Consider the following 57,671-nt stretch of genomic DNA (forward strand, 5'->3'; position numbering starts at 1 on the left):
GCAAGGTCGGCGTGGGCGATGTGGTCATCGGCGCCGCGGCGCTCGCCGCCGAGTACAACGGCGTGGAGAAGGCCTCCGCCGTCAAGGATAAGCTCATCGAAATGACCCATCTGAATGAGACGCTGTATTCCTGCGGTATCGCCTGCTCCTGTGAAGGCTGCCCCACAAAGGCGGGCAACTACCAGATCGATCTGCTGCTGGCGAACGTCTGCAAGCAGAATGTCACCCGTTTCCCCTATGAGATCGTGCGTCTGGCCGAGGACATTGCCGGCGGCCTGATGGTCACCATGCCGTCTCAGAAAGACTTTGGGTCCGACACGGTAGTCGGCAGCAGCGGTGAGACCATCGGAGATATCTGCAACAAGTATTTCGCGGGCCGGGAAGGTGTCTCTACCGAGGACCGCCAGCGCGTGATGCGCTTTCTGGAAAACATCTGTCTCGGCGCGGCGGCCGTCGGTTACCGCACCGAATCCCTGCACGGCGCGGGATCTCCGCAGGCACAGCGCATCATGATCGGCCGTCAGGGCAACATTCAGGGCAAGAAGCAGCTGGCCAGGAATATCGCCGGCATTGTCTCCGACAAGGAAGACACCTGAGCTTAAAAGTCATTCTTCTGTTTTGCGCGAAGTGAGGCTGCGAAACACGTTTTCTGACAGGCAATGACGGCAGCTTATAAAAGCTGCCGTCATTGCTTACGGTATAGAATTTTCCCGGTCTGCGATGTCAAGATATCCCTGATCAGTCGGTCAGGTTTTGCATATTGCACGCTTCTGAAGCACTTCAATTTTTTCAGCTCCCAGCCTCTTCAAAGCGGACAGATCAGCTTTGCCGCTTCCAGTCATGGGAAAGGAATCGATTTGAAATACATATTTGGGAGCTTTATAATTGGCCAGCCTGCTTTTCACAAAACGGCGGATATCCTCCGGATCCGCTGTCATAGGCTTTTTCATGACCACGAACGCAACAATCTCCTCCTGAACGACATCATTTACCGGCACGCCGACGACCTTGACGCCCGCCAGATCACCGCTGTAATGCCCGATCACGCATTCGATTTCACTGGGAGCGATATTTTCTCCGCCGCGGATGATCATATCCCCCATGCGCGCGACAAAATGGAAATAGCCGTCAGCGTCACGGAACCCCAGATCCCCGGTCCTGAGCCAGCCGTCGGGTGTAAAAGCCTTCCGGCTCTCCTCTTCCAATTTGTAGTAGCCCTTCATTACGGCAAAGCCTTTCACCTGAATCTCCCCGTGTTCATCAGTTTCCGCCAGGCGGCCGTCTTGCAGATTCCAGATCCGAACCTCCATATTTGGAATCTCTTTCCCGATGGTCTCTGACTTGAGAGCCACGCCGTCGTCATACAGTGAGAATGTGACCAGCGGCGAGGTCTCCGTCTGCCCGTACCCCATCTGCAGATGCCGGACGCCGATCTTCCGGATTATTTTCCGGTAGTCCTCGGGGGAAAAGCCGGAGCCGGCCGAAGTACCGGAGCGATAAGATGAAATATCGTACTTGCCGAAAGATCGATTCTGTACCATGAGCATAAGCATGGAAGGAACGACGTTGAATGCTGTGACCTTATATTTTTCAATGTCCTGCATGGCACGCTCGGCATTGAAAATTCGATGAATAATCATAGGAATCCCCGCGCACAGCGCCAGCATCAGGCCACAGGTCAAACCGGAGCAGTGGAACATAGGCATTGCAGCTAAAAAAATATCTTCCCCGTGCTTCCACCGAAGCAGCCGGACCAGTTCGTTTGCGTCGTTGAGCACGCTGAAATAGCTCAGCAAAACCCCTTTCGGGCGACGGGTTGTTCCGGAAGTGAACATCAGACAACACGTGTCGTCCGTGGTAACCTGCGCCTTTTTTTCCGTCAGGAGCGCCGCCGTCTCGCCTGTAACGAGACCCTGCGATCTCCGGATCGCATCCGCCTTTCCCATGCTCTCCAGCATATCAAAAGCCGCTTTCAAACAGGGCAGCGTTTCCCTGATCTCTTCGAGGGTCTTCCAATAATCCATGCCGGATTTTTCTTCACCTATGTATAAATATTCAATATCAGCATAAGAGAGGACGCTCTGCATTTCAAGGGCCTTATAAGAGTAGTTGAAGACGGAGGGAATCGCCCCGATCTTCTGCGCCGCGAAGAGGTGCATCACCAGCTGAACGGAGTTTACCGCCCACAGTCCGACGTGTGTGCCTTTTCGGATCCCCTTGTTCAGCATATCCACGGCGAGCCAGTCTGTAATCCCCTCAACTTCTTCCCAAGTATATTTCCGCTCATCGAAGATGTAAGCAATATCACAGGGGTACAATTCTGCATTTCTTTTCGTAAGTTCCGAAATCGTCACACACATCAGTTCCATCTTTATTTCTCCTATACTCCGGCAGTTGACAGCTGCTGCACGAATATTTCCAATATGGAACAGTCGGCTGCAGAACAGGCTGCAACCGGCTGCTTATGTCTGTTTTGATCAGTTCACAAGAGGCAAAATGCGCAGGACATTTGGTACAGGGCTGCCTGTTAAATATCGGTTCGCCAGCTCAGTCGTAAGTATCCTTTTTGATGACGATACCCTTCGCTTCAAGGTCTTGAATTTGCTCATCGGTGTAACCGACTTCCTTCATGACCTCGGATGTCTGTTCTCCAAGGAAGGGCGCACGCTGGCGCGGAGGAAAATTCACGCCGCCGAATTTTGCCGGAGTGGCAGCCTCGACCAATTTGTCTCCGTTTGGCAGGGTGAATTCGTTCAGGTATTTGTTTTCCCAAGCCTGTTTGGATTCCAGCAGGTCCGGCACATTGGTCACGATGGCATGGGGAATGTCGTTCTCCGCGAGAATCTTATCCAACTCATCCCTCGTGAATTTGGAGAAGCCTTCGCTGATGATCTGAATCACCTGACGGCAGTTTTTATTTCCCTTTGCAAAAGTATTGATATTGTCATCGTGAATCAGCTCTTCGCGGCCGATAATTTTCATAAAATACGGGAAATACCGCTCGTATTCGTGGCAGCAAACCATAATCCACTTGCCGTCTTTGCATTTGTAAGTGTTATTCAGCGGCGTGTTCTCCAGACGGCTTTTTGGGTATTTATCAAGGTTGCTGCACTGGATGGAAAGAATCGGCTCCGTCATATCGAAAATCGCCTGCCCGTAGAGAGAAACCACGATTTTGCTGCCCTCGCCCGTAGACTTTTGTCTGTACAGTGCGGCACAAACGGCGGCCGCCATCGTGGAGGCGATTCCGTTGTCGCCAAAGGAACTGGGAGGAATAATAGGCGCCGTGTCCTTTTCCATGCCGGCGATCATCGCGCCGCCCAAAGCCCAGAAGCACACATTGTCGAATCCCGGCTCGTTCGCCATAGGGCCGGTCTCGCCATATCCGGTCATTTGAGCATGGATCAGATTGGGATATTCTTTATGGAGGGTATCATAATCCATTCCCAGCTTCTTCAGCGCAGTCGCGCGGGTGTTCGTCAGCAGAACATTGGCCGTAGCCAGCAGCTTGTGCATGATCTCCTGGCCCTCGGGTGTTTTCAGATTCACCGCGATGCTCTTCTTGTTTGCATTATGAACATCATAGGTTATGAATTTCATGCCGGGAAGAGGAACGGCAAAGCGTGTTGAATCTCCTTTCGGGGTAGCCTCCACCTTGATGATATCGGCGCCCCAATCGGCCAGGATCCGTCCCGCGGACGGCGCCGCCACATAAGTGGCCAGTTCGATAATACGTGCTCCGCTAAGAAGCGCATATGGATTATCGCTCATAATAAAACTCCCTTTCTATCCTATTTTCGCCTGGATTAAAGGCTCTCGGCAAAGGCCTGAAGGCGTGTCTTGACTTGTTCAAGGCCCTCGTCCTGCTGATCGATCTCGATGACGGAGAGTGGGATGCCGGCTTCCTTGCACGCATCCATAATGATGGGCACGTCAAATTCCTCCGGGTCGCAGAACTTCATCAGAGCGAGGACCAGGCCGTCGGCGTTCTTGGCGCGGACCATTTCCACCAGCTTCTTGACCCTCGATTTGTACGGGTCGAAAGCCAGCGAACACCCGGTCTGGTTCTGCCACTGTTTCGCGAGGGCGCTCATGGGGCTCTTCATGTAGGGCACATCCGTGCGGAACTGGCGGGATTCGTGGGCCAGGTCGTCGGCCACGACGGCAAGGCCAAACCCGGAGAAGATGTCCAGCAGCTTGTTCGGCTCCAGAGTCAGGCCGGAAACAACAACCTTTTTCCCATCGTACTTGCCGTCTGGCAGCTTGCGCAGCTCACGGGTGATTTCTTCCACAAGGGGCTTATAGTATTTTTTGTCCATGAAATAACCGGCTTTGACGATCTGATGGCGGATTTTCGGGGTAATGACGTCCAGATGTGATTCCGCCACATCGGTAAATTCGCGCATGGCTGCCCGGTAGCCGTTGTAAAAAACGATGCTGTCCTGCAGCTGTTCGTCCGTAATCGTCACACCCAGGCACTTTTCGAGCTTGCTCCGGATCATTTCATACTCGCTGACAAGGTATGTATTTGCACAGTCCAGCCTGCGGTTCTGAGGATGAGCGAACGGAATGGCCGGGCATTTGCCCTTCCATTTCTGACCAAAATCCTTCAGCGTGTCGCAGATGCCGGGAATCAGGACCGCGGAAAGGACATCGTAAGTACCGTTCGCTTCGTATTCCATCACGGACTGCATGATCGAGCACGCAAAGACCGGCAGATAAATGCGGGCATTTTTCAGCTGCGCCGGACCGCCCCACAGGCCGATCGGGATACACCCGGCGGCATAAATAATTTCTTCCGGCGCATAAGGTTCCACCCAGCCGACGGCACGCTTCCCGTCTTTTTCGCACGCTTTTTCAACCGATTTCTTCGGAGAATCCGAAACCTCCGCCAGAATTTGAATTGCATCATTCAGACTCATCTGATGATCCTCCCTTCTCAACCGTTTTGCTTTTTCTGTTCCATTACTTCAACAAGCGCCTGGATCCGCGTCTCATACTGAGCTTTCGAATAGTTTCTGGGATCCGCCTGGTCGCCGTCGAAAGTGGTGATTGGAATTCCAAGAGACCGCTGCAACTCCTGGCCGATCTCGTATTGGAGAAAGTCGCAGTTCTTACAGCTGCGGTTAAGATGCATCACAACGCCGTCGCACCTGGTTTCCGTGATGATGTTTTTGCGCAGATCGATCTGGCCTTTCAGAGAGATGTTATTGCCCATGCTGGTATATGCCCTCGCCATCTCTTCCAGATTGCCCGGAGTATAGCGAAGCGCCCAGGCGGAAGGATACGTGGAACCAACCATATTGGCGCCGTAGCCTTTGAGCACCTTGTATGTATGGGACAGATAGGGCCAGCAGGCGATGCCGTCCCACATGATGCGGTACTTCTCCTCGGCGCCCCTTAGGCCGCCTTCCTTGTTCTTGATTTTTTCTTCCAGCTCGCTCTTGAGCTTGCGGAACGTCATGCCGCACTCCGGGCGTCCGCGCATGCAGACGATCAGCGCCATATAGTTGAACATGTCGAAGCCGCTGAGGGGGGACGGGACCGCGGAGCAGAGGGCGGTGGCGTCATACCAGTCGTTTGCGTTCTGAGAGGCGACTTTCATCACTTCGCCAAATTTCTCGTAGTCGAAAGGACGTCCGGTCAGATTCTCAAGCTGGCGGATGATCTCAGCAAACTGATCCTTGACATAGTCCACGTTTGCCTGTGTGACCTCATCCTCATGGTTAAAGGGAACGTCGACCAGCAGGAGAGGTACATTCAAAGTATAGGCGATATTCTCATACCACTTCAGCAGCGTGTCGCAGATGTTGTTGCACAGCAGCACGACATCGGGAAGGGGCATCTCCTCCGAAATGCATTTCTGCACGTCCATATAGGCCAGGTTGGCGCGGGCATAGCCGCAGATGTCGTTGTTGTAGCCCTTCTGCTCCGCATAAGCCAGCAGCTCCGGCGCGCCTTTTCTCGCGGCGATGCCGACCACGTGATTTTCGGGATAAACCGTATAAATGCCCATCGCCTCGCAGAATTCGCACGGCGCGATGGAGCTGGACCAACAGACCAGCCCGCCGCTTTTCTTCGCCTGGCGGGCATCCTCCATGTTTTTTGCGACCAGAATATCAAGCATTTCCTTTGAAGTCATCGAATCGTTGATGATTTCGCTATTATTCATTCGTGACACCTCCTAAATATCAAATCCGCTTTTCTCCATGCAGAGCTTCCCAGGCAAAGAGCGCGGCCCCCACGGCCCCGGTCATCTGGGGATGATCGGCAATATAGATCTTTCTTTTCAATTCCCTTTCCAGGGCACGCGCCACTCCGCTGTTCTGGGCTACCCCTCCGGTCAGGGCAAAATCCTCTTCCATGCGGGTCCGGTAGAGCAAACCGGCCGCCCGGTTGACAACAGATTCATGCACGCCCCGGATGATATCCTCTTTCGCTTTTTTCTGAGACAGCAGAGAAATCACTTCAGACTCAGCAAACACCGTGCAGGTGCTGCTGACGGTGACGGGATTCTGCGAAAGTTTATCGTAGTTTCCCATCTCGGTTATGTCGATTTCCAGGATTCTGGACATCACCTCAATAAAGCGCCCGGTACCGGCCGCACACTTGTCGTTCATGTAAAAATTCTGCACCGCGCCGTTTTCGTCGATTGAAATGGCTTTCACGTCCTGCCCTCCGATATCCAGAATTGTCCTTACATCCGGAAGAAAAAAGTGTACTCCCTTTGCATGACAGCTGATCTCGCTGATTTGTTTGTCGGCCGCATCCAGACTGAACCGGCCGTAGCCGGTGACGACCGTATAGGCGATGTCTTCCTGTTTTTTATTAGAGACACACATGATTTCTTCCATCACCCGGTCGGGGCCGCTGGTACCGGTGCCGGACTGAACGGCAGCCTGCGCAACGAGGTCTCTGCCGTCGCGAAGGATCACTGCTTTGGAAGACGCCGAACCGATATCGACGCCCATTGTCAGTTGCATAGTTTTCCTCCAAAACCGCGGAGTAAGGTAAAAAGGCAGCAACCGTGCTCCACCGTTGTTCTTGCCCGGCGCCTTTAGGCGGCGCCGGATCGCGGTCTTATCTACTTCAGCAGGTTGTTTGCGATCACCATCCGCTGGACCTGATTTGTGCCTTCATAAATCTGCAGGATTTTGGCGTCGCGCATCAGTTTCTCCATCGGATACTCCTTCATGTAGCCATAGCCGCCGTGAATCTGCAGGGCATCCGTGGCGACTTTCATCGCGGTATCGGAACCGATCACCTTGCTCATGGCGGAATATATGGAATAAGGCTCGCCTGCATCCATCAATTCGGCGGTGTGATAGACCACCTGGCGGGCGCTTTCGACTTGGATCTGCATATCGGCCAGCATGAACTGAATCGCCTGATTCGCGCAGATCGGTTTGCCGAACTGGACGCGGACCTTGGAGTACTCGATTGCCTCGGTCAGCGCGCGCTGGGCAAGCCCGGTGGCCAGAGCGCCCACGGACGGGCGCGAAGTGTCCAGCGTCTTCATCGTGTAGATGAAGCCCTTGCCCTCCTGGCCGATCAAATGATCCCTGGGAATGCGGACTTCGTCGAAAATCACTTCCGTCGTGTTGGAAAGGCGGATGCCCATTTTGTTTTCATGTTTTCCAGAAGAAACTCCCTTGCGGTCAGCCTCAACATAAAACGCGGAAAGGCCCTTGGTGCCCTTGGAGCGGTCCGTGGAAGCGAACACGGTATATACGCCTGCAATCCCGCCATTGGTAATGAAACACTTTGTGCCGTTCAGCACGTATTCTTCGCCGTCCAGCGTTGCCGTGGTGCGCACGCTCGCCGCGTCGGAGCCGGCGTTGGGCTCGGTCAGGCAGAAAGCCGCCCATTTGCCGCCGGTCATGATGCCGTAATAAGCGGCCTTCTGCTCCTCGGTGCCGAACAGTTCAAGGGTGGAAGCCGCGGAGTTATTGGCGCCGATGGCTGAGCCGATGCCGGCTTCATATTTTCCGATCTCCTCGGAGAGATAAATCTCCGTCTGACGGTTTAAACCCAGGCCGCCGTACTCCTCGGGTACAGAGATCAGGTTGAGGCCCATGCCGACCAGGTCGTTGTAAATTTTTTCGGGGAACTCTCCGCGCTCATCGTAATCACCCGCTACGGGGACCACTTCTTTGGTCATGTAGTCCCTGACCGTCTTTTGCAGATCTTTCATTTCATCCGTAATAATCATTGCTTTTTCTCCTTTCAACAAGTAACAACGATTGCCCATTCAAAAATAAGTAATTGGCTTTTATGCTCACCTCCAATCCCGTTCGGACCACCCAAGTCAAATCAATCCGCCGTTATCATCAAATACCATAGGATAGGGGCCTTCGATGAATTCAATCCCCTCTATATTCCTGATGCTCTCGTAAATGCTGGAGGAGACCTCAATGGTCCCCATCTCCAGCGTATTCTTGATGCGTACAATCCGCGGGTTCATAGGATCCGTACGATGGCAGGCGCGGATCGCCTGCAGTAAGGCTTCTTTGTCCGTGTTCGCATACATGGGGATGCGTCCGCCGGCGATATACCCCGTCGTCGAAGCATTCGTCCAGGTAACGTCCCAGTCCACATCGTTGAGGCAGGCTCTGGTGGTGATGTCCGCCATGCCCAGCCCGCAGCCGTTATGGTGAGCCTCGGGCGTCAGGGAACGGATAAACAGTTTCTGCAGATTCAGCATGCCGTGAAACGTATCGGACAGGTTCCGCCCGATGACATTGGGGTCACAGCCGGTGCCGCTGATGTTTTTTCCGATTTCATCGATAATCAGGACGTCGATGTCGTCAAATTTAAACTTGGCTATTTTTTCTTTTGCGGTTTTCAGAAGCCGTCTGTCCGCTTCGATCAAATGATCCTTATCACAAAAACCGATGCTGCAAATATCGTCGTACGCGTTTTGAACAACGCCGATCCCAAAGGCGAATTTACAGTGATCCAAAAAGCTCGCCGCCACTTTGGGCAGAAGTTCGGCCATACGCTCCCAGCCGAAAGAATGGAACATTGCCGCTCCCTTGTGCTTTGCAATGCCGATGGCGATCATCTTGGCCAAGCCGCTTTCGTGCTCGCCCCGCAGGTCCGTGTGCGGTTTGACTTTGTTGAAGATCACGATCCCGTCGGCTTCCAGAGCGTATTTGTCACAATAGAGAGGGACGCCCTCCAGGGTGCCGTATTGCAGGACTTCCATGGAGGACTTGATCGGAACGCCAATGGATTCTTCCGTAATGTTGTAGCCTGCCAGCATCTCCAGTTGCCCTTCGGCAGTGGCGCCGCCATGGCTCCCCATCGCCGGTATGAGGAAGGGCCTTGCCCCCCATTCCTTCAGCACAAGGCACATTTCCCGAACCATCTCATCCAAGCGGGGAATGCCGCGGCTGCCCACGGTAATGCAAATGCTTTTTCCGGCATAACGGCTTTTGTCCGCGACTCCGTTTTCGATCGCCCGGCGGATAAAAGCGGCCGGATCCTCGATCCGATCGGAATGATAAAGCTGCTTAACCTTTACCATTTCCGGAATTCTGACACCGTCCAGACCTTGAATCTGAACATGCGCCTCAGGAAACTGAATAAACATTTTTCCAGCCCCTTTTCGAGTATTGAAGCTAAACCGAGATTCACCGTTTGATCTCATTCCGCAGGGGTGCATTCCATTTCACACCCCTGCGGGATTCGAGGAATGCCCTAACCGGCGCTTCGTTTCATCCGCTCAACAGCATAAAGGCCGCGGAACATGCTCAGGCCGGCTCCTTCTTTTCTTCCTGCTCGGATTTCGCCACAAGCTCCTTTTCGTAATCCGGGTGCGCTTCTTCAAACCTTTTATTTTTGATATGGCCGGCGATCAGGGCGGGGAGCGTAACCACGAACAGGCCGACGACGCCCATGTAGTTGAAACCGATGTTGATGATCGGGGTCAGGCCAAAGGTCGAGCACAGAACGCACGCGATAATGTAGACGGCGCCCAGGGCCGCGTTCACAGCGGTCTTGTTGGCCTGCGGCTTGTTGCGGGTAAAGAGCTCGGTGTAGCGGAGAACCATGCCGTAAATCACGCCGACGCCGGTGGATATGTAAGCGCAGAACAGGCAGGTGGTATAGGCAATCAGGACGATTCTCTGGTTGAGGGTCTCGCATACATAATACAGAGGCAGAGTAGCCGACTGAGCCTGAGGCATAAAGCCGAGCATTACGTAGCAGGTCAGGCCCAGGCCCAGAATGTTGATAATAAAGCCGATGGCCATGCTCGCGTTAATGGATTTCTTGGTGATCAGGCCCTGGCTGACACCCAGGACACCGGCGAAGCACCACATTTGAAAGCCGGTGTAGCAGAAGGCGCGGTACAGAGCGTTGCCCAAGGTAGTCGTATTGGACGCGTCCGAGGCCAGGTATGCGCCGAGGTGGAAGCCGCTGCTGCCGAAGGCGGTGAAAGAGATGATGAGAACGGAAAGAATGATCAGGATGGAGAAGACCGTGCTGGCCTTTCGGACCAGACCGGCGCCAAAGATACACAGTACCAAAATCAGCGCACCGATCAGGATGATGCCGGCCGTATAGTTCAGGCCGAACAAATTTTGAAGAACCGTGGCCCCGCCGGCAACACAAGAAGCGATTGCCAGAATGTTAGCCATGTTGTAGCAGATCTCATATAGCGGAGACATTACCTTGTTATACGGATGATACAGGACGTCGACCATCTGGCGGAAGTTGTATACCTGATAGTTCCGGCCCAGAAGGACGAGTTCACGATAAACCAGTGCGATAAAGACAAAGGTGACTGCAAATGTCCAGGTACCGTACCTGCCCCATCTGACGATAAAAGACATCGTTTGTGCACCACTGGCAAAGCCACCGCCTGCATGAATGCCAAACCAAGTAGCCGCTACGCTGAAAAGGAGTCCAATCGGAACGATTTGCTTCTTGCTGTTCATTGCTTTTTCCTCCTCTGATGTTTCGGACGTGGACCAATCCGCGCGCATCTGGTCCATGCAAGCACTTAGGTGAACCAAAAGAGTCCATTCTCCAAAGCTGTGCACCGCTCTATGAAAATTGATCTTCCTTCGGCACGTCTATGTTAGAATTTTAACAGCTATATGGTCAAAATGTCAAGAATTATAATAACACAATTTGGGCATATCTTTCATTTCTGTTGGACCACAAGTGAACCGTATGGTGCATATTGAAAAATGTTCGCACCATACGGTTCACTTGTGGTCGCTTGTAAAACGAACAGCCTGCCTGAAATTCCTATATGGGCAGCGCGTCAGCCATATAACATCTTATAAGCGTAAAAATGCCATTCCGGCTCAATAACCGGAATGGCATGATTCCTCTTGTTTTACAGATCATCTGTCACTGGCGATCCCATACTTTTTCATTTTACGGACCACGGTGGAATGGGAAACTCCCAGTGCTTCTGCCATTTTTCGCGTCGTCTTGTACAGTTCTTTCGCATCGAGCAACATTTGCTTTTCCGATTCGGCGTGGCTTTCCTTCAAAGGCTTAATCTCAAGCTGTTCCAACGTGGATATATCCGACGGGGTAAATAGCAGTTCATTGCTCTCGCTCAGAACCACCATCCGTTCGATCGCGTTTTGCAATTCACGGATATTGCCAGGCCAATCATGCTCCCTCAGATAGAGCAGCGTATTCGTAGGAATCGTTTTCTCCGTATTATACTTTTGATTAAACTCTTTGAGAAAATACAGGCTCATAGGGACAATGTCTCCCCGCCGTTCACGCAGAGGAGGGATCACCAGGCTGAGCACGGCAAGGCGATAGTACAGATCGTCGCGAAATGTCCCGTTGCGGATCCGTACCCGGATATCGCTGTTGCTGGCCGCAATGATGCGCACATGAAAAGATATCGGTTCATTGCCGTCCACGGGAGTGTATGTGTTATTTTCCAATGTCTGAATCAATTGCGTTTGAATGCCGAAAGGCAGATTTCCCACTTCATCGAGAAATAACGTGCCGGATTCCGCCTGCTGAAGCAAGCCGGGTTTTCCGCCCTCGCGGCCAAAAATGGCCTCCCCGCTTTCCCGCTCCGACAATATTCCGCATTTCGCCGTTACGAAAGGCTTGTCTTTCCTGTTGCTGTTTTGATGGATATAATCGGCGAGAGCATTTTTGCCAACGCCGGACTCACCCATAAGCATAATATTGGAATCCGACAAGGCCATTCGTCTTGCGCTGTCCATTATGCTCATAGAGACCGGGTCGGATGCGATCAATCCGCCATCGATTCCCGAATACACTTTGTGTTTTGCATCGTAGTGTGTTTTCGCGATCTCCAAATTCAGCGCCACAACCTCTGTAATGTCATAGACGGCCACCATGGCGTAATCGACTTCGCCGTTTTGATTTCGAATCAAATGGACGATCGAGACCAGCTGAGCTCCAAAATCCGTGTGAATACCCGTCAGATCCTGTCCCTGCTGCAATGCTTTGATAAGCGTCGCCGACGGTATGACCGAAGCCATATTTTTACCAACAATGTCCGCCTGCAGACGCGTAATATTTAAATAGCTATTATTTACATACAGAATAATTCCGCGGCTGTCGCTGATCAGCACACCTTCATGGCTTTCATTCAGACATTTTACAATGACATCGTTGGATATCAAGTTCATAAGATACGAATCCTCCAGAGACAAACCGCCTTTCTGTAAACATAATCCGACCATGTCAGTTTAAAAAGCTGGAAGATCGGCCTTGAATTCTACAGTGCATATTGTGCGGTTCAAATTAGGCGTAAAATAATCTATTTATAAAAATAATACCATTTATTTTATATTGTTGTCAACAAGACGTGTTTTTTACGGCAATGCGCGGCTTTTCCCGCGAATGCCGCTCTTCCGGTAACATAGCAAATACCCCTTGAATGCAGTTTAACGATCCTGCATTCAAGGGGCATTTGTCATGGCTTTTCAGGGGTGCTATTGCTTCTGCGCCAAACTTCTTTTAAAACCATAGGAACCAAATGACTTGCGTTCAGGTTGAATGCTCTCAGCGGCTGGGTTCTTCGGCATTCTTCCGTATAGAAAATATCCCTGTAGTGATCTATGATTTCAGTTTGCGTTTTTCCTTTCCGGTAATCCTCAACAATCATCTCTTTCAGCTGCTGATTCGAACGCAGGGCGTCCGTCAAAAAATCCCCGCATGCTTTCCCCGTCAGCACTCCATAATGGGGAACCAGCAGTTTTTCAATTTCCATATTCAGCGCTCTTTTGATAAAATTCAGAGATATCTCATAGCCCACAAGGTAAGAGGGAGACACCAAATGCTCCGCGGCATAAACTCCCATTGTCTCACAGGAAATCAGCATTTTTTCTTCAGGAATATAGAATGCAATCGAGCATTTCGTATGGCCCGGCGCTTCCATTACCCGCAGGGAAATATCACCGAGGTCAATGGTGTCCCCCTCGCTGACCGTGAGGTCGACATGGAGCTGGTCCAGATGATCCTCAAATTCCAGGATACCGTAATCCTGCGCGGCGCTCGCGTTCATCTCACGCATCACGGCAATAGCCGAAGGCTTTGAAAATATTTTTGCGGCGTAGGCGCTTGCCACAATTTTTACATTCTTAAAGTAAAGGCGGCAGGAAGCGCTGCCGGAAGCGTGGTCATAATGAGAATGTGTCAGAAGGACATAATCCAGCGTCCGGGACCCCAGCAACTTTTTGATATTTTCAATCATTTTATCCGCGCAAAAAGAGAACCCGGAGTCGACCAGCGCGGCCTTTTGCTCTGTTACAATCAGGAAAGCTTCTCCGCCTGGGCAGGCGCCTACATTCGTCACTGTTATGATTCCGTCCTGATAGTCCCTTTCGGGTGAAGTCTGAAATATAAGTTTCATGTTGTTTTCCTTATAGGGATACTAATTTCCAAGTTTAGCCTAATTGTTTCCCAAAGATATATTATCATAAAACTTTACAAGCTGCAACAGAAACAGCCTTCACCGCATTTCAAGAGCAAAATCGGGAAAGACATTATGCCAGCACGCCGATCGGCCATGGGACAAATTTGGTCTTTTCCCCCCGGCATCTCCGTTCCCACGGGAATATCCCGACGTGCATCACGAAATTTTAAAAAAGCCGCCGGGCAGATCAGTTACCTCCGCCTGCGGGGAGAAAAAGGCTGCGTCCGGCTTTTAAAAAGGCTGTGAATCATTTGATCTTCAGGTGGACCAGAAAAAGCAATCAAACAAATACGGATTCCGGACAAAGCCGGAATCCGCAGGATAAAAAATTTACTTTTTCTTACTCAGTACCAATATAAGGGATTTTACAACTTCTTCGATATAGGGCAGATATTCAGGATCCACATTTTCCAATAAGGCGTTCAGTTTTGAGGTGTCGTTTTTCGTCTCTCTGCCCATTAAGATATAGTCGGCCGACGCGTTCAGCCCGGAACATATTTTATGAAGGGTGTACGTCGACATGCCCTTTTTCCCGCATTCGATCTGCGCGAGAAAATGGGGAGTAATCCCGATGATTTCCGAAAATTGTTCGCGGGAAATCCCCAGATCGTCTCTTTTCTTTCGAATCCGCCACCCGATTTCCTGAAGCAGATGATCCATCCTGCCACCTCGTCTCCTAATAGTGTTATTTTAATATACCCTATAGGAGACTAAAATTATCCGTTAGTGCTTTATAATGTATCACCGATAGGGTATAATGAGGAATACGACAGGAAAACCTTTAATTCTACAAGTGATTCACAAAAGGCAAGCAGGAGAACGATGATGGATATCTTTGAATCTGTATGTACCCAGTTAGGTGAATTTATCGCCTTTGATGCCGTGCGTATTGTGGACCCGGACAGCAATCGGGTGGTTCAGGAAAAACATGCGGCTTCGTTCACAGGGCATTTTCCTGACCTTACGCTTTCACAGACCAGAAAATATCTCTGTCTCAGTACGTCCACGGGAAAGCCGGTTTTAAATTTTATCCATGAGAAGAATTGGTTATTTCTGCTGATGTCTTCCCCATTCCGGATATCAAACAAAACCATGTTGTCAGAGTCTTTGATGGATATGACCAGCCACATCTTTTTAAACGACATTGATCTCAACGACGAACGGGGACTGCTGAATGAAGTAAAACGGCTACATCTGCAGGCCGTAACGGACGAACTGACCGGGCTTTTTAACCGAAGGTACATCGATGAACGCCTGCCCTCCGAAATTCTTGCCTGCATGAAAAAGAAACGCCCTCTCTCGGTCATCTTTGCCGATCTCGACTTTTATAAACAGGTGAACGACACCTACGGACATGCTGCCGGCGATTCTATCCTGTGCGAATTGGCCGGCATTCTGACCTGCAACGTCCGCAAGGAAAAAGACTGGGTGGCAAGATACGGCGGAGAAGAATTCATCATATTCCTCAACGGCATCGGATATAAAAAATCCAGGGGAATCGCCGAGAGGATCCGGGTCGCCGTCATGGGCCACACCTTCCGCCATAACGGACGAGAGATCAAGATCACCTGCAGCTTTGGGGTCGTCACAATCGACGACTTTTCCATATCCCCCACAGTTGACGAAATCCTGGATATTGCCGACAAACGCTTATACCGGGCAAAAGAGCTCGGAAGAAACACTGTGGTCTAAAAGGCATTGATATCAACTGCTCTGATATCAATGCCTTTTTAGTTCTGTAAAAAGATAGCGGGCGGAACAGGACCAAGACCTCCGATGCTCCCGCCGTAATTTTGCTTTTAATCCGCGTAATTAAATTGAAGGTCGTCGAAAAGCAAATCGGTTTTATAGTTCTGAGACGGCTTTAAAATTCTCTCCTTGTTGGAAAGGGAGAGATAATTGAAGACAATCGGCATCCTCCAGTCCTGCGGGATATCCGCCTGCAGATATTTCCAGCCGATCCAGTTCATGCTGTCCGTCAGCAACAGGGTCTTCGGCTGCGCCTTGTTTTCGTTCCGATAGCCGCCCGCGCAGTCCGCATAGAGGGACACACTCAGCATGCAGTTTTTGTTGTCGCTGACGCCGTCATGGTTTCCATCCCCGCTGTACACCCATACGCCGAAATTTTTCGGCATGGCCTTCGCGGTAAAATTTGATTCCATCGCCGCCCGCTCTTTTTCGTTCCACTTGCCGCCGCCCGCGTAATCTTTACCGGTATCCCAGAGCGGAATCAAACTGGCAGTCCCGTTCGACGTCCGCTTCTGGTTGCTGTCGTCCCACGCCCACAGCGACGTGTCATAGGTCAGCCGGAGACTGCGGCTGCCATCCCTGACCCGGCTGTTCGGCATGCTTTTTGTCTCCAACCCCAGCATCCCGCTTTTTCCGCCGTATTGATTTTTACTTCCATACAGCACGCTGCCGGCATAATATCCTTCGATCGGGAATTGCTCGAAATTGTCGATGGTCTGTCCCTTCGGCCCGACAACCACCGGAATCGAATAGGTCTTTCCGCCGAAACTGGCGGAAACAGCAGCCGTTCCGCCGGCCGCTGTAACGGACAGCAAGCCGTTTTCAATCGTCCCTATTTTCGAGTTCGACAGGGACCATTTTACCGCGGAAGGATCGATGAGGACCATCTGATTTTCCGAGTCGCAGGCTTGAAGGGCGAACTGCTTTCTCGCACCCTTCTGAACCGCGGCCGCGCCGGTTTCTCTTAGCCCGATTGAGTTCATGCCGCCCAGATCCACGACCCGGACATCCGCCGTCCCCGAAACGCCGTCCACCGCCGCGGTCACAGTATCCTGGCAGGCGCCGCCGGGCGCCGTGTAATTTCCATTTTGATCGATCGCGCCCTTTTCCGCTTTCCAGACGACGGAATGTCCCTGCGCAGGGATCGGATTGCCGTACCGGTCCGTCAGCCGGACGGAAAAACTCGTGCGGGAGCCTTTGTAAAGGCTGGTATTTCTGTCCACCAGCACCTGGCCGACTACGCCGGCCGGCCTCGCGTCGCTGACGAACAGCAGGGAGTTGGAAACGATTCTGGAACTGCCGTCACTCGGATAGCTGACCGTAGTCAGCTTATCGCTGCCGGCGCGCCGTGCGATCATCTCGGTGGAGCCGCCCCCGTCCATGTTGATCACGTCCGTACACTGCAGCTTTTGCAGCATGTATTCGGCGGCGTCTTTCATGGCAGAGCCCCGGCTTGCGCTGAAATAGGCGCCTGCCTTGGCGACGGCGAGGACGTGGATCGTTCCGTCTTTGGTCAGGCCGATCACGGTCCTGGCGTTCTGGTCGGTCCCCGTCGCATCGACTACGGAATGGTTCAGCTCTCCATTCTTTGCCAGAAGCTGGAAGCTGTTGACGGCGGTCACTGCGTCGTCCTGCAAAGTGCCGCGGTTATCCAGAGTACCGTCCGGGTTCTCGGTATAGGAGCCCGAGTAAAGATGGCAGACGTAGGAAACGTCCATACCCGTTGCGAGCCCACGCACCTCCGCGGCCTTCGTGCCGTATCCGGCGTAGACGATGCAGTCGCTGGGGATCGAAAAGCCCGCCGAGGAATACAGGGCGGTCACTTTTCCGCTGTACTCTGTCCCCACATGCAGGAAACCTGAAAAGCCGGCGATTTGAATCAGTGCATACGCCTGATCGGCCGGCGCTTTTCCCGCGCCGTTGGCCATGACACGGTCCGTTGTGAGGTTACTGGTGAAAATCCGTGTGGAATTTGCGGGGGAAAGATAACCGGCCGGGCCCATAAAATGGTTCCGGTTGATCAAATCGGCTTCGGCCTGATAACTGCTGCCGATCCGAATGGTGCCTCCTGTCCGGAGAGCGCCGATATGCGCCTTTTGGGATGAATCGACCCAAAAAGCGGGCTGCGTTTCCGTGTATGAATTGTACGGCTGGCTGGTGATAATATCTCCGTTTTGTACCATGATGCCCCGGTTGCTGCCATAATCCATATCGTAGGAATCGGCGTTGATCCCGGCGACAACCTGATTGCCCATCGAGATTTCGCGTTGGGCCTGACTGCCGACGGTCTCCACCGCATTGACCGCACCCTTTGCTTTTCCGGCTATGATCCGGATCCCCTGCGCGCCGGGATTCACGGCAAGGTGGTTGAAGCGCACCCGATATCCCGTCGTTCCCGCATAATTTTGAATGTCTTCTTCCGTGTATCGGATGCCTTCCGCCAGATCTTCATTTGCAATAAGGACCATATCCTCATTGACGGCAGCATCCGCCCCTGTGGCAAACGGAATGCAGGAGAAAAGCAAAATCAAAACAAGAAACAACGAGAAAGGCCGCTTTATCAATTTCCGACCGGTTTTCACTGCGTCACCATCCCTTTCCGGATTCAACGATGAACTCGCTTTCAATGTGCTGTTAAGGATATCGTTCCATTTGTCCGCCGCTAAATTCCTTGAAAAATCAGGGTAATCAATTCAGAGTTAATGGGATTTTCAAATATAAGTATATCTGGTGAGGGAATTGCTGTCAAATGTTTAAAAGCCTAATTTTCTTGTATTTTCTTCTTTACGGATAGAATAAATTCCAATTTGTCAATTTATTAATGAATTGTAAATTTTTCTAATTCTGACTTTTTCGCCTTGATTTTTATGTTAATTTCCGAATAGAATTAATTAGCCCTAAGGGCATTGCAAAAGAGGTGACGATATGATTGACGAAGCTTTTGTATTTGCCCCTGCACCATACTTTGTAAGTGGTCGACGCCCACCTACATAGCCGCACTTGCGACGGGGCAAACCTAACAAAGCGGAACACCTACCGCGAAAGAAGTGCAGATTGCGAAAGAAGCGCAATCGCTACATTGCGTCGCTTGTCAGGGGACTTTTATCGGATGTTAATTGCTCAATGTAAAAAAATAGGCCAGCGTGCAGCAGTCTATGGCAAACAAATGGGTGGCGGTCGGCTAATGGTAGCGCATTGGCCGGCTTGTTTTTTGGCAAGGCCTCTAAGAAACTTTCTATTATTCCCGCGGGATATCCTTTGCCGCTTGACAGACCGGCTTAATCAGAGGATAATATTTTCATAATCTATTTATAACTTTTCGTGCGGCCCAAACGAACCGGAAATCTGTTGATCCGGCCCGATGGAAAAACCGTTTTAATTTTACATATATAACCTAGGAGAAAGAATGATCGCACTGTTCAAAAAACAACAAGATCTGCTTAAAACTACTTTCCGTTCCCTCCAATACCGCAATTTTCGCCTGTTCTGGTTCGGGCAGTGCATCTCGCTGACCGGAACCTGGATGCAGAGGACAGCCCAAACCTGGCTGGTGTATACGGTGACGAAATCTCCCATGAAAGTCGGGCTGCTCGGCGTGGCGCAGTTTATGCCTCTCCTGCTCTTTTCTCTGTTCGCCGGAGTTGTGGTAGACCGCTTCTCCAAAAAGAAACTGCTTGTCCTGACGCAATTGCTATTTCTTTTTCAGGCAATCGTTATGACAATGCTGACTTATTGGGGGATCATCCAGTACTGGCACATTCTTGCACTGAGCTTTCTGTTTGGCCTGACACAAACACTGGATATGCCCGCAAGGCAGTCCTTTTTTATCGATCTTGTCGGAAGGGAAGACCTCACCAACGCAATTTCGCTGAATTCAACCATTGTGAATCTGGCGAAAATTGTCGGGCCGGCCATATCCGGGATCATCATGGCGCGGTACGGCACCGTATTCTGCTTCTTTATTAACGCCGTCAGTTATCTGCCGGTGATTCTCGGCATCCTGATGATTCATGTCTCGGGCACCGTATCCGTATCCGCGCACAGCAGCATGCTCCCGCAGGTGGCGGACGGCATCCGCTACATCGGAAAGAACCGCACTCTGGTCACAAATGTCCTGATGATGGCCGCCGTATGCACGTTTGCGATGAATACGGACGTCATCATCCCCGTGTACGCCGAAGCGGTGCTTAACCGGGGCGCGACCGGGTATTCCTTTCTTCTCAGCATGGTCGGCATCGGCGCGTTTATCGCGGCGGTGATCATGGCCTACCTCAGCAAAAACGGCGTCGTCAATTGTCTTTTGCTGATCAGCGGAGTGGGAACCGCCGTCGCCCAGCTGTTCACCATTGCGACCGGATGGTATGCGTTCTGCGCCATTATGCTGGTTCTGACCGGCTTTTTCAATCTTCTCTTTATCAACACGGGCAATTCCATTTTCCAGATCAATTCTTCCGACGAATACCGGGGCCGCGTCATGAGCGTTTATTCCTTTCTGAACCTCGGTTCCACTCCGGTTGGGAATTTTCTGTCCGGACTCGTGATGGACCGGGTTCCGGGAGATTCGGGGTTTCTGTTCTGCGGAATCACTACGCTTGCGCTCCTCTTCGTCATCTCAGCGGTTGAACGTCGGGAAATCGTTTCCTGGTTCCGGGCCGTTAAAGTGAAAAATGAAGCACAGAGCCCATTGTAATCAGCATCTGTATTTCAAATGGACTGTAAAATCCACCGGTGCCGATCTGGCGCCGGTTTTTTTTATTTGATCGTCAAAATCAAAACCACGCGTTGAACGCGTGGTATGCACAAGCCCTGAAAGGGCATAGTACTGGCGCGCGTCTCAAGACGCACTGAAATAGGTTACCAACCGCATTACTTTTACAGGCCGCCGCTAAAGCGGCCTTCTTTTATGCCTTTGATTCCTTGCTACCCGTAAACGGGTCAATATACTCTTTGAAACTTATTTGATCTGAGGCAATATCTTCCTGCAATTGATTTTTGATATATTCTTCAATTGCTTTCTTGTTACGACCCACTGTGTCTACAAAATAGCCACGGCACCAAAAATGTCGCGTTCCATACTTATACTTCAAATTTGCATGCCTATCGAATATCATCAGGCTGTTCTTTCCTTTGAGATAGCCCATGAATTGTGCCACACTGAGATTCGGCGGAATGCTTACCGGCATGTGAATGTGGTCTGGACACGCCTCAGCTTCGAGGATTTCCACTCCCTTCTGCTCACACAGCTTCCTTAAAATCTTGCCTATATCTGCTTTTATCTGCCCATATATTTCTCTTCTGCGATATTTTGGAGCAAATACAATATGATACTGGCATCTCCACTTTGAATGTGATAAACTTTGTATGTCTTTCATGACAAAATCTCCTTTTGTTGGTAATGCGGTTGGCAAACCTGCATCTATTCTAACAAAAGGAGATTTTCTTGTATCTAAAGATTCTTATCCCACCAGCAAAGCTGGTGGTTCTTTGCGCTGAAGCTGCAACAAATTTGCGGCAGCCGGAGTTATCCGGCTGCCGCAAATTGAAAAGCCCAAATATTTTGCTTGCATCAATGTTTTGAACGGATGTACTGATCGATGGAGCGGGCCGCGTCCTTTCCGCCGCCCATGGCGAGGATCACCGTGGCCGCGCCGCTGACGGCATCGCCCGCGGCATAAACCCCCTCGCGGGAAGTTTGCATGGTTTTCTCATCGACGACAATGCAGCCGTGCCGATTGGCTTCCAGGCCCTCCGTTGTCGAGCGGATCAGGGGATTGGGGGAATTCCCGATCGCCATCACAACGCAGTCGACCGGAAGTTTGAAGTTGGAACCTTCAATCGGGATCGGTTTGCGGCGGCCGGAAGCGTCCGGTTCGCCCAGTTCCATTCTGATACATTCAATGGACTCCACCTTGCCGCCCTCGTCGCCATGGATCGCCACAGGGTTGCAAAGCAGATTGAATTCGACTCCCTCTTCTTTGGCGTGATGTACTTCCTCGCGGCGGGCCGGCATCTGCTCTTCCGCGCGGCGATAAACAATATAGACTTTTTCGGCGCCAAGGCGAAGAGAGGTTCTCGCGGCGTCCATCGCGACATTGCCGCCGCCGACGACCGCCACGCGCTTCGGCTCGATCATGGGCGTATCGTACTCCGGTTTGTATGCCTTCATCAGGTTGATGCGGGTCAAAAATTCATTTGCGGAGTACACCCCGATCAGGCTTTCGCCCGGGATGTTCATGAAGCTGGGCAGACCCGCTCCCGTTCCCACAAAGATGGCCTCATAGCCCATTTCAAACAACTCGTCGACCGAAAGGACCTTTCCGATCACCATATCGGTCTGGATTTCGACCCCCTTCTGTTTCAGGGCGTCAATTTCCTTCTGCACGATTTCCTTCGGCAGACGGAACTGGGGGATCCCGTACATCAGCACGCCGCCGGCGGCATGCAGGGCCTCAAATACCGTGACGGAATATCCCATGGCGGCAAGATCGCCCGCACAGGTCAGGCCGGCCGGCCCGGCCCCGATCACCGCGACCTTGCGTCCGTTTTTCTCCACATGAAATTCTTCATCTTTGCCGTTTTTCATATGCCAATCCGCCGCGAAACGCTCCAGCCGGCCGATTCCGACCGGTTCGCCCTTGATTCCGCGAACGCATTTTTGCTCGCACTGATTTTCCTGAGGGCAGACGCGGCCGCAGACGGCGGGCAGCGAATTGGTCAGCTTAATGGTCTGATAAGCGCCCTCCATGTCCCCCTCGGCAACGCTGCGGATAAAATCGGGAATATGGACACCGACCGGGCACCCCGAAACACAGGGCTGATTCTTGCAATGCAGGCAGCGCTCAGCCTCTTCCTTCGCCATTGCTTCCGTATAGCCGAGGGAAACCTCTTCGAAGTTCTTGCTGCGGACGCCGGGCTCCTGTTCGGGAATCGGCGTCTTTTTCGGATTCATATTAGGCATTTTCCACACTCTCCATCAAATGGCATTTGAAGTCATGGGCCGCTTGCTTTTCCATCTCCGCATAAGTGCGGGAACGCTTGATCGTCTCGTCAAAGTCCACTTCGTGGCCGTCGAAATCCGGGCCATCCACACAGGCGAATCTGGTCTTCCCGCCAACGGTCAGGCGGCAGCCGCCGCACATTCCGGTCCCGTCAATCATGATCGGATTCATGCTGACGATCGTCTTGATCCCGTATTCTTTCGTCAGGTTGCAAACGGCGCGCATCATGACCAACGGCCCGATGGCGACCACAAGGTCGTAATTTGCTCCCTTTTCGATGTTCTTTTTCAGCGCGTCGGTGACGAACCCTTTGTTTCCATTGGAACCGTCGTCCGTCATGACGGTCAGGCTGTCGCTCGCCGCGCGCATTTCATCTTCAAGGATGATGATGTCCCTGCTGCGGAAACCGGCGATCATATCCACCTTTGCGCCCATCTGGTGCAGCGCCTTGGACTGCGGATACGCGATCGCGCAGCCCGCGCCTCCGCCGATCACAGCCGCTCTGTGGTAACCCTCCAGTTCGGAGGCTTTGCCGAGCGGCCCGATGAAATCGAGAATCCCGTCGCCGACGTTCAGCTGGTCGAGCAGCATGGTTGTCTTCCCCACGATCTGGTAGATAATGGTGACTGTTCCCTTTTCCCGGTCATAGTCCGCAATGGTCAGCGGAATTCTTTCACCGAACTCATTGACCCGCAGAATAATAAACTGACCCGCTTTTGCCTTTTTTGCGATAAAAGGCGCGTCAACCACCATTAAGGTCATGGAGTCGTTGAGTTTTCTTTTTTCTATAACAGAAAACATTAGTTTCACTCCCACTGTGATTGATAAATTTTACACAAACTATTATTGCATAATCTTCCTGTTTTTGCAATAGAAAGTTTACCCTAAACTGTTTTAAAGCATATCGGGCATTGGGGATGCACAAACGCTGACAAAACGCCATCGGATTTTACCGTGACAATGGAAAAAGACGGGCGCAGCACGCCCGCCTCAATTTCCGCATCATCCAAACGTCCGGGCAAACATCACGCCTTGGGGTAAAATCCGGACGGGCTTTCAGAAAGGTTGATCATAATATTTTTCAGTTGGCTGTAATGGTCCAGAATCACTTTATGTGTCTCGCGGCCGATGCCGGATTGTTTGTAACCGCCGAACGGTGCGCCGGCCGGAATGGAATTGTAGGTATTCACCCACATGCGCCCGGTTTCCACCGCGCGGGCAACGCGGACCGCGCGGTTGATATCGCGGGTCCAGACGGCGCCGCCCAACCCATAGACACTGTCGTTCGCCATGCGCACGGCATCCTCTTCCGTCTTGAACTTGATGACGACGGCGACAGGGCCGAAAATCTCCTCCTGCGCCACGCGCATCTTGTTATCAACATTGGCCAGCAGGGTCGGCTGCATGAAATAGCCTTTGTCCAGACCGTTTTCCGTGATCCGCTTTCCGCCGCAGGCGACCGTGGCGCCCTCTTTCTGCCCGATTTCCACATAGGAAAGGACCTTCTTCATCTGGGCCGCGTCAATCAAAGAGCCCATCTGTACGCCCGATTCCCACGGCAGGCCGACTTTGACGCGGCCGAATGCCTTGGCTGCCTCATCTACGAAACGGTCGTAGATGTCCTCCTGGACAAACACGCGGGATCCCGCGCAGCAGACCTGGCCCTGGTTAAACAGAATGCCGAGCTGGAGACCGTCCATCGCCATATCCCAATCGCAGTCCGAGAAGAAAATGTTCGCCGATTTTCCGCCGAGCTCCAGGGTCGAAGGAATCAGTTTATCCGCGGCGGCTCTGGCGATGCTCAGGCCGACTTCCGTCGAGCCGGTAAAGGCGAGCTTGCGGAACCCCTTATGTTCCAACATGTAATTTCCTGACTTGGAACCTCTGCCCGTAATGACATTTACGACGCCGTTCGGCAGGATTCCGTCGATCAGCTTCATCAGTTCCAAAACGCTCAGCGAGGTCTGGCTGGACGGTTTCAAAACGACGCAGTCCCCCGCGGCAAGCGCCGGCGCAAGTTTCCACGCCGCCATCAGGAACGGGAAATTCCACGGAATGATCTGGCCGACCACGCCGATCGGCTCCCGGAGGATCATGCTGAGCGTATTGTTGTCCAGCATGGATGCCGACCCCTCTTCCGCCCGGATACAGGCGGCAAAATAGCGGAAATGGTCCGCGGACATCGGAACGTCGATCCCCATGGTCTCGCGGAGCGGCTTGCCGTTGTCCAGCGTTTCGATCGTGGCGAGGCGTTCTTTATTTTGATCGATGACATCCGCAATCTTCATCAATAAGTCTGCGCGCTCCGACGCGGTTGTTTTTTTCCAGCCGTCCCAGGCAGCCCACGCCGCATCCACCGCTTTGTCAACATCTTTTCTGCTGGCTTCCGCGCAGGTGGAAAGAACTTCCCCATTTGCAGGGCAAACGGACTGGAAGGTCCCTCCTTCATCGGATTCGACCCACTTTCCATCCAGATACAGCCCGTACCGATCAGCTGCAAATTTTTCCATTTGAACAGACTCCTTTCATGTTTTCTGTTCTTAGTATAAGGCCTTCGATCGGATTTGTAAATAATATATAATAAAGTAGTTAATTTAACAATCATTTTTGTATGTGTTTGTTAATTGTTTTTCGAACTTTGTCAATTTTCAGACAAATTTTTCGTCTTTTTTAACAAATCTGCATCGTTCTATCGTTCAATGATGTGCAAACGGGCAAGGCCCGGACACATGGCCGAAACCTGTGCCGGGCCTGAATCAGGATTTCTTAAAGAATAATACAGATCAATCCATTGCAGCCTTCGTTGATGATCCGCTCAATGGTTTCCCGAACCTTGTCGCGCGCGTCTTCCGGCATCCGGGTCAGCTTGTTGTGAAGCCCTTCGTTGACCAGCTCATGCAGGCTTTTCCCGAAAATATTGGACTCCCAGATCTGGGAAGGATTGGATTCAAACTCCTTGAGGATATACTCCACCAGCTCCTGGGACTGCTGCTCGGAGCCGACGATCGGCGTGATCTCCGTCGTGATGCGCGTCTTCATCATATGGATGGATGGCGCCGCCGCCTTCAGGCGGATTCCATATTTTCCGCCCTGCCGGATGATTTCGGGCTCTTCCAGGCTGAGTTCGTCGATGGTGGGCATGACGATCCCGTAGCCGTTCTCCTGCACATCCCGGTAGGCGTCCCGGATGCGGTCGTATTCCTTCTTCATTTCCGCCATCTTGAGCACCTGGTCCATCAGGCTGCCTTCGTCGCTGATCTCCAGCCCGGTCTTTTCCCCGAGCACCTTGTAGAACAGATCCGGCAGCAGCGAAAGGCCGATCCGCGCGTGTCCGCAGCCGAGCTCGATGGATTTTGTCTTCGCCGAATCGACATACTCGCACTGCCCGACTTCCCCGATGATGTTCTCCACTTCGCGGATCCTGCCGACCTTCGAGGCGGCCGACTGAATGGCGGAGTAAACGGCGCTGCGGAGCCAATGGTCTTTTTCCAGGCCGGAAAGCCATTTCGGCATGTCGATGCGGATTTCGCGGACCGGGAACTCAAACAGGATCTTCGCGAGGATCGTCCGGATTTCCTTCTCTTCCATCCTCAGGCAGTTGACGGGCAGTACCGGCACGCCGTATTTTTTCTGAAGCTGCCCCGACAGGGCGGCGGCTTCGTTTGTCTCCGGATCGACGCAGTTCAGCAGAACGATGAACGGTTTGTCGATCTTTTTCAGCTCGTCGACGACGCGCTCCTCCGCTTCCTCGTATTCCTCGCGGGGGATGTCGCTGATGCTGCCGTCGGTGGTGACGACCAGGCCGATGGTCGAATGCTCTGTGATCACCTTTTTGGTGCCGATCTCCGCGGCCATGTTGAACGGGATCGGGTCGTTGTACCACGGGGTCCGGACCATGCGCGGGTTGTCGTCCTCAATATACCCCAGCGCGCTGGGGACGATATAGCCGACGCAGTCGATCATTCGCACGGCGAAGGTCGCCGTCTGGTCGATGCGGACGGTCACGGCCTGCTCCGGGACAAATTTCGGCTCCGTGGTCATGATGGTCCGCCCTGCCGCCGACTGCGGCATTTCGTCAACCGCCCGGTCGCGCTTGTAGTCGGTATCCATGTTCGGGATCACGATGGTGTCCATGAAGCGCTTGATAAAAGTGGACTTGCCGGTTCTGACCGGTCCGACAACCCCTATGTAAATATCGCCGTTGGTTCGCTCCGAAATATCTTTGTAGATATTGCTGCTGTGTTCTTCCATTTTACCTCCCCCTCAGGCTGAGATGAATTCATTCCGGTGCCGGTTAACCGCTTTCTACATGGGAATCAGCAACATTCCCCTGCTTTCCATCACGTCGCCGGTCATGCCGTTTTCCTTTTTGATGGTGTCCACCGAGGTGCGGTAATCCCGGGCAATATTCCAGATGTTCTCTCCGGCTTCCGCATAGTAAATGCAGAGCGCCGCGGAATTGTCGCGGGCGACGGGTTTTTCTTCGTCCGCCGTGACCGTCGTAATCGCCTGAAAGGTTTGCCGGCTGTAGATTTCCGCCGTGAGGCGCAGTTCGGTTTTCGCTTCGACCCCGCTGCCCATGATCCGGAAACTGATTCCGCCGACTCCCACCTGGGCTTCGCATTTCAGGTTATCGCCGGAACTGTTGCAGGCGCGGGTATATTCAAAATCGAGCAGGCGCTCGAAATAAAACGGCTTGTTTTCCTCGTTCAGAGCCAGAACGCAGAGGCTGAATTTCCCCTTGAACGTGATCTGACCGCCTTTTGTCTCGGCGGACGCAGTGCTCATTTCATTCCAGACGTCGATCACCTTCGATACCGTTCCGTCTTCCACAGACAAAGTATTTTTCTGTACCGTGGTGTCTCCGACCAGCTCCGTCAGGTTATCCATCGTTTTCGGCTTGGATTCGATCTTCAGGTCGTAATCCCTGGAATAGGCGTCGCTGACCGCCGTCACTTCGGCCCCCCGATAAGCGGCAGCGCTGGCAAACAGGCGGACCTGCGTATCGAAGAACGTCTTGTCGCCGGAATAATCGTTTTTAACCTGCGCTTCCACGCCGATCACCTCTAGCTTCACGTCGCAGAGGCAATCCTCCGTGACCCCGGCGCAGTCGAGCATCTGCGTAAACGGAATCGTGAACTCCATCGCTTCCGGCATACTGTTCTCTTCCGTCGTATCATAAAGGAATTTAACGCACACCTCGCCCTTGACCATCAGCTTTCCCGCCGTGATCTTGAAATCCTGAAGAACGGCAAAGGCGTCGGAACGCATGATATTGTCCGCGGGCGGCTTTCCTCCCCCCAGCTCCAGAATTTCGTCCACGCTGAACTGCTGCTGGCAGAAACCGGCCAGGTTGTTGACCTTCATTGCGGTCTTCTGCTGCTCGATATCGGAGCCGACAATATTCCCGACGACCTCGGAACGGCCCTGAACCACGACCTTCGCGCAGACGGAAAAGGCGCCGTGGATGTCCAGACGCCGCGGGCTTGTCGCGCGGCAGTTGATATATTCCACGCGCGGAAAGGCGTAAATCTCCGCGTTTTCAACCGCCTGTTTCAGGGCGATTTCCGTTGAGAATGTGTCGGTGCTGTCACAGAAGCGGATACGCGCTCCGTCCGGGTCGAGATAAAAGACCTTTACGGTAAAGCCTCCCTCCAGCATCAGACGGTCGCCGGAGATCGACCGTGACCCGATTCTCGGGTAGATCTGGCATTTTAAAATACGCTGTATATCCGGGCAGTAATCCGGCAGACTGATGTTGAGATCGACAGGCTGCTCCTGGCATCCGTCGAAGACGACTTCGCCGACTGCCATCGCCTCGCGGTCAAGCATATAATCCATAAAGGCCCTCTCCTTTTTTTATTTCTACGTAATTGTTATTCCGGTTTTGTCTTATTTATGCCACGGAAATGGAAAAAATCGGCGGCCGGGAAGGCGCCGGGCGGACCTTCCCCGGCTTCATCTGGACGGTTTGCCGTTCTTGACCCTCAGCACCGCGCTGTAAGCACCGTTGGACGCAAGCGCGACCAGGACCGAATTCAGCGGGATCGCCGCGGCGGTCGGCACTGTGAGCCCGCCGGTAAAATAGGTGGCCGCGTAAAGGATGACGAGGGCGATGAAATAGCTCAGCCACTGCGTCGGCAGCCTCTGAAACGTATTTTTCAAAAACTGCGTGATGATTCCCGTCGCCGCGGAGCATCCGGTAAAAGTCACCAGAGTTGACCAGGAAAAAAATTCATTCATATTCATCTTCTCCTCAGAGTTCCGGTCACAGCCCTTTGAATTTGGGGCTGAGCGGTATTGATTCGTTTATCACCATTATATGGCCGTTTTTCCGTTTCATGACTTTGGCACGGCCTGCGGAATCCGCCGGTTGATCCAAAACGGCAAAAGCCGCGTGCTTCCGTTTTTCCGTTTATTGTATTATAATGGAAATACGAATCCGGACCGTTTCAGGCGAAGATGCAACGAAAAGGAGAGATAGTATGAAATTTTCCGAGATGGAATATCAGCGTCCCGATCTCAGGGCCATACAGCAAAGCTATCGCGAGATCACGGCGAAATTCCCTGCCTGTTCCGGCGCGGCCGAACAATATGATCTCATTCTTCGGCACGAGGCGCTTCTGAGCCGTTTTCAGTCGATGGGAACCATCGCCTCCATCCGCAACAGCATCGACACCGCAGACCCGTTCTACGAGGAGGAAATGGCCTTCTTCGACTCAAACAACCCCGTTTTTGAGGAATCCGTACAGAGCTTTTACAAAGCCGTCGCGGCGTCCAAATTCAGGAAAGAGCTGGAGCAAAAAACCGGGAGCCTGTTCTTCCGGAATCTTGAAATCTCTCTCCGGTCTTTCTCTCCCGCCGTCATAGAGCTGAAGAAAAAGGAAAACGCGCTGGTGACGGAATATGAAAAGCTCCTCGCCTCCGCGAAGATCGAATTCCGCGGAGAGACCCTGAACCTTTCGGAAATCCAGAAATACCAGGTTTCGCAGGACCGGCCGGCCCGGAAAGAGGCGTGGGAAAAAACCGCCGGGTTCTTCCTTGCGAATTCCGCGCGGCTGGACCAGATCTACTCGGAGCTCGTCCAAAACCGGACCGCCCAGGCGAAGCTTCTCGGGTACGACAATTACGTCCGCCTCGGTTACGACCGCCTGGGCCGCAACTGCTACGGTCCGGACGAAGTGAAAAAGTTCCGCGACCAGGTGGCGGAGGACCTCGTCCCGGTAATCGCCGAAATCAAAAAGGGACAGGCCGAACGCCTCGGCCTGCCCGATCTGAAATTCTACGACGACAACAATCTTTTCCCGGACGGAAACCCCGCGCCGAAGGGCGGCCGGCAAACCCTGGTGAGCCAGGCGCAGAAAATGTACCGCGAAATGAGCCCTCTGACCGGAGAATTTTTTGATTTCATGGTGGAAAACGAGCTGTTTGACCTTGACAGCAAAAAGGGGAAGGCCGGCGGCGGCTACTGCACGGAAATCCCGGATTTCGGATCCCCGTTCATCTTTTCCAACTTCAACGGGACGGCCGGCGACGTGGACGTCCTGACCCACGAGGCAGGCCATGCCTTTGCCAGCTATCAGGCCCGCAGGCTTCCGCTGCTGGAGCTGAGGACGCCGACGATGGACGCCGCGGAAACCCACTCCATGTCGATGGAGCTTTTCTCCCGCCGCTGGGACCCGCTGTTTTTCGGGGAGGATACGGAAAAATTCCACCTGTATCAGTTGGAGAAAGCCATCGGTTTCATCCCTTATGGCTGCCTTGTGGACGAGTTCCAGACCGCCATGTACGAGCAGCCGGACCTCACGCCGAAGGAACGGAAACAGGTCTGGAAGGAGCTGGAAGCAAAATACCGCCCGTGGATCGATTTCGATCATCTTCCGTTCTTCGAGGACGGCGGAGGCTACCAGCGCCAGCACCATATCTACTCGTTCCCATTGTACTATATCGACTACTGCCTCGCGCAGACGGCGGCGCTGGAGTTCTGGATCGATTCGGAAAAAGACTGGGACGGCGCTTTTTCCCGCTATCTCGCCTTTGTGGAAGCCGGCGGAAGCAGGACCTACGAGGAGCTGGTCAAATCCGCGGGGCTTGCGTACCCGATGGAGGAAGGCTGCGTCCGCGCCCTGAGCGATCAGATGCTGAAATGGTTCCGCAAACACTCCAAATAGACCTCAAAGCAGCGAAAGCCGCCGCTCTCCCATTCAGGAGCGCGGCGGCTTTCCATTGGGAAAAATCGGAAACGGGTCTTGCAAAAAGATGGAAAAGCGTTATAATAGATTTTATAAGGCACAAATAAAAAGTGCAAAGCAGGAGCAAGGTGCTAGCACACCCTGCTCCCTGCATACGGAGAAAGGCCCTCCATACGCAACGGAATATCCGCGCAATGCAACCTTATTATACTTCCAACTGCCGATTTTGTACAGAGGCAAGTATTCTGTTTGTTGCACTTGTCCGTCGGGGCGCTGTGTTATGGGAATGGAATTCCGTAACCGCGCTCTTTTTTGCTGCCTTATCATCGGCGCGCTGCGGGGGAGATCCCCCAAAGATCGTCCTCCCGCAGGCATGCCTTTGATAAGTTTGTGAAAAGATGGACTCATAGAAGGGGAGAACGGACGCGTCCGGCGCGTCCGTTCTCCCCTTTGTGTGCGTATTGTGCTGGATTAATACATTCCGCCCATGCCGGCGTCCGGAGCGGGAGCCGCAGGAGGAGTGGGTTCTTTCTTGTCAGCGACGAGGGATTCCGTGGTCAGCACCATGGCCGCGACGGAAGCCGCGTTCTGCAGCGCGGAGCGGGTGACCTTGGTCGGGTCCACAACGCCGAAGCCGATCATGTCGCCGTACTTGTCGCTCTCAAAGTTGTAGCCGTAGCCGGCCTTGCCGGTTTTCAGAATGTCGTTGATGATGACGGAGCCTTCCAGACCCGCGTTGGCAGCGATCTGGCGGACCGGCTCTTCCAGAGCGCGGAGAACGATCTTCGCGCCGGTCTTTTCGTCGCCTTCGGACTTCTCGACAAAGTTCTTGACATCCGTGATCGTGTTCAGAAGGGCGACGCCGCCGCCGGCGACGATTCCCTCTTCCACCGCGGCCTTGGTCGCGGCCAGGGCGTCCTCGACGCGCATTTTCTTTTCCTTCATTTCGATCTCGGTCGCTGCGCCGACCTTGATGACGGCTACGCCGCCGGAGAGCTTCGCGAGGCGCTCCTGAAGTTTCTCCTTGTCATAATCGGAGGTCGTCTTTTCGATCTGGGAGCGGATCTGGCCGACGCGGTCGGAGATCTTCTTCTTGTCGCCCGCACCGTCGACAATGATGGTGTTCTCCTTGTCCACTTTGACCTGGCGCGCGCGTCCGAGCTGATCCATCGTGGCATCCTTGAGCTCCAGCCCGAGGTCGGAGGAAATCACCTGGCCGCCGGTCAGGATGGCGATATCCTGCAGCATTTCTTTTCTCCTGTCGCCGAAGCCCGGGGCTTTCACGCCGACGCAGGTAAAGGTTCCGCGCAGCTTGTTGAGGATCAGGGTGGAAAGAGCCTCGCCCTCGATGTCCTCAGCGATGATGACCAGCTTCTTGCCGGACTGGACGATCTTCTCGAGAAGCGGCAGGATCTCCTGCACGTTGGAGACCTTCTTGTCCGTGATCAGAAGGTAAGCGTCGTCAATGACCGCTTCCATTTTCTCGGTGTCCGTTACCATGTAAGGGGTGACATAGCCGCGGTCGAACATCATGCCTTCCACAACCTCGGAGTAAGTCTCCGCCGTTTTGGATTCCTCAACGGTGATGACGCCGTCGGAAGTGACCTTCGCCATCGCTTCGGAAATCAGTTTGCCGATAAACTCACTTGATGCGGAAATCGCCGCAACGCGCGCAATGTCGTCCGGGCCGGAAACTTTCTTGGAGTTCTTCTTCAGCGCATCCACCGCGACATCGACGGCGTCCTGGATGCCGTTGCGGATCGCCATCGGGTTCGCACCCGCCGTGACGTTCTTCATGCCTTCGCGGATCAGCGCCTGCGCGAGCAAAGTGGCGGTCGTGGTGCCGTCGCCGGCCACGTCGTTTGTCTTGGTGGCAACTTCCTTGACAAGCTGCGCGCCCATGTTTTCAAACGCGTCGTCCAGTTCGATTTCCTTCGCGATCGTCACGCCGTCGTTGGTGATGAGCGGAGCGCCGAACTTTTTGTCGAGAACAACATTGCGGCCCTTGGGGCCAAGGGTAATCTTAACCGTATCGGCAAGCTGATTTACGCCGTTCAGCAGCGCTTTTCTGGCTTCCTCGCCGTAGATAATCTGTTTTGCCATAAATCTGATTCCTCCAAATTTTAATATTTGTTAAGGCATGGGCAGTTTTTTCATTCCACGACCGCGAGAATATCGTTCTGGCGGACCAGAGTATAGTCCGTACCGTCCAGCTTGACTTCCGTCCCGGCGTATTTGCTGCAGATGACACGGTCGCCCTTTTTCACGTACATGGTGACCTCCTTGCCGTCCACCAGTCCGCCCGGGCCGACCTCGACGACGTCAGCGATCTGAGGCTTTTCTTTCGCGGAGCCGGCCAGGATAATGCCGCTCTTCGTGGTTTCCTCCGCTTCTTCCATTTTAATGAGCACTCTGTCCAACAAAGGTTTTACAGTCATAATATGTCCTCCTTAATCATTATTGCATTTAGCACTCATTAACCTTGAGTGCTAAGATTATTTTATCTGCTTCCCCACTAAAAATCAAGAGGTTTTTTGAGAAAAAGCAGGATTTCACAAATTATTTACAAATTCCTTCCGTCCCATTCTCCGGAACGATAAACCGTGCGGCTCCGGGAAGAATTTGGAAACGGGCGGCCTTGATCAAAGCGACGTCTCCGTCCCGGTTGGAAGCGACGGGTTTCTCCGCGACGATCTCCATTTTTTTCCCGCGGCGGAAGGTCAGGATTTCTTCGAATTCCTTCGCCCCGATATGCCGCCCCGCCTTGTACAGGCCGACAAGCCTCGGGATCTGATAAAGCGGCGGCTTCCGGATCAGGATAAAGTCCAGCAGGCCGTCGTCCGGGACCGCCTGCGGCGCGCCCCGGTATCCCCCTCCGTAGTACTGCCCGCTGGCGGCCAGGGCGAAAACGAAGCACCCTTCAAAGGTTTCGGAATCGTCGATCCTGACGCGCAGGTTGTCCCCGATCCGGCCGAGGAGGACCCTCAGAAGCGCCAGATCGTAAGCGGCGGGACCGCTGACAAGCGGAAGGCGCTTGATGCGCTCCATATACAAAGCCACCATCGCGTCCATGCCCACGGAGCACAGGTTGATCGAGAGCCCAAGCCCCGTGCGGATCAGGTCGACTGGCCGCGAAACCCCCGCAAGCTGCCGTTCGGGGGAGAGGAAATCTTCCATCGCGCCGAAAATTTTAATATAATCATTGCCGGACCCGCAGGGAAAAATTCCGATCTCCACATTCTTTTTCCCCGCGGCGCCCTGGGCGATTTCACCGAGCGTCCCGTCTCCGCCAAAGGCGTAAATTCTGACCGGGTCCCCTTTTTCCGCTTCCCTTTCGGTCAGCCGGATCGCCTCTCCCGGCTCCCGCGTCAGGTAACAGGCGGGATTCAGTTCCTGCGCCATAAAAAAGCGCCGGACCGCCGGAAGGACGGTCTCAGCCGCGTTCTGTTTGCCCGCGGCGGGATTGACGATCAGGACATAGCGCATCAGGGTTCCTCCCCCGGCGCCGACTGAAACAGGTCGGACAGCGGAATCCCGAACCGGCCGGCGGCTTCTTTCAGGCCGTCGCCGATCTCCCCGCGTGAAAAGCCGCAGCGCTCCAGCGTGTCGTCGTCGAGCGCGTTCAGCCTCGAATAGAAGTCGACGGCCATCTCCAGATACCGCCGGTCGCGTGAATCCATCCGTTCGAACAGCAGATTTTCCGCTTCGTTGATCTGATTTTCCCGAATCAGCTTCACCAGCGTCTGATGCAGCCGGTATGCCGAATCTTTCTTCTCTGCTTCCGAAATTTCAAACTCCGGAGTTTTTTTATTCAGCACGGCTACCGTGAGAAAATTGACGATGCTCTCGATCTGCCTCATCACCCAGTCATCCTGAAACAACTCTTGCTCCCCCATTTCCGGCGCCTCACGCAGCCGTTATTTAAAATACATGTAGTACTGGCACCGGATCATCCCGTTATAGAGCTTTCTCCGCTTGTCCGCTTTGCGCCCGAAGCAGGCCTCAAAGGTCTCGTCCGGACTGATGACGGAATAGCTCCAGAAATGTCTGCGTTCAAAAACCTTCCCCATCGCCCGGTAAAGCTCCCGCGCCTGGTTCACATCCAAAAGCCGTTCTCCGTAGGGAGGGTTGCAGATGACGCAGCCTGATTCGCCGTCCGCCCGGAATTGGGAAATTTCCTTTTTTTCAGCGCGGATGCAGTCCCCGACGCCGGCTTTTTTTGCGTTCTCCTTCGTCAGGGAAACCGCCGACGGGTCGCTGTCATAGCCGAAGCCTTCAAATGAAACGTCCCGCTTTTCCAGCTCCCTCGTACGCTCCCGCTCCCTTTGCCAGACCGCTTTCCCAATGCGGGAAAACCCTTCGGCCGCAAAGCTGCGCCCGATCCCCGGGGCGATGTTCCGCGCGTGTATCGCGCCCTCGATCAGGATGGTCCCCGAACCGCAGAACGGGTCGATCAGCCGGGCGTCCCTGCGGACGCGCGAAAGCGACGCCATGGAGGCGGCAAGCGTTTCCTTGATCGGAGCCACCGCCGAATTTGCACGGTATCCACGCTTGTGCAGCCCCTCCCCCGAAGTGTCGATCATCAGGCTGACCCGGTCCTTCAGAATCAGGAACTGAATCTGGTATTTCGTCCCCGTCTCTTCAAACCACTGCAGGGAATATTTCTGTTTCAGGCGTTCCACGACCGCCTTTTTGACAATCGACTGGCAGTCAGGCACACTGGCAAGCTGGGAGGACAGGCTGGACCCTTTTACGGGGAACGCGTCCCTCTTTCCGATCCAGCGTTCCCACGGCAGCGCCCGGACTCCCTGGAACAGCTCTTCAAAGCTCCGGGCGGGGAATTCGCCCATCAGGATCTGGATCCGCTCTCCGCACCGGGACCAAAGGTTGGAGCGGACAAGCATTTCCTCCGATCCGGCGAAAACGACGCGGCCGTTCTGTGCCTCCACCTCCTCGGCTTCCATGCGCCTGAGCTCGTCCGCGACAAGGCCCTCGACCCCAAGCATGCAGGGACAAACCAGTTTAAAATCCTCCATCATACCTCTCCTCAGAAAGAAGGGGGCCGCGCTCTGCAGCCCCTTTCCATTTGTTTTAGTATTCTTTTTTTCAAAAGAGTTTATTCCGCATCCGGCGTCAGGAGCCCATAATCCCCGTTTTTCCGCTGATAGACGACATTGATCTGGTTGTCCTCCTGGTTGCGGAACATAAAGAACTGGTGTTCCAACAGGTTCATCTGCAGGATCGCCTCTTCCACGCTCATCGGCTTGACGGAAAAATGTTTCGTCCGGACAATTTTATATTCCTCCGGCTCTTCCTTTTCCCCTGGGGTTTCCCTAAAATCCTCATCAAAAGCCAGACCGTGAATCCGTTTCGCAAGGCGTGTCTTGTTTCTGCGGATCTGGCTCGAAAGCGCGTCAATCACGTCGTCCAATGCGTCGTTCATCTCATCGGCAGTCGCTTCCGCGCGGTAAAACATCCCGCGTGACCGGATCGTGATCTCCACGGTCTGGCGGTTTTTCAGTACGGTTACGACGACTTTCGCCTCGGCATCTTCATCGAAAATGCGGTCAAAGCGAGAGAGTTTTTTCGCTGCAAGATCCTTGAAATGATCCCGCAGGCTGACTTTTCTGCCGGTAATCGTGATCTTCATGACAACATCTCCTTAAGCGTACTTGGAAGGAAATCATTCCCCGCCTATACTATAACATACGCCAAAGGAAAAAGAAATAGAAAGCTCTCAAATCGCCGTGAAAGCGATTCTTCCCCCCGCAATCACGCAGAGCGGTTTCGATTCCAGGCGGAGAGGATCCGTTTCAAACGCCACGAGGTCCGCGTCCTTTCCTTCCTCAATGGTGCCGACCCGCCCGTCGATGCCGCAGATTTTCGCCGGATTGACGGTGATCGCGCGGAGCGCCTCCTCGTGGTCCATTCCCTCGCGCACGGCGAGGGCGGCGCAGAGCGGCAGGTACTGGATCGGCGTGACCGGGTGGTCCGTGACGATCGCCGTCGGGATGCCGGCCTTCGCGAGAATCCCCGGACAGGACGGCGTCAGGTTTTTTAATTCCGGCTTGCTGCGGTCGCAGAGGATGGGGCCGGACAAAACCCTGACATGGTCGCGGAGCAGTCCGTCCGTAATCAGATGCGCTTCCGTTCCGTGGACAATCACATAGTTCAGACGGAATTCCTTTGCAATCCGGATGGCCGTATAGATATCGTCGGCACGGTGCGCGTGAAAATGCACCTCGATCTCCCCGCGGAGCGCGGGAAGAAGGGATTCGCTTTTGATATCGAAATCCGGAGGGTCCGTCTCCTCGTCGGCTTCCGAGCGCTCCAGGTCCTCCAGATACCGCTTCGCCTTGAAAAGTTCGGACCGGATCAGGGAAGCCGTTGCCATCCGGGTGGAGGGGGCTTCGTTTTTTCCGTGATAGACGGTTTTGGGGTTCTCTCCAAGCGCCATTTTAATGGCGAGAGGAGCCTTGACGATCATGTCGTCGATCCTGGTGCCGTAAGTCTTGACCGCCGCCATCTGCCCCCCGATGGGGTCCGCGCTGCCCGGCCCGGTCACCACCGTGGTCACTCCCGCGGCCAGCGCTTCCGAAAAACACCGGTCCATCGGGTTGATGGCGTCCACGGCGCGCAGCTGCGGGGAAACGGGGTCGGTCTCCTCGTTTCCGTCGTCGCCTTCAAAGGTGAGCCCGTCCTCCCACATGCCCAGGTGCGTGTGCGCATCAATAAAGCCCGGGTAAAGCCCCGCGCCGCGCAGGTCCAGCACCTTTTCACCGGAAAAAGGGGCGAGGGAACCGGCGCAGACCGTCTCGATCCTTCCGTCCCGAATCCTGACGGAGCCCTCCGGTATGGCAGTTCCCGCCATGGTATGGATTTTTGCGTTGCAAATCAGCATAACAGCCTCCAATAAAAAAGCGGAGTGCGTGCACTCCGCTGCCATTCTGTTTTTCTATTTCGCCTGGTTGGACCCGCCGCCGTGCCTGGAAAAGCCGCCGCGTTTCGATTCCATGCACCGTTTCAGATCCAGCATTTTTTCATCGCTTGTCTGCTTGAACTTGGACAGCATGTCTTCAAAGTTGGCAGGCTCGTTTCGCCTGCTCGGCTGCCACTCGTAGCTGCCCGGCCTGGATGGCCTTGCCGCGCCGCCGCCGTTTGGCCGGGCGGGCTCCGCAACCCGTTTCATGGAAAGGCTGATCTTTCCTTCCGGAGTGATATTCAGGATCTTGACCTTGACCATCTGGTTTTCCGATACGAAATCGCGAATCTCCTTTACAAAGGTGGGCGCAACCTCCGAAATATGGACCATGCCGGTCTTTCCCCCCGGAAGTTCTACAAACGCACCGAATTTCGTGATGCCCGTAACCTTCCCTTCCAGAACCGTTCCTACCTCAAGCTGCATATGTAAGTGTTTTCCTCCTTAGACAGAGCTGTTTAATGTCCGGCTATATTAACAAAAACACGTTCGCCCGGTTTGGCGTAATCGAGCTCTTCTCTGGCCTTGCGCTCAATATAATCGCTCTCGTCGTTTGCTCCCGTGCTGAAAGCATGTTTTAAATCTTCATTCTGTATTTCCTGAATCTGTATCTGTTGTCTGGCAGCTTCCAGCTCCCGTCGCTTTTCCTGGATCTTGATCTGCTGATTTACAAGCGCGACAAGCATATATGCCGCAAAAGCGAAAACTGCCAGCCGCAGCAAAAAGCTCTTTTTAGGCTTTTGATTTTCTAGCACCTTCATTTTTCCGCACGACCTTACGTTTTCGCCGATTTCGCCGAATCAGGCGCCATCCATTAGGACGATTATACACTATTTTCGCCCTTCGTTTCAAGCGTTTTTTCAGGCCCAGAACCTTTTTTTCCAAGAATTTTATCCCCCGGGCGGCTTTTTTGCCAAACCATCTGAAAATACGGTGGAAAAGCTCGGCGGCCGGATTGAAAAAGTGGCGATATAAAAAGTCCGAAACAGCCCGGAAAATGAAAGCCGTCACCTGTCCAACGGTGAAATAATAGGCAAACCAGCCGACGGCCTCCCCCGCGAGAAGGTAGAAGCGGACCGCTCCGCCCCCGAGGGGTAAAGCCAGCAAAAAGGAAAAGAAAGCGCAGAGGACCATATAGAAAAAATCCTGGAAAAACACGGCGCGCGCCCGGGAATGAAAGAAATCCCGCCAGATCCTGAGAACATCATAAAACGCGCCGAGAAGGAAACCTCCGGCGACAGAGACGGCAAAACCAAACACCTGATAGGAAAGGAAAGCTGTGATCAAGGCATTTCACGCCCCTATTTGAACAGACGGTTAAAAAGCCCGCCCGTTGTCGCCCGGTTCTCCGAATAGGTCATCGAAGTGATTTCGCCGTTGAGCGTCAGTTCCCCTGAGTCAATATTCAGTTTGTCAATATGCAGATTCGCACCGTGGATAACAAGCTCCCCCAAGTCGGTGTAGGCAACCACCGTCTGCTCGTCAAAGCTGTCGACATTGGAAACGCCAGTGGCTGTGAGCGTTTTGCGGTCTTCAAGGATCAAACTGTGTGGGGTTTTTACCGCTTTTTGTTCGGCCAAAGGAATCCCTCCCGCTTCGTACTGTTCCAATTGTATGCGAAGGCGGTTGGACATATACTTAATGCTCCGCCGGCCCTTCCGAAAGAATTTGGTACAGGTCCGACGCCTGGCCCTTTCCAACGGTCTCACCGACGCTGAGAACTTTGGCCCGGATGCTGCGGGAGCCAAGGCCGATTTCGATCAGATCGCCCACTTTGATCTCATAGGAAGCGCGCGCCGGTTTTGAATTGACCAGCACACGGCCCGCATCACAGGCCTCATTTGCAACGGTCCGGCGCTTGATCAGCCTCGACACTTTTAAATATTTATCCAGTCTCATGATTTCCCTTCCAATAAATCAACAGGACTGTAACAAGGAAACACGTTACAGTCCCGATTCATTGTAAATATATGATCAGATGGAGGTTGAATCCTTGAATGCCTTGCCCGCCTTGAACGCCGGAACTCTCGATGCGGGAATCGTAATGGGGGAATTTGTCCTCGGGTCGCGGCCCTGCCTTTCACTGCGGCTGCGAAGCTCGAATGTTCCGAACCCGACAATCTGCACTTTTTCATCCTTGGCAACCGTATCCACTATCGTGCTGAGCATGACATTGACTGCGTTATCGGCATCTTTCTTCGAAAGCCCGGTTTTTTCAGCAACAGCAGAGATTAATTCTGTCTTATTCATCTTATTGACCTCCGTTTTTTATTATTCAACAGCAATCGCTGAGAATTTCAGATCGGTCCTTTACTTTTCAATCAAGGGTTCCACGCCGGCGGATTGCTTTTCGCGCTCTTCGAACTGCAAAATAAACCGGTCGCACGCTTCAGACAAAGCCTGTTCGGCTTCAATTTTCAGAATGCCGGAAACCTCAGCCACAGAAAACAGAAGCCGGCCCAGCTTTTTTCTCTGTTCCTCTGTTTGCCCGGAGTCCGCCGAAAGCGCCAGCTCTTTTGCGTCTTCCAGCAATGAATCCACCGCTTCGGAAAGAACCTGCGGTTTTCCCTCCGCTTTCGCGGCTTTTTTAGAGATTTTCTGCGCGCGCATCAGCGAGGGAAGAGCTTTGGATACGCCTTGGAGGACCTGTGTATCGGTGTTTCGCCCTTTTTCCTGTTTTTTGATCGCTTCCCAGTTTGAAAGGACTTCCTCACTGTTTTGGACGGTACAGTCCCCAAAGACATGGGGATGGCGCAACACCAGCTTCCTGGCGATTCCATCCACGACATCTGAAAACCGAAAGCCGCCCTTTTCCTCTTCAAGCCGCGAATGTAAAACGACCTGAAGAAGCACGTCCCCCAATTCCTCCCGAAGGAGCCGGGCGTCATTCGTGTCAATCGCTTCCGCCGCCTCATAAGCCTCTTCCAAAAGATTGTTGCGGATGCTTTGGTGAGTCTGTTCCCGGTCCCAGGGACACCCCTGCGGAGAACGAAGAAGCTCCATGATATTCAGCAGATCATCCATAGTATATGTTTGCTTTTTCAGATCATACAAATCAGTCTGTCCTCCGCCCTGTCATACTCTGAAACTCCATTGTTATTCTACCTTATCCAATGGTGTTTTTCAAGTATTTTCACAATTTTTTGTCCCTTTGGCAGCATTATAATATCCCGGCGGCTGAGCGCGCGGAACCAAAGAATACAAATCAAATACAGAAACGCGGCAGCAAGAATCGCCAGTACGGTCGCCAAGTCCTCCGGTATGAGCTTTGCCGCCGTCCTCTGGAGCATCCAGGCGGCGCCGACGCTGATGCCGGAAGCCAGAGCCGGTTTGACAAAGATGGCGAAGAGATTCGGCATGACCCCCGTCTCCCGGATCAAGAAATACAAGGAGAGAAAGGTAATGAGGAAATAGCACACAAGAGTCCCGGTGCCGGCACCCATCACGTTGATTTCCGGAATGCCCACCAGAGTATAATTCAGAATGATCTTGACCACCAGGCCGACAGCCAGCAGCTTGACCGGAAGGTCCACCCTGCCGATTGCCTGAAGCATGCTGTTGATGGGCGTGCTGATGGAGGCAAATATCGCGGCAAGCCCCAGAATGACGAGAATCTTTCCGGTGATTTCCGGCGCGTTGCCCGACCGGAGGACCAGCTTTGCAATCGGCGTGGAGAGCATGGAAAGCCCAAGCCCGGACGGAATCGCCATCAGTGTGACGATCCTGAGGACGGACTCGATGCTGTGCTTGATCCGTTTGGGATCCCCCTGCGTCCAGGCGGCCGTTACGCTCGGCAGGGCGCTGACGCCGAGCGCCTGCGTGATCCCAGGCACAAGCATAAAGAAGACGGTCGCATTGCTGAAACAGCCGAACAAAAAGGACGGAACCAGATTCAGCTGAATGTCCGACTGGGGAATAATCCCCTTGTACATATTGAGCAGGACCTGCGGGCTGCTGTCCATAATATCCTTGATCCGCATCTGCAGAAACGTGCTGTCCACCAGAGTGGAAAGATTGACCGCAAGGGACCCCAGCGCAACCGGCACCGCGGTCCGGATCAGTCTGGAAGAGGTCACCCGCATCGGGAGGGGCTTCGGGGAACGCAGCAGCATCTCTCTGGAAATCCCGTCGCCGTTATGCCTGTGGTAAAACAGCAGGAACAGGAAGCCGGTCATTCCTCCGAGCGTTACGCCGAAAACGGCGCCCGCGGAAGCATAAGGCAGCGTGGCAAGCTTGGCGTATTCCGCCGACTTCATGGGCGCTCCGAACACGGTGCCGGAAGCAGCGTACTCCCTCATTCCCTCCCAGACGACCAGATAAGCGGCGCTGAGGCCGAAAATCAGCCTGCACAGCGACTCGCACACCTCGGAAATCGCGGTCGGAACCATGTTGCGCAGGCCCTCGTAGTATCCGCGGTAAATCGACATCATGCTGGTGAAGAAGACGGCGGGCGCAAGAGCATAGATGGCCGGGAGAGCGTTCTGCGGGCTCCCGCTCAGGACGTAGTTCGCATAGGGCCGGGCGCCGAAAAACATAATCGAAAAGGACAGAATCCCGAGGATGAGAAAGATCCGGATCGACGCCCGGTGGATCTGCCGCACGTCGCGAAAGCGCCCCCGCACCGAATTTTCCGACACCAGTCTGGAAATCGCGATCGGAAACCCGGCCGTCGCCAGGCTGTACAGGGGAGCATAGAGGGAATAGGCGTTGGAAAAATAACCGTTCCCGGTGGGGGTCAGGATCCAGGTCAGAGGGATCTTAAAAAAAGCGCCGATCAGCTTTTCAACGGCATACGCCACCATCAGGATCAGGGCGCCGTGAAGAAAGCTCTGCCGCCGTGCCGGAGGATTCTTCCTTTGTTCCATTGCAACACATCCGTTTCCAGTGAATCAGCGTTCCTGTCAAGGACAAATACAACTATAAAATATTATACTGCGGGATTCAAGCACCTATGAAAATAAAAAAAGAGGGTTTTGCGCCCTCCGCCCGATTTTTATCCGCAGTCCGGCTTCCTTCGGGTTGTCCTAAGTATGGCATACCTGGAAAAAGCTGCCGTTTTCATTTGCGGCAGCTTTCCTTTTTTCCCGCTTGGTCGCCTTTCAGTCACTTGACAGTTTCTGCCCGCATTTGCAGCAGTAGGCCGAACCCTGCGCGTTTTCCTGCCCGCAGTTTTTGCACACCAGTTTCGCGCGGGCGGAAGCAAGCTGGTTATTTACCGCGTCCAGCTGCTCGTAAAGGTCGTCGATCGCGGCGACACTCTCGGCAATCAGATCGGAGGTATCGTTGCCGGTTTTTTTTGCCTCGTAAACCGTGCGGCCGATCGCCTCGTACCGTTTTGAAATTTCATTATTCAAATCTGCCGCACTGATTCTCAGCTTGGAAACATCGACAATCTGGCTGGCCTTTTTCCCCACGACATTTACCGCCGTTTTCGCATTGACTACGACATCTTCAAACAGTCCCATGACAGCACACCTCTTTTTCATTTGTTTTATTATACCACCGGAGCGGCGGCAAATGCAAGAATACGGGTCAATAAATCCCGCCGCCGATAAATTCCCTCAGAATCGAGTTCTTGGGCACAAGACAGGAATCCACCGGCTCAAACCGCTCCAAAGCATTCAGCAGCATTCGCGCGGTTTTCCAGCCCGGGTCGTCCTCCGGCACGGTATGTAGGAGGGTCGCGGCCTGGTCTTTCAGCACACAGGGCCCGTGCGCATGAAAGGAATTGATCGTGTAGTCGGCGGTGGTGCGGAACGGCTTGATATATTTGTACTCTCCGTCCATCACATTGCGCCACATGCCGAGCGTTGTCCCGGGCCGCGTTCCGCGGAAGTTCTTGTCACGCACGATTCTGCGGACCAGCCGCATGTCATTCGGCCCAAGCAGTTCCCCCGCTTCGTCCCGGATTCCCTGCTTCACGCTGATGTAGATGCGGCGAATGTGCCGGGCGGGCAGGCCGGCGATCAGCAGCGGGTTCAAAGCGTGAATCCCTTCCACAATCGCGATTTCCCGGTCTTCGAGAACGACCTGCCGCCTGTGCGGGTAAGGAAGCCGGATGGTAAAATCGAAAACCGGCATATTGCAGCGCCCGCTTGCGATCAGGTCGCCGAGACACTCAAGAATTTCCGGAACATTCAGGGCCTCCACGTTTTCATAATCATGGCTGCCGTCCGGCAGCAGCGGCGCCTGATGCTCCCCGCGGTAAAAATCGTCCAGGGAGATGATCTCCGCGCCGGTTCCCCGTTCGCGCAGCGCTTCCGCAAGAAGGTGCGCGGTCGTCGTTTTGCCGCTCGCGGAGGGACCCGCAAGCATAACAAGGCGGCAGGGCGGTTCTTCCATCGCAAGGCTGTCCGCGATCCTCCTCAGATTGTCGTGATAGGCCCTTTCCCCCTTTGCGACAAACGCCTCGGGGTCTTCCCTGACCGAACGGTTGATCTGCTGCACGCTGTTCTGATATTCGACAAAATCAGTCCGAAAGGCTGCCATAAAACTCTTTCACCCTGTCTTTCCTTGTCATCATTTCCGAAAAACGACCGATATATTCATACGGATATTTAAAGTTAAAAACCCGTTCCAGACGGTTCGACGAGGGGTCGAACAGTTTTGTGACCGCACCCGCCCCGCAGGCCAGAATGGTCTCTTTTTCTTCCATGATAAAAATGTTGTAATACCCTTCGCAGCCCGGCTTTGACCAGCCGGTGTTTTCCAGGTTTCCCACCATGCGGCTCTGCCGGTAAAGATAGTAGGGCCTGTATCCGTTGTTCAACAGCTTCCCATCCGCCTCTTCCAGCATGTTCTGGGCCGTCCGCGCGTCGCCGCTGTAAGGTCCGGCGGGGTCCAGCGACAGCTTTGCCGCGCGTTTCAGCGCGAGCGTGTGGACCGTGACGCTCTCCGGCCCGAGGCCGATCACGCCGCTCAGCGTCTTTTGAAAACTGTCCTCGCTGTCTTTCGGAAGACCCGCGATCAGGTCCATGTTGATATTCCCGAAGCCGCAGCTCCGCGCAAGCGAAAAAGCGTTCAGCGTCTGCTCCGTCGTATGGGCGCGCCCGATCGCACGCAGCACCTCGTCGTTCAGCGTCTGCGGATTGATGCTGATGCGGGTCGTCCCGCCTTCCCGGAGCGCGGCGAGCTTTTCCGCCGTCACGGTGTCGGGACGTCCGGCCTCGACCGTAAGCTCCCGGCAGCGGGACAGGCCGAAATTGTTTTTCACCGTGTCAAGCACCTGCTTCAGCTGTTCCGCAGACAGCGTTGTTGGCGTTCCTCCGCCGACGTAGACGGAGTCGCAGGTCAAGCCGAGCTCCGCGGCGATTTCCGCAGTCCGGCGCAGTTCGGCGCACAGCAGTTCCACGTAATCGGGAACAAGCCGGAACGCTTTTTCCACCGAGGTTGACACAAAGGAACAGTAGGCGCAGCGCGTCGGGCAGAACGGGACCGCAATGTACAGGCTGAAGGAACGGGGACGCGGGATGGACAGAATCTCCGTCTGGTTGCTGCTGGTCATGCGGCACAGCTCCGCTTTTTCCCGCGAGACCAGCAGCTTTTCTTCAAAATACCGGACGGCCTCCTCTTCCCCCATGCTCCCGGCAAGCCGTGCAAAGAGCTTTACCGGCCGGACGCCCGTCAGGATTCCCCACTGAGGATGGAAACCGCACGCCTGCGAAAGCAGGCCGTACAACAGAACCCCCATGCGGCGCTCCACTTCCCGGGAATCCGCCGCCTCGCCGGGCGAAAGCAGTTTCTCCGCACTCTTGTACTCTCCGCTGATTTTAACGGAGACGCGGATCCGCATGCCGTCGCCGCAGGGCGTTACGCCGGTGTAGATATCCGGCTCTTTTCCTTCCTCCGCCAAGTCGATTTTCCGATCCGGGAAAAAAACGCGGCAGAGGTTTTCCATTTCATACCGGAACTCGTGGCCGTCAATACAGAGGGTCATACGAATCCGCCCCGGCCTGGAGAAACGAGTTGTTTTTCCGTTCATAGTCCAGCGTGCTCTCCGGCCCGTGTCCCGGATAAATATGATAATTACCCGGAATTTTCGCCAGCCTTTGCAGCGAATCCAGCATCTGGCGGTAGCTTCCGGTCGGAAAGTCCGTCCTCCCGCAGCTCAGCTTCATCAGCGTGTCGCCGGTAAAAAGAGCGTCTTCGACAAGGAAGCAGCACCCGCCGGAGGTATGGCCCGGCGTATGAATCGCGCGGATTTTCAGGCTTCCAAGCCCGATCTCGTCTCCGTCGCCCATGGGGACGTCGACCCGGAAGGGCGGAACTTTCGCGCCGTAAAAAACGCCCGAAGCGTTGAGCGAACCGTCGGTCACGAACATCAGCTCTTCCGAGTGCAGATAAATCTTCGCTCCGGTCAGTTCTTTTATTTTCGCGACTCCCGTAATGTGGTCAAAATGGGCATGCGTCAGCAGGATCATCGGCACCTTTCCCTTTCCTGCCGCAAGGACGCTTTCCGTCAGTTCCCCGCTTTCGAACCCGGGATCGATCACGGCGGTCAAACCGGTCTGTTCTTCCGTCAGCAGGTAGCAGTTCGTCGGAAGGGGTCCGCCCGGAATTTTGGTTACTCTCATATTATTCCTCCTAACTGGAAATGGTCCCGCTACGGACGGCGCACCGTCAAAACTCCTTCTATTTTGGAAAGGCGGTCAATGATATTCCTGAGCTGGTCCAGCCCGTTGATGGTAATCGTGGCCGTGATGACCGCTCTGTCGTCCTTTAATTCACGCGAATTCAGCGAATGAATAAAGAGGTGCATATTGAACATCTGCTGCGTAATGTCCACAAGCAGGCCCGAACGGTCCTCCGCCGTGATCTCAAGCGTGCATTTGAACTCCTCCCGAACCTCTCCGGCCCAGTGTACGCGGACCCACCGCTCCGGTTCCGCCGCTTCGGAAAGATCTTTCGGAACATTGGAGCAGCCCCGCTTGTGGATGGAAACGCCGAATCCCCTTGTGATGAAGCCGATGATTTCATCGCCCGGCAGCGGATTGCAGCACCGGGAAATCTTAATCAGGCAGTTGTCCATTCCCTCCACGATAATGCCCGCGCTCGTCTTAATGACAGACCTCGGCGGTTTTTCCGGCGCGGGGGCGGGCGGCGCGGATAATTGACGTTCCTTCTGGGCCGCTTCCCGGAGCTTCGGAAGGATCTTCCACACCTGAACTCCGCCGTAGCCGATCGCGGCATAGACATCCTCCACCGTATGGCAGTTGTGCCGGGGGCCGAGCTTTTCCAGCACGTTTCTAAGTTCTTCCTCCGAAAGGAGGATGTTGTTCCGTTTGATCTCCCGCTCGAGCTCCGATTTTCCCTCCGCGATATTCTCGTCCCGCTTTTCATGCTTGAACCAGGTCCGGATCTTGTTGCGCGCCTCGCTGGTCTGGACGATTTTCAGCCAGTCGCGGCTGGGTCCGCGCGCTTCCTTGCTGGTGAGGACCTCGACGATCTCCCCCGTCTTGACCCGGTAATCGAGCGGCACGATCCTTTTGTCCACCTTCGCGCCCGTCATCCGGTTCCCGACGGCACTGTGGATCGCGTAGGCAAAATCGATCACGGTCGCTCCGGCCGGAAGGCTGATCACGTCGCCGCGCGGCGTAAAGACAAACACCTCCTCCGGCACAAGGTCGGATTTGATCATGCGGACCAGGTCCGTCGCGTCCTCGCTGTCCTTTTCGTTGTCCAGCATCTGGCGGATCCAGGAAAGGCGCTTTTCGAACTGGTCCTGCCCTTTCGCGGACAGGCCGAGCTTGTATTTCCAGTGGGCCGCGATGCCGTATTCCGCCGTGTGGTGCATTTCCCACGTGCGGATCTGCACCTCGAACGGAATCCCCTCGGTGCCGATCACGGTCGTGTGAAGCGACTGGTACATATTGGGCTTCGGGGTGGAGATATAGTCCTTGAAGCGGTTCGGGATCGGGCGGAACATATCGTGAATGATTCCCAGCACATTATAACAGTCGTTCACCGTGTCGACGATCACTCGCACGGCGTAGATGTCGTAAATCTCATCCATGGTCTTGCCCTGGACGAACATCTTGCGGTAGATACCGTTGATGCTCTTGACACGTCCCTCCAGGTACACGTTGGGAATGATGGTTGAAACGCGTTCGAAAATCTTTTTCTTGGTCGACTCGATGAATTTGGTCCGTTCGCCGGAACGAAGCTCCAGCCCGCTTTCGATTTCCTCATAGGCCGTGGAGTCCAGGATGCGGAGGGACAGGTCCTCCAGTTCCTCCTTCACGGCCCGGATGCCGAGACGGTGCGCGATCGGCGCGTAGACCTCCATGTTTTCCAGCGCTTTGTCACGCTGCTTCTGCGGCGACCAGAATTCGCTGGTGCGCATGTTGTGCAGGCGGTCGGCCAGCTTGACGATGATCACGCGGATATCCTCGCTCATCGCGATCAGCATCTTGCGCAGGTTTTCCGCCTGCTGTACCTCGCGGGAGGAGTACGGGATGCGTCCCAGCTTTGTCACGCCGTCCGTCAGCCCGGCGATTTCAGCCCCAAATTCTTTTTTGATCTGATCAAGGCTGATGGGAGTATCCTCCACAACGTCGTGAAGGAGGCCCGCCGCGACCGATTCCGTATCCATGCCGAGCTCAACGAGGATGCAGGCCACCGCGACCGGATGAGAAATATAGGGCGAGCCGGAAAGGCGCTTCTGATCGTGATGGGAACTTTCCGCGAGCCGGTAGGCGCGCGTGATGATATCCAGGTTGTAATCGCGCTCGCTTGCCCGGATCAGGGACAGAAGATCATCAAAGGTCTTCAGCGGCCACGCCATTTTTCTCACCCGCCTTTTCAAATTGTTCCAGGGTACGCATGATTTTGGAATCCATCAGATTGATTTTTCCCTTTTGCGGAACAAGCTCCACCTGATATGTATCGTCCGATTTTTCCAGCCGGATCAGTCCCCGCTCTTCAAAAACATCCATCGCGATCAGAAGCTTTTCCATTCCCGGCGCGGGCTCCGGGACCCTCGGCAAAAGGTTCTCGGGCGCTCCGCAGTACCCGCTTCCGTCCCTCAGCGTCCGATAGATCCCGGCGAATTCCGCACGACCGGGTTTCAACCGGCCGGCTTCCTGCGCGGAAAGCGGTTCTCCCCTGTGAAATCGGTCGTAAAGCGCCCTTGCCTGAATGATCCCGTCCTGATCCATCCCGGAAAACTTTATGTCCCGTATGACAATGGACAGAAGATTTCTGCCCCCGTATTCCCGCTCCTGAAGCGTCACGGCAAGATCGACCCGGTCGCCCGGGCGGTAACAGAACTCCTCAAGCGTTGTGCGGAACTTCATGCAGCGCACCGTGCAGCCGTCCCCGGACACGCTGACGCGCAGATGCTTGCCGCCCCCAACCGGCGTGATGCCGGCAATCGTCATATCCGCCAATCCGAAGACCGGCTCCGGGTTTCCCGTCCCGAACGGTTCCAGGAACCGCATGGCCCTGGTGATTTCAAGAGACAGTTCCCTCGGCTTGATCAGACAGTCGATCGAAAGCGCGGGTGCCGGCATGGGCCGCCCGGTTTGCGCCGCATAGGCGTTGATCCGCGCCCGGAATTCATCGATCCGATCCGACGGCAGGGAGAGGCCGGCCGCCATCGGATGGCCTCCGAAACGGGTCAGAAGGTCGCGGCAGGAATCAACCGCGTCGAACAGGGAAAAGCCTTCCACGCTTCTTCCGGAGCCGCGTGCCTCTTCCCCCGTGCGCGAAATGACGATGCACGGCTTTCCAAACCGGTCGACGATCCGCGCGGCGACGATCCCGATCACGCCGTGATGCCAGTCCTCCCCGTCGACGACCAAAACGCGGTCGTATAAAAGGGATGGATTTGCCCGGAAGCGTTCCTTCGCCTTTTCCAGAATTTCATTTTCCACGCTGCGGCGGTATTCGTTGTCTTCGCAGATTTTTCCCGCAAGGAATCCCGCTTCCTCCGGGGACTCCGAAATCAAAAGCCGCACCGCCTGATCCGGAGATTCCATGCGCCCCGCGGCGTTGATGCGGGGGACCAGAAGAAAGGCAACCTGCTCCGCCGAAATCTCCCTGTTTTCCATTCCGATCTGCTCCAGCAGCGCCCGCAGACCGGGACGGTCCGTCCTCGGCAGATATCGAAGGCCCGCCGAAACCAGCGCCCTGTTCTCTCCTGTCAGCGGGACAATGTCCCCGATCGTTCCGATCGCCGCGAGGTCCCCGTAGTTTTCCAGCAGAGCGTCCACGTCGCATTCCGGACCCTCCATCGCCTGGATCAGCTTGAAAGCGACCCCGACGCCGGCGAATCCGTCGTACGGCGCTCCGCTGTCCTTCCGGAAGGGATCGACCACGGCACGGGCAGGAGGCAGGGTTTCCCGCGGGTGGTGATGGTCCGTGACGACCGTATCCATTCCCAGGCTGTTCGCGTAGGCGATTTCATCCACGCTGGAAATTCCGTTGTCCACCGTGACGATCAGACCGACACCCTGCTCCCGCAGCGTATCGACCGCCCCGAGGTTCAGGCCGTATCCCTCCCCTTCCCGCTCCGGAATATAATAGATCACGTTTCCGCCGCAGGATTCCAGATAAGAATACAGCATCGCCGTCGCGGTGACGCCGTCCGCGTCATAGTCGCCGTAAACCGCGATTTTCTCAAATCCGTCCAGAGCGCGGTTGACCCTCTCCACCGCCGGCTCCATGTCCGGAAGCAGAAACGGGTCGGAAAAAGGCGGCGCAGAAGGTTCCTCGAACACATCTTCCAGCCCGCGCGCAGCCAGGATCGCGGCAATGGAACGCGGCAGCTTCAATTCATCTGCAATTTGGGAAGCGGCGGATTCGTCATAACGACGAATCCGCCATTTTTTCACACTCAAACACCACACCTGCCCCATATCTGATTATTTTAGCATTCCGCAGGCATTTATTCAACTTTTTCTTTCATGCCGGGCACATGCGGCTGAAAAGCCGTATAGAAAAAGAGGGCGGACCGGTTGGTCCGTCCCCTTGAAATAAACTTTGTCAGCCCTGAGCGCCGGGATTCTCGTTCTGATATTTCTGCTTGGCCTGCTGGATTTTCTGCTGTTGGGCGTCGGGAATGTTATACCAGCCGCGCTGCTTCATGGTATCAAAAACATCGGATTGAATCTGATGCTCCTCATTCAGGATTTTCATAAACTCATCCCGGACATTCTGCGTGACGCACTCGTTTGAATAGGTGTTGTAGGTGTCCGTCATATATTTCTGCGATGCGAGCGCGTCATCCATAATCTCCCGTTCCGGCATCGAAGCGGTAGGCTGCGTGCCGCTGATCTGCTGATTCTGATTTTGATTCTGATTTAAATTTAAATTCATTCCTGTTTTCCTCCTCCTTTAGCAGTTTAAGAATCCCATGAGTGTGTCGTAATGGCACTGGTGCTTTTGCGCAATGGAACTGCATTTCTGCTTGAGCTCCTGGTCGTTGCACATCTGTGAATACGCATTGTATTTGGTGATCAGAACGCGCTCGTGGGCAAGCTGATCTTCAATCGCCGAAAGCTCTTTCTCGGATATCATTGAAAACACTCCTTTATAAAAAATTTGTGTTTTTAGTATCCGATGGAATGAAATAAATATACGCTTTTGTTTGCAAATCAGGCGGTCTATGTAGCCTGCCGCACCTGCTCCTGTTCGTTCAGGCCGAAGCTGATAGACAGGGCCTGATCCACCATCGACATCGCCGTATTGTCGAGCCGTCCCATGCGTTCCTTCAGTCTGTGCTTGTCAATCGTGCGCACCTGCTCCAGCAGAACGATCGAATCCTTTGCAAGCCCTGTTGTGCTGGCATTCAGCATAATGTGCGTCGGAAGATTTGCCTTTGAACGCTGGCTGGTGATCGCGGCGGCGATCACGGTTGGGCTGAACCTGTTTCCAATATTGTTCTGTATGATCAGAACCGGCCGCACTCCGCCCTGCTCGGACCCGACCACCGGGCTGAGGTCGGCATAATAAATATCTCCTCTTCGAATGTTCATTTTTCACACTCCGAATAAATCATATAACATAATTTGGCTTCGCGAATAGTATTGACATTCCAATAAGGATTTATTCGCTTTGAGGAACCTGTTATATAATATTATTGGATGGGAGCGGTTGACAGTAAATTTATGGGTTTCCAGATATGTTCAGGCCTCTGAAGCAATGGAACAAGCGGTTCCCGACCGCACCCGGGCGAATACAAGCCAATCAAAAAGGCCGGCCCGCGGTTCTGCGGGCCGGCCTTTTTGATTGGCTAACTGTGGATTTTTTAAAAATTCATTCAAAAATCTAATCCGGAACAGGATCCAGATTGAGCTCGGCGCTGATCGTTTTTTGGGCGTAATCGTAAAATTCCGCTTTCACATCGCATTCCGGCACGTTCAGCGTCAGGATCTTCCCTGTTTCCGGATCGGCGGTCAGCGTATAATCGTACCCCGCGTTCCCGGAAAATTCATTGTCGTGCGTGGGAGTCAGGGAATCCGTTTTTTCCGCCTGATCGAGTGTATTCACCAATACGGAGGCGAAAGAATCCTGTGGAAGGATGCAGTTTTCCCCGGAGGCGGCCAGTCCCTGGTACAGCGCGGTAAAGCCGTTGCCGCTCCAGCTCCAGGACAGACCCGCGGGCCCTCCTGAAAGGATTTCCAGCCCCGCGTCCTCCGGTCCGGCGCGCTGAAAAGAGCAGGTGACGCTGCCGCCCGGATAATGGATCTCCGCTTTGCAGTCGAACTGAAAGTCAAGGTCCCCGGCTTCCATTCTGGGGCTCGCACAGCCGCTCAGCAGCAGGCACAGCGCCGCAGCCGCGGCAATCACAGACCGGCGCACCGGCATTCCCCCGTTCGGGCGGCGTACACGCTACCGCCCCAATTTCAAAAACAGCTCCGGCAGTTTCCCGATCAGATCGGTGGGCAGCATGGCGCTCTGCGACAGCGACTCCGCACATCGGTCCCCGGCAAGGCCGTGCAAATACACCGCCCCGGCCGCCGCGCTGAAGGGTTCGATCCCCTGCGCGGCAAAGGACGCGATCATCCCCGCCAGCACGTCGCCGCTTCCGCCCTTCGCCATGCCCGGATTCCCGGTCGTATTCCGGTACAGCCGGCCCTCCGGTGAGGCAACCAGCGTTCCGGCTCCCTTCAGGACCAGGATCACCCCGTATTCCCGTGAAAACGAGCGGGCGCATTCCTCCCGGTTTTCCTGGACCCCCCTCACCGTCGTCTTCAAAAGGCGGGCCATCTCGCCGGGATGCGGCGTCAGAATGAGCGGGGCGCGGGCTGTTTTCAGTTCATCTATATGCTCCGACACCAGATTTATGCCATCCGCGTCCAGGACAAGCGGAACCCGCGTTTCCCTGAGCAAAAGGGAAACGGCGCCGCGCGCAAACGGACTTTTTCCCAGTCCGCAGCCGGCAAGACACGCGCTCGCCCGCGAGAGCGCCGAACGGATCTCCTGCGGGGTCCGGTCCGCCATGCCGCCCTCCGAAGAAATTTCGAGCAGGGTAAATACCGCCTCCGGCGCAAGGGCGGCGACGATCGGATAAATCGTCCGCGGGAGAGCGGTCTCCACGATCCCCGCGCCGCAGCGGAGGGCCGAAAGCGTGCTCATGGCGGCGGCGCCCGCCATGCCATCGCTGCCGCAGACGCACAGAAGGCGGCCGTAATTCCCCTTGTTGCTTTCCGGATCACGGGGCCTGAGCATGTCCCGCAGGATTTTTTCCCCTTCAGGCAGTTCCTTCGGCAACGCCTGCTCCACCGGAAGCGCTTCCTCCCCCCATCCGACGACGGTCGCGGCGGCGGATGTTGCGGTGTGCGTCACACTGACGGAAAAACGTGTTTTCCCCGCAAGTTCCGCCGCTTTTCCGGAAAGGCGAAGCTCCGGCCCGCCGTTCGGCGCGCGCAGAAGCTCCGCCTCCCGCAGGCGGAAACCTCCAAGGCCCGTCCCGACCGCTTTGGAAAAGGCCTCTTTCGCGCAGAAACTGGCCGCTACGCTCTGCACGGGAAAGCCGCGCCGGGAAAGCTGTTCATATTCTGTTTTCCCCAAAATCCGGGCACAGAACAACGGGTTCCGCATGGATTTTTCAATTCTGGCGATCTCCACCAGATCAGTACCGACCAAAAGCATCCTTTGCCACCTGCCTTTGCAAAAACGGCCGGATCGAGTTCAGTATCTTTTCGTTCGGGCTGAAAACGATCAGCACGTTCCCCCTTTCGAAATGGTGTGCGCAGAGATACCACGCGTCCGTCCCTTTTTCCGTTTCGGACGAAAAGATCCGCGCGTCGAAGTTTTTCGAGCGAAGCTTCTGAGGGTCATATTTTCCCATTTTCTCCACCGTGCGGGCATCGACGGAAATCATCCGTCTTCGTTTCCGCTTGGCAATAATCCTGTCGATCGTGAGATCGCCGTTGGTCACACTGTACTCAAATTCCAGATTCCGCGAAGTAATCAGGAGATAAGCGCCGCAGCAGACGGCGGCAAGGACAAAAATCGCCAGAGACGGGAGAAAAAGTATGGAAAGAAAAACCACCAGCGCCCCAATCAGCACAATCCCCGTGAAAAACAGATAATCCCGCGGGCCTGATTTCTTTTTAACCAGCTGTTCAATAAAAATGTCCACGGATCTCCCCCTCCAGAGCATTTTTTTATATTTTAACACATGCTGGAATCGAATACAATTTTCAGCCTTGTTTTTTAAGCGCCGGTCCCGCCCGTTCCGCGGACAAATGGATATTTCCCTTGCATTTGGATATGATCCGTGTTATATTGTATTTTGTAAAAATCAAAAACGCAATGAAAAAGGAAGTAACCTTTCTTCATTCCGATCAGAGAAAATGCGTCATCGGCTGGAAGCGCATTTGCGGAATAGAGCGGCGAAGTTCCCTTTGGAGCGGTGCGGCTGAACCGAACGCAGTAGGCCGTGACGGGCGGCGCCGTTAAAGTCCTTTAAAGTTACAATTAGGGTGGTACCACGGAGCTTTCGCCTTCGTCCCTTGCGGGAGGAAGGCGTTTTTATTTTGCATTGAAGCAGAAAGGATGACCCATATGATGAAAGAGCAGCTGGAGAATCTCCGCAAAAAGGCGGAGGAGGAGCTCAAAGGGACGATGGACCGGCAGGGCCTTGAAACTCTCCGCATCAAATATCTGGGAAAAAAGGGCGAGCTGACCGCCATTCTGAAACAGATGCGCAGCCTGTCGGAACAGGAGAGGCCCATCATCGGGCAGTTCGCGAACGAACTGCGCGCCCTGCTCGAAAAGGAACTGACGGACCGGGCCGCCGAGCTTCACGAGGCGGAGACGGCCCTGAAGCTGAAAAGGGAAGAAATCGACGTCACCATGCCGGGAAAACGGCACGCCCTGGGCCACAGGCACCCGCTGAGCCTGGAACTCAACGAAATCAAGGAAATCTTTATCGGAATGGGATTCGACATCGTCAGCGGGCCGGAGGTCGAGTACGACTACTATAACTTTGAGGCTCTGAACATCCCGAAGGACCATCCCGCGCGCGACACGCAGGATACGTTTTATATCACCGACAACATTCTGCTCCGCACGCAGACCTCCCCCGTGCAGGTGCGGACCATGGAAACGCAGAAACCGCCGATCCGCGTGATTTCCCCCGGGCGCGTCTACCGCTCCGACGCCGTGGACGCCACCCACTCCCCGCTGTTCCATCAGATCGAGGGGCTTGTGGTCGACAGGGGGATCACGTTCGCGAATCTGAAAGGCACATTGGAAACCATTATCAAGCGCATGTACGGCGAGGACTCCGTCGTCCGGTTCCGCCCGCATCATTTCCCGTTCACGGAGCCTTCCGCGGAAGTCGACGTGCAGTGCTTCAACTGTCACGGCGAAGGCTGCCGCCTGTGCAAGGGCGAAGGCTGGATCGAAATTCTTGGCTGCGGCATGGTCCATCCGAAGGTGCTCTCGAACTGTGGCATCGATCCGGAGGAGTACAGCGGCTTCGCTTTCGGCATGGGGCTGGAACGCCTCGTCATGCGCAAATACAGCATCGACGACCTTCGTCTGTTCTACGAAAACGACGTGCGGTTTTTGAATCAGTTTTAAGGGGGAAGCAATATGGATTTGTCCAAGAAATGGCTCAAGGAATTCGTTGAGCTTGACGATATGCCGATCCGTTTCTTCACGGAGGCAATGACCATGAGCGGTTCCAAGGTGGAAAGCTGGAGGACGGAAGGCAGCGAAATCGAAAACGTGGTGGTCGGAAAAGTACTTTCCCTGGAGCGCCATCCGGATTCCGATCACATGTGGATCACCATGACCGATGTCGGCGGCGACGAACCGCTCCAGATCATCACCGGAGCGCAGAACCTGAAAGCCGGCGACCTCGTGCCTGTCGCGCTCCACAATTCCAGCCTTCCGGGCGGCAAGAAGATCAAAAAAGGGAAGCTGCGCGGCCTGGAGAGCAACGGGATGCTCTGCTCCCTTTCGGAGCTCGGCCTGACCAAACACGACTTTCCCTATGCGATCGAGGACGGGATCTTTGTTTTACAGGAAGACTGCCGCCCCGGCCAGCCGATCCGGGAAGCCGCCGGCCTGAACGACACGATCGTCGAGTTTGAGATCACCTCCAACCGGCCGGACTGCTTTTCCGTCATCGGTCTGGCCCGCGAAGCCGCCGCAACGTTCCACAAGCCCCTGAAACTCCATGTGCCCGTCGTCAAAGGCGGCCACGGCTCCGGGAAAGAACTGCTGAGCGTCTCGGTGGAAGCGCCCGACCTCTGCCCGATGTACTCCGCCCGCGTCGTGAAAAACGTAAGGGTGAAACCGTCCCCGCGCTGGATGCGCGAGCGCCTTCGCGCGATGGGCGTGCGCCCGATCAACAATATCGTCGACATCACGAACTATGTGATGCTGGAATACGGCCAGCCGATGCACTCGTTCGACTACCGGTTCATCGAGGGGCACAAAATCACGGTGCGCCGGGCAAGGGACGGCGAAGCGATCACCACGCTGGACAGCGCGCCGCACATGCTTCATTCCAACAACCTGGTCATCGCGGACGAAAGCCGCGCGGTCGCCATCGCCGGCGTCATGGGCGGCGAAAACAGTGAAATCGTGGACGGCACCACGACCATCGTGTTCGAATCCGCCTGCTTCAAGGGTTCTTCGGTCCGCACGACCGCGCGCGACCTCGGCATGCGCACGGACGCTTCCTCCCTGTACGAAAAAGGGCTGGACCCGAACAACTGCATCCCCGCGCTGGACCGGGCGTGCGAGCTTGTGGAACTGCTGGACGCGGGCGATGTGACCGACGGCATCATCGAAGACCGCCATTTTTCCGAGGAGCCCCGCAGAATCCGCCTGGAGCCGGACTGGATCAACCGTTTTCTCGACATCTCCCTTGACAAGGAAGAGATGAAGCGGATTCTAAGCAAGCTGGACTGCGGATTCGACGGCGACGAGATCCTGGTCCCCTCCTTCCGTCCCGACCTCGTTCATAAGGCGGATATTGCGGAGGAAATCGCCCGTTTTTACGGATACGACAAAATTGCTTCCACCTCGCTCAGCGGCGGGGCGCAGGGAAGATACACCGCACGGCAAAAATTTGAGCGGCTGGTCGGGGACACCATGCTGGCGCTCGGCGCGAGCGAGATCATGACCTACTCCTTCATCAGCCCGAAATATTACGATAAGATCCTGATGCCAAAGGATTCCCCGCTTCGCAATTCCGTCGTCATCTCGAATCCCCTCGGCGAGGACACCGGCATCATGCGCACCACCGCCCTGCCCTCCATGATGGACGTCCTCTCCCGAAACTACAATAACCGCAACGGCTCCGCCTGTCTTTACGAGCTGGCGACGGAGTATCTCCCGACCTCGGCGGACCG

At 54.5% G+C, this 57,671-nt stretch carries 52 protein-coding genes and 1 other annotated feature (2 of these 53 cut by a window edge); of the genes, 6 read left to right on the top strand and 46 right to left on the bottom strand.

Annotated features, from left to right (window positions below):
- Positions 1 to 596: the final stretch of a 4-hydroxyphenylacetate 3-hydroxylase family protein gene (locus EQM14_RS09375; RefSeq protein ID WP_128742681.1), read on the top strand. Its footprint begins 895 nt before the window's first position; only the last 596 of its 1,491 coding nucleotides appear in the window; the start codon falls outside the window, past its left edge; its stop codon occupies positions 594 to 596.
- Between the two features lie 150 nt (positions 597 to 746).
- Here the strand turns inward: EQM14_RS09375 and EQM14_RS09380 are convergent, their stop codons facing one another.
- The 11 genes from EQM14_RS09380 to EQM14_RS09430 all read right to left on the bottom strand — a co-directional run bounded on the left by EQM14_RS09380 (position 747) and on the right by EQM14_RS09430 (position 14,593).
- Complete coding sequence (locus EQM14_RS09380; RefSeq protein WP_128742682.1) at positions 747 to 2,369, bottom strand: class I adenylate-forming enzyme family protein; 1,623 nt, start codon at positions 2,367 to 2,369, stop codon at positions 747 to 749.
- A 178-nt stretch (positions 2,370 to 2,547) separates the two neighbouring features.
- On the bottom strand, positions 2,548 to 3,771 hold the full coding sequence (locus EQM14_RS09385; protein WP_128742683.1) for a CaiB/BaiF CoA transferase family protein: 1,224 nt from the start codon (positions 3,769 to 3,771) through the stop codon (positions 2,548 to 2,550).
- A 35-nt stretch (positions 3,772 to 3,806) separates the two neighbouring features.
- On the bottom strand, positions 3,807 to 4,922 hold the full coding sequence (locus EQM14_RS09390; RefSeq protein WP_128742684.1) for a 2-hydroxyacyl-CoA dehydratase subunit D: 1,116 nt from the start codon (positions 4,920 to 4,922) through the stop codon (positions 3,807 to 3,809).
- Positions 4,923 to 4,939: 17 nt separating this feature from the next.
- On the bottom strand, positions 4,940 to 6,172 hold the full coding sequence (locus EQM14_RS09395) for a 2-hydroxyacyl-CoA dehydratase subunit D (protein WP_128742685.1): 1,233 nt from the start codon (positions 6,170 to 6,172) through the stop codon (positions 4,940 to 4,942).
- 19 nt (positions 6,173 to 6,191) lie between these two features.
- A complete protein-coding gene (locus tag EQM14_RS09400; RefSeq protein ID WP_128742686.1) occupies positions 6,192 to 6,983 on the bottom strand; it encodes an acyl-CoA dehydratase activase in 792 nt (263 codons plus the stop codon).
- A 101-nt stretch (positions 6,984 to 7,084) separates the two neighbouring features.
- Positions 7,085 to 8,212: an acyl-CoA dehydrogenase family protein gene (locus tag EQM14_RS09405; RefSeq protein WP_128742687.1), complete on the bottom strand. Its 1,128-nt coding sequence runs from the start codon at positions 8,210 to 8,212 to the stop codon at positions 7,085 to 7,087.
- Between the two features lie 96 nt (positions 8,213 to 8,308).
- Complete coding sequence (locus EQM14_RS09410) at positions 8,309 to 9,595, bottom strand: lactate racemase domain-containing protein (protein WP_128742688.1); 1,287 nt, start codon at positions 9,593 to 9,595, stop codon at positions 8,309 to 8,311.
- Positions 9,596 to 9,755: 160 nt separating this feature from the next.
- Complete coding sequence (locus tag EQM14_RS09415) at positions 9,756 to 10,943, bottom strand: YkvI family membrane protein (RefSeq protein WP_128742689.1); 1,188 nt, start codon at positions 10,941 to 10,943, stop codon at positions 9,756 to 9,758.
- Positions 10,944 to 11,357: 414 nt separating this feature from the next.
- Positions 11,358 to 12,644 carry a sigma-54 interaction domain-containing protein gene (locus tag EQM14_RS09420; RefSeq protein ID WP_164919025.1) on the bottom strand — a complete coding sequence of 429 codons (1,287 nt, stop codon included), beginning with the start codon at positions 12,642 to 12,644 and terminating at the stop codon, positions 11,358 to 11,360.
- A gap of 287 nt (positions 12,645 to 12,931) precedes the next feature.
- Positions 12,932 to 13,870, bottom strand: coding sequence for an MBL fold metallo-hydrolase (locus EQM14_RS09425; RefSeq protein ID WP_128742691.1), 939 nt, complete (start codon positions 13,868 to 13,870; stop codon positions 12,932 to 12,934).
- Positions 13,871 to 14,263: 393 nt separating this feature from the next.
- Entirely contained in the window at positions 14,264 to 14,593 is a 330-nt protein-coding gene (locus EQM14_RS09430) for a helix-turn-helix domain-containing protein (RefSeq protein ID WP_128742692.1), read from the bottom strand.
- 450 nt (positions 14,594 to 15,043) lie between these two features.
- Between EQM14_RS09430 and EQM14_RS09435 the strand changes: the two genes are divergently transcribed.
- A complete protein-coding gene (locus EQM14_RS09435; protein ID WP_164919026.1) occupies positions 15,044 to 15,625 on the top strand; it encodes a GGDEF domain-containing protein in 582 nt (193 codons plus the stop codon).
- 107 nt (positions 15,626 to 15,732) lie between these two features.
- Here the strand turns inward: EQM14_RS09435 and EQM14_RS09440 are convergent, their stop codons facing one another.
- The gene (locus EQM14_RS09440) at positions 15,733 to 18,225 is read right to left on the bottom strand and encodes a phosphodiester glycosidase family protein (protein ID WP_128742694.1); all 2,493 of its coding nucleotides are present in this window, start codon (positions 18,223 to 18,225) and stop codon (positions 15,733 to 15,735) included.
- An 863-nt stretch (positions 18,226 to 19,088) separates the two neighbouring features.
- On the opposite strand from EQM14_RS09440, the gene EQM14_RS09445 reads away from it, so the two are divergent.
- On the top strand, positions 19,089 to 20,372 hold the full coding sequence (locus EQM14_RS09445) for an MFS transporter (RefSeq protein WP_128742695.1): 1,284 nt from the start codon (positions 19,089 to 19,091) through the stop codon (positions 20,370 to 20,372).
- A gap of 211 nt (positions 20,373 to 20,583) precedes the next feature.
- Here the strand turns inward: EQM14_RS09445 and tnpA are convergent, their stop codons facing one another.
- The 7 genes from tnpA to EQM14_RS09480 all read right to left on the bottom strand — a co-directional run bounded on the left by tnpA (position 20,584) and on the right by EQM14_RS09480 (position 28,923).
- Positions 20,584 to 21,054: an IS200/IS605 family transposase gene (gene tnpA, locus EQM14_RS09450; protein WP_128742696.1), complete on the bottom strand. Its 471-nt coding sequence runs from the start codon at positions 21,052 to 21,054 to the stop codon at positions 20,584 to 20,586.
- A gap of 194 nt (positions 21,055 to 21,248) precedes the next feature.
- Complete coding sequence (gene gltA / locus EQM14_RS09455) at positions 21,249 to 22,640, bottom strand: NADPH-dependent glutamate synthase (protein WP_128742697.1); 1,392 nt, start codon at positions 22,638 to 22,640, stop codon at positions 21,249 to 21,251.
- The gene (locus EQM14_RS09460) at positions 22,633 to 23,481 is read right to left on the bottom strand and encodes a sulfide/dihydroorotate dehydrogenase-like FAD/NAD-binding protein (protein WP_128742698.1); all 849 of its coding nucleotides are present in this window, start codon (positions 23,479 to 23,481) and stop codon (positions 22,633 to 22,635) included. The genes gltA and EQM14_RS09460 overlap by 8 nt, the downstream gene beginning before the upstream one ends.
- A gap of 224 nt (positions 23,482 to 23,705) precedes the next feature.
- A complete protein-coding gene (locus EQM14_RS09465; RefSeq protein WP_128742699.1) occupies positions 23,706 to 25,190 on the bottom strand; it encodes an aldehyde dehydrogenase family protein in 1,485 nt (494 codons plus the stop codon).
- 256 nt (positions 25,191 to 25,446) lie between these two features.
- A complete protein-coding gene (spoIVA, locus tag EQM14_RS09470) occupies positions 25,447 to 26,931 on the bottom strand; it encodes a stage IV sporulation protein A (protein ID WP_128742700.1) in 1,485 nt (494 codons plus the stop codon).
- 54 nt (positions 26,932 to 26,985) lie between these two features.
- On the bottom strand, positions 26,986 to 28,521 hold the full coding sequence (locus EQM14_RS09475; RefSeq protein WP_128742701.1) for a DUF3794 and LysM peptidoglycan-binding domain-containing protein: 1,536 nt from the start codon (positions 28,519 to 28,521) through the stop codon (positions 26,986 to 26,988).
- Positions 28,522 to 28,638: 117 nt separating this feature from the next.
- Positions 28,639 to 28,923 (bottom strand): hypothetical protein, encoded by a 285-nt coding sequence (locus EQM14_RS09480; protein ID WP_128742702.1) that lies wholly within the window; start codon positions 28,921 to 28,923, stop codon positions 28,639 to 28,641.
- Positions 28,924 to 29,165: 242 nt separating this feature from the next.
- Here EQM14_RS09480 and EQM14_RS09485 point away from each other — a divergent pair, with 242 nt between their 5' ends.
- Complete coding sequence (locus EQM14_RS09485; protein ID WP_164919027.1) at positions 29,166 to 30,851, top strand: M3 family oligoendopeptidase; 1,686 nt, start codon at positions 29,166 to 29,168, stop codon at positions 30,849 to 30,851.
- A gap of 492 nt (positions 30,852 to 31,343) precedes the next feature.
- Here EQM14_RS09485 and groL read toward each other — a convergent pair whose 3' ends face one another.
- The 27 genes from groL to EQM14_RS09620 all read right to left on the bottom strand — a co-directional run bounded on the left by groL (position 31,344) and on the right by EQM14_RS09620 (position 54,439).
- Positions 31,344 to 32,975, bottom strand: coding sequence for a chaperonin GroEL (gene groL / locus EQM14_RS09490; protein WP_128742704.1), 1,632 nt, complete (start codon positions 32,973 to 32,975; stop codon positions 31,344 to 31,346).
- 50 nt (positions 32,976 to 33,025) lie between these two features.
- Positions 33,026 to 33,310: a co-chaperone GroES gene (locus EQM14_RS09495; protein ID WP_128742705.1), complete on the bottom strand. Its 285-nt coding sequence runs from the start codon at positions 33,308 to 33,310 to the stop codon at positions 33,026 to 33,028.
- Between the two features lie 121 nt (positions 33,311 to 33,431).
- The gene (locus EQM14_RS09500) at positions 33,432 to 34,358 is read right to left on the bottom strand and encodes a diacylglycerol/lipid kinase family protein (protein ID WP_128742706.1); all 927 of its coding nucleotides are present in this window, start codon (positions 34,356 to 34,358) and stop codon (positions 33,432 to 33,434) included.
- Entirely contained in the window at positions 34,358 to 34,768 is a 411-nt protein-coding gene (locus EQM14_RS09505) for a DUF6483 family protein (RefSeq protein ID WP_128742707.1), read from the bottom strand. The genes EQM14_RS09500 and EQM14_RS09505 overlap by 1 nt, the downstream gene beginning before the upstream one ends.
- Positions 34,769 to 34,789: 21 nt before the next feature.
- Entirely contained in the window at positions 34,790 to 35,908 is a 1,119-nt protein-coding gene (locus EQM14_RS09510) for a THUMP domain-containing class I SAM-dependent RNA methyltransferase (RefSeq protein ID WP_128744296.1), read from the bottom strand.
- A gap of 80 nt (positions 35,909 to 35,988) precedes the next feature.
- On the bottom strand, positions 35,989 to 36,522 hold the full coding sequence (gene hpf, locus EQM14_RS09515) for a ribosome hibernation-promoting factor, HPF/YfiA family (RefSeq protein ID WP_128742708.1): 534 nt from the start codon (positions 36,520 to 36,522) through the stop codon (positions 35,989 to 35,991).
- 87 nt (positions 36,523 to 36,609) lie between these two features.
- Entirely contained in the window at positions 36,610 to 37,773 is a 1,164-nt protein-coding gene (locus EQM14_RS09520; protein ID WP_128742709.1) for an amidohydrolase, read from the bottom strand.
- Positions 37,774 to 37,827: 54 nt separating this feature from the next.
- The gene (locus EQM14_RS09525; protein WP_128742710.1) at positions 37,828 to 38,277 is read right to left on the bottom strand and encodes a S1 RNA-binding domain-containing protein; all 450 of its coding nucleotides are present in this window, start codon (positions 38,275 to 38,277) and stop codon (positions 37,828 to 37,830) included.
- Between the two features lie 32 nt (positions 38,278 to 38,309).
- Positions 38,310 to 38,612 (bottom strand): FtsB family cell division protein, encoded by a 303-nt coding sequence (locus EQM14_RS09530; RefSeq protein WP_128742711.1) that lies wholly within the window; start codon positions 38,610 to 38,612, stop codon positions 38,310 to 38,312.
- Positions 38,584 to 39,111, bottom strand: a complete 528-nt coding sequence (gene yabQ, locus EQM14_RS17000) for a spore cortex biosynthesis protein YabQ (protein ID WP_442861492.1) — start codon at positions 39,109 to 39,111, stop codon at positions 38,584 to 38,586. The genes EQM14_RS09530 and yabQ overlap by 29 nt, the downstream gene beginning before the upstream one ends.
- Positions 39,112 to 39,152: 41 nt before the next feature.
- Positions 39,153 to 39,431 carry a sporulation protein YabP gene (gene yabP, locus EQM14_RS09540; RefSeq protein WP_243112488.1) on the bottom strand — a complete coding sequence of 93 codons (279 nt, stop codon included), beginning with the start codon at positions 39,429 to 39,431 and terminating at the stop codon, positions 39,153 to 39,155.
- Between the two features lie 58 nt (positions 39,432 to 39,489).
- On the bottom strand, positions 39,490 to 39,750 hold the full coding sequence (locus EQM14_RS09545) for an RNA-binding S4 domain-containing protein (RefSeq protein WP_128742714.1): 261 nt from the start codon (positions 39,748 to 39,750) through the stop codon (positions 39,490 to 39,492).
- A gap of 75 nt (positions 39,751 to 39,825) precedes the next feature.
- Positions 39,826 to 40,101, bottom strand: coding sequence for an HU family DNA-binding protein (locus tag EQM14_RS09550; RefSeq protein WP_128742715.1), 276 nt, complete (start codon positions 40,099 to 40,101; stop codon positions 39,826 to 39,828).
- Positions 40,102 to 40,161: 60 nt separating this feature from the next.
- A complete protein-coding gene (mazG, locus tag EQM14_RS09555; protein ID WP_128742716.1) occupies positions 40,162 to 40,905 on the bottom strand; it encodes a nucleoside triphosphate pyrophosphohydrolase in 744 nt (247 codons plus the stop codon).
- 47 nt (positions 40,906 to 40,952) lie between these two features.
- The gene (locus EQM14_RS09560) at positions 40,953 to 42,716 is read right to left on the bottom strand and encodes a putative polysaccharide biosynthesis protein (protein ID WP_128742717.1); all 1,764 of its coding nucleotides are present in this window, start codon (positions 42,714 to 42,716) and stop codon (positions 40,953 to 40,955) included.
- 234 nt (positions 42,717 to 42,950) lie between these two features.
- A complete protein-coding gene (locus tag EQM14_RS09565; RefSeq protein WP_205703160.1) occupies positions 42,951 to 43,316 on the bottom strand; it encodes a zinc ribbon domain-containing protein in 366 nt (121 codons plus the stop codon).
- A 67-nt stretch (positions 43,317 to 43,383) separates the two neighbouring features.
- On the bottom strand, positions 43,384 to 44,340 hold the full coding sequence (locus EQM14_RS09570) for a uridine kinase family protein (RefSeq protein ID WP_128742718.1): 957 nt from the start codon (positions 44,338 to 44,340) through the stop codon (positions 43,384 to 43,386).
- On the bottom strand, positions 44,321 to 45,787 hold the full coding sequence (gene hemZ, locus EQM14_RS09575) for a coproporphyrinogen dehydrogenase HemZ (RefSeq protein WP_128742719.1): 1,467 nt from the start codon (positions 45,785 to 45,787) through the stop codon (positions 44,321 to 44,323). Before hemZ ends, EQM14_RS09570 begins: the two co-directional genes overlap by 20 nt.
- On the bottom strand, positions 45,771 to 46,424 hold the full coding sequence (locus EQM14_RS09580; protein ID WP_128742720.1) for an MBL fold metallo-hydrolase: 654 nt from the start codon (positions 46,422 to 46,424) through the stop codon (positions 45,771 to 45,773). Before EQM14_RS09580 ends, hemZ begins: the two co-directional genes overlap by 17 nt.
- Positions 46,425 to 46,453: 29 nt before the next feature.
- A complete protein-coding gene (locus EQM14_RS09585) occupies positions 46,454 to 48,634 on the bottom strand; it encodes a RelA/SpoT family protein (protein ID WP_128742721.1) in 2,181 nt (726 codons plus the stop codon).
- On the bottom strand, positions 48,609 to 50,684 hold the full coding sequence (gene recJ, locus EQM14_RS09590; protein WP_243112807.1) for a single-stranded-DNA-specific exonuclease RecJ: 2,076 nt from the start codon (positions 50,682 to 50,684) through the stop codon (positions 48,609 to 48,611). Before recJ ends, EQM14_RS09585 begins: the two co-directional genes overlap by 26 nt.
- Positions 50,685 to 50,835: 151 nt before the next feature.
- Positions 50,836 to 51,168 (bottom strand): spore coat protein, encoded by a 333-nt coding sequence (locus tag EQM14_RS09595; RefSeq protein WP_128742723.1) that lies wholly within the window; start codon positions 51,166 to 51,168, stop codon positions 50,836 to 50,838.
- Positions 51,169 to 51,186: 18 nt separating this feature from the next.
- Positions 51,187 to 51,369, bottom strand: coding sequence for a spore coat protein (locus EQM14_RS09600; protein WP_128742724.1), 183 nt, complete (start codon positions 51,367 to 51,369; stop codon positions 51,187 to 51,189).
- A gap of 86 nt (positions 51,370 to 51,455) precedes the next feature.
- A complete protein-coding gene (locus EQM14_RS09605) occupies positions 51,456 to 51,827 on the bottom strand; it encodes a type II toxin-antitoxin system PemK/MazF family toxin (protein WP_128742725.1) in 372 nt (123 codons plus the stop codon).
- Positions 51,828 to 52,119: 292 nt separating this feature from the next.
- The gene (locus EQM14_RS09610; protein WP_128742726.1) at positions 52,120 to 52,653 is read right to left on the bottom strand and encodes a hypothetical protein; all 534 of its coding nucleotides are present in this window, start codon (positions 52,651 to 52,653) and stop codon (positions 52,120 to 52,122) included.
- Positions 52,654 to 52,683: 30 nt separating this feature from the next.
- Complete coding sequence (locus tag EQM14_RS09615; protein WP_128742727.1) at positions 52,684 to 53,946, bottom strand: NAD(P)H-hydrate dehydratase; 1,263 nt, start codon at positions 53,944 to 53,946, stop codon at positions 52,684 to 52,686.
- On the bottom strand, positions 53,927 to 54,439 hold the full coding sequence (locus EQM14_RS09620; RefSeq protein WP_128742728.1) for a hypothetical protein: 513 nt from the start codon (positions 54,437 to 54,439) through the stop codon (positions 53,927 to 53,929). Before EQM14_RS09620 ends, EQM14_RS09615 begins: the two co-directional genes overlap by 20 nt.
- 164 nt (positions 54,440 to 54,603) lie before the next feature.
- Positions 54,604 to 54,816: a binding site (T-box leader), on the top strand.
- Positions 54,817 to 54,867: 51 nt separating this feature from the next.
- On the opposite strand from EQM14_RS09620, the gene pheS reads away from it, so the two are divergent.
- Positions 54,868 to 55,887, top strand: a complete 1,020-nt coding sequence (gene pheS / locus EQM14_RS09625; protein ID WP_128744297.1) for a phenylalanine--tRNA ligase subunit alpha — start codon at positions 54,868 to 54,870, stop codon at positions 55,885 to 55,887.
- Positions 55,888 to 55,899: 12 nt separating this feature from the next.
- Positions 55,900 to 57,671, top strand: the 5' portion of a protein-coding gene (gene pheT, locus EQM14_RS09630; protein WP_128742729.1) for a phenylalanine--tRNA ligase subunit beta. 607 nt of this gene lie beyond the right edge of the window; the window shows 1,772 of its 2,379 coding nt (coding positions 1-1,772); the start codon lies at positions 55,900 to 55,902; the stop codon falls past the right edge of the window.

It is taken from the genome of Caproiciproducens sp. NJN-50, from assembly GCF_004103755.1.
GTDB lineage: Bacteria > Bacillota > Clostridia > Oscillospirales > Acutalibacteraceae > Caproicibacter.

What these genes read in the sequence shown, in the direction of transcription:
- EQM14_RS09380 (WP_128742682.1), bottom strand. Translation starts at nt 2,369, where the DNA reads ATGGAACTGATGTGTGTGACGATTTCGGAACTTACGAAAAGAAATGCA.
- EQM14_RS09385 (WP_128742683.1), bottom strand. Translation starts at nt 3,771, where the DNA reads ATGAGCGATAATCCATATGCGCTTCTTAGCGGAGCACGTATTATCGAA.
- EQM14_RS09390 (WP_128742684.1), bottom strand. Translation starts at nt 4,922, where the DNA reads ATGAGTCTGAATGATGCAATTCAAATTCTGGCGGAGGTTTCGGATTCT.
- EQM14_RS09395 (WP_128742685.1), bottom strand. Translation starts at nt 6,172, where the DNA reads ATGAATAATAGCGAAATCATCAACGATTCGATGACTTCAAAGGAAATG.
- EQM14_RS09400 (WP_128742686.1), bottom strand. Translation starts at nt 6,983, where the DNA reads ATGCAACTGACAATGGGCGTCGATATCGGTTCGGCGTCTTCCAAAGCA.
- EQM14_RS09405 (WP_128742687.1), bottom strand. Translation starts at nt 8,212, where the DNA reads ATGATTATTACGGATGAAATGAAAGATCTGCAAAAGACGGTCAGGGAC.
- EQM14_RS09410 (WP_128742688.1), bottom strand. Translation starts at nt 9,595, where the DNA reads ATGTTTATTCAGTTTCCTGAGGCGCATGTTCAGATTCAAGGTCTGGAC.
- EQM14_RS09415 (WP_128742689.1), bottom strand. Translation starts at nt 10,943, where the DNA reads ATGAACAGCAAGAAGCAAATCGTTCCGATTGGACTCCTTTTCAGCGTA.
- EQM14_RS09420 (WP_164919025.1), bottom strand. Translation starts at nt 12,644, where the DNA reads ATGAACTTGATATCCAACGATGTCATTGTAAAATGTCTGAATGAAAGC.
- EQM14_RS09425 (WP_128742691.1), bottom strand. Translation starts at nt 13,870, where the DNA reads ATGAAACTTATATTTCAGACTTCACCCGAAAGGGACTATCAGGACGGA.
- EQM14_RS09430 (WP_128742692.1), bottom strand. Translation starts at nt 14,593, where the DNA reads ATGGATCATCTGCTTCAGGAAATCGGGTGGCGGATTCGAAAGAAAAGA.
- EQM14_RS09435 (WP_164919026.1), top strand. Translation starts at nt 15,044, where the DNA reads ATGGATATGACCAGCCACATCTTTTTAAACGACATTGATCTCAACGAC.
- EQM14_RS09445 (WP_128742695.1), top strand. Translation starts at nt 19,089, where the DNA reads ATGATCGCACTGTTCAAAAAACAACAAGATCTGCTTAAAACTACTTTC.
- tnpA (WP_128742696.1), bottom strand. Translation starts at nt 21,054, where the DNA reads ATGAAAGACATACAAAGTTTATCACATTCAAAGTGGAGATGCCAGTAT.
- gltA (WP_128742697.1), bottom strand. Translation starts at nt 22,640, where the DNA reads ATGCCTAATATGAATCCGAAAAAGACGCCGATTCCCGAACAGGAGCCC.
- EQM14_RS09460 (WP_128742698.1), bottom strand. Translation starts at nt 23,481, where the DNA reads ATGTTTTCTGTTATAGAAAAAAGAAAACTCAACGACTCCATGACCTTA.
- EQM14_RS09465 (WP_128742699.1), bottom strand. Translation starts at nt 25,190, where the DNA reads ATGGAAAAATTTGCAGCTGATCGGTACGGGCTGTATCTGGATGGAAAG.
- spoIVA (WP_128742700.1), bottom strand. Translation starts at nt 26,931, where the DNA reads ATGGAAGAACACAGCAGCAATATCTACAAAGATATTTCGGAGCGAACC.
- EQM14_RS09475 (WP_128742701.1), bottom strand. Translation starts at nt 28,521, where the DNA reads ATGGATTATATGCTTGACCGCGAGGCGATGGCAGTCGGCGAAGTCGTC.
- EQM14_RS09480 (WP_128742702.1), bottom strand. Translation starts at nt 28,923, where the DNA reads ATGAATGAATTTTTTTCCTGGTCAACTCTGGTGACTTTTACCGGATGC.
- EQM14_RS09485 (WP_164919027.1), top strand. Translation starts at nt 29,166, where the DNA reads ATGAAATTTTCCGAGATGGAATATCAGCGTCCCGATCTCAGGGCCATA.
- groL (WP_128742704.1), bottom strand. Translation starts at nt 32,975, where the DNA reads ATGGCAAAACAGATTATCTACGGCGAGGAAGCCAGAAAAGCGCTGCTG.
- EQM14_RS09495 (WP_128742705.1), bottom strand. Translation starts at nt 33,310, where the DNA reads ATGACTGTAAAACCTTTGTTGGACAGAGTGCTCATTAAAATGGAAGAA.
- EQM14_RS09500 (WP_128742706.1), bottom strand. Translation starts at nt 34,358, where the DNA reads ATGCGCTATGTCCTGATCGTCAATCCCGCCGCGGGCAAACAGAACGCG.
- EQM14_RS09505 (WP_128742707.1), bottom strand. Translation starts at nt 34,768, where the DNA reads ATGGGGGAGCAAGAGTTGTTTCAGGATGACTGGGTGATGAGGCAGATC.
- EQM14_RS09510 (WP_128744296.1), bottom strand. Translation starts at nt 35,908, where the DNA reads ATGGAGGATTTTAAACTGGTTTGTCCCTGCATGCTTGGGGTCGAGGGC.
- hpf (WP_128742708.1), bottom strand. Translation starts at nt 36,522, where the DNA reads ATGAAGATCACGATTACCGGCAGAAAAGTCAGCCTGCGGGATCATTTC.
- EQM14_RS09520 (WP_128742709.1), bottom strand. Translation starts at nt 37,773, where the DNA reads ATGCTGATTTGCAACGCAAAAATCCATACCATGGCGGGAACTGCCATA.
- EQM14_RS09525 (WP_128742710.1), bottom strand. Translation starts at nt 38,277, where the DNA reads ATGCAGCTTGAGGTAGGAACGGTTCTGGAAGGGAAGGTTACGGGCATC.
- EQM14_RS09530 (WP_128742711.1), bottom strand. Translation starts at nt 38,612, where the DNA reads ATGAAGGTGCTAGAAAATCAAAAGCCTAAAAAGAGCTTTTTGCTGCGG.
- EQM14_RS09545 (WP_128742714.1), bottom strand. Translation starts at nt 39,750, where the DNA reads ATGAGACTGGATAAATATTTAAAAGTGTCGAGGCTGATCAAGCGCCGG.
- EQM14_RS09550 (WP_128742715.1), bottom strand. Translation starts at nt 40,101, where the DNA reads ATGAATAAGACAGAATTAATCTCTGCTGTTGCTGAAAAAACCGGGCTT.
- EQM14_RS09560 (WP_128742717.1), bottom strand. Translation starts at nt 42,716, where the DNA reads ATGGAACAAAGGAAGAATCCTCCGGCACGGCGGCAGAGCTTTCTTCAC.
- EQM14_RS09565 (WP_205703160.1), bottom strand. Translation starts at nt 43,316, where the DNA reads ATGGGACTGTTTGAAGATGTCGTAGTCAATGCGAAAACGGCGGTAAAT.
- EQM14_RS09570 (WP_128742718.1), bottom strand. Translation starts at nt 44,340, where the DNA reads ATGGCAGCCTTTCGGACTGATTTTGTCGAATATCAGAACAGCGTGCAG.
- hemZ (WP_128742719.1), bottom strand. Translation starts at nt 45,787, where the DNA reads ATGACCCTCTGTATTGACGGCCACGAGTTCCGGTATGAAATGGAAAAC.
- EQM14_RS09580 (WP_128742720.1), bottom strand. Translation starts at nt 46,424, where the DNA reads ATGAGAGTAACCAAAATTCCGGGCGGACCCCTTCCGACGAACTGCTAC.
- EQM14_RS09585 (WP_128742721.1), bottom strand. Translation starts at nt 48,634, where the DNA reads ATGGCGTGGCCGCTGAAGACCTTTGATGATCTTCTGTCCCTGATCCGG.
- EQM14_RS09595 (WP_128742723.1), bottom strand. Translation starts at nt 51,168, where the DNA reads ATGAATTTAAATTTAAATCAGAATCAAAATCAGAATCAGCAGATCAGC.
- EQM14_RS09600 (WP_128742724.1), bottom strand. Translation starts at nt 51,369, where the DNA reads ATGATATCCGAGAAAGAGCTTTCGGCGATTGAAGATCAGCTTGCCCAC.
- EQM14_RS09605 (WP_128742725.1), bottom strand. Translation starts at nt 51,827, where the DNA reads ATGAACATTCGAAGAGGAGATATTTATTATGCCGACCTCAGCCCGGTG.
- EQM14_RS09615 (WP_128742727.1), bottom strand. Translation starts at nt 53,946, where the DNA reads ATGCTTTTGGTCGGTACTGATCTGGTGGAGATCGCCAGAATTGAAAAA.
- pheS (WP_128744297.1), top strand. Translation starts at nt 54,868, where the DNA reads ATGAAAGAGCAGCTGGAGAATCTCCGCAAAAAGGCGGAGGAGGAGCTC.